Source organism: Chryseobacterium pennipullorum, from assembly GCF_003384725.1.
Classification (GTDB): domain Bacteria; phylum Bacteroidota; class Bacteroidia; order Flavobacteriales; family Weeksellaceae; genus Chryseobacterium; species Chryseobacterium pennipullorum.
In genome coordinates, this window is the sequence record NZ_QNVV01000026.1 from 1 (window position 1) to 54,575 (window position 54,575).

A 54,575-nucleotide genomic window follows, 5' to 3' on the forward strand; every position below is an offset into this window, starting at 1 on the left:
ATTGTACTCAACCAATTTATGCTTATTTTTGAAAAAAGGCTCAGATTATAAAATCTAAGCCCTAACTTTTTAACTTACACACTTTACGGGATAGTGTCAGAAATAGTAAAAAGAGAATTAATACCTAATCAACAATGAAAAAAATACCACAGATAATTTTGATTATTTCTATCATATTTATAGTAAATTTTCTATTTTTTCCTTATTTTGACCTTTTAGAAGTAATTCCTTTAATACTACTTTTATTGGCAATCAATTTTTATCTCATTTATCGATATAATCATAAAACGGTAAACTATATTCTTAATGGTTTGTTATTCATAATTCTAATAATTTGTTTTTCTTTTGGAGCAATTCTAAGGCAAGATTGGCACTTTATGGAGTAAGCTATGGTAAACTTCCCATTTCTCACACAACTACACAATTTCTCGTCGGACAAAATGAATTTCGTAATAGCTCCTACAAAACTTATCACATCTTACAAATCAAAGGCAGAGCAGAAAAAATCCTGCCCTGCCTTATCGTAAAAACTGAAAATATTTATTTTTCGATGAGGATATTTCTGACGAGGGTCTCATCACCGGCTTTTAAAACGCCGATATAAACTCCGTTATCCAATGCAGAAACATTGATCCTTGTTTCATTGATTACTTTAAGAAGGGAACGGCCATTAAGATTGGTTATTTCAAAACTGAACTGAGTCACTTTAGAGTCAGGTAATTCGATATTTAAAACATCTTTTGCAGGATTTGGGAAGATTTTGACGTCCTGCAATGAACTTTTGGAAACGGTTTTATTAACCGTTGCTACGGTAGAAGCTGTTGCAAAATGCTGTAATGCTCCTACGGTGGCTTTACCGATGTTATAGACGTATACAGGATCTACATTGGCAAAAGTATCTTTAGACGTATGCGGATAGCTGCTTCTTATCCTTTCAAAAAAGCCTGTAATGATTTCACCTTTTTGCTCAAAAGGAATATAATCTGTGGCTTCTGCAGGATCTACGGCAGTTTGAAGAGGAGAGTAGAGGGCGGTACAGTTTCTGAGCTGCTGGGTTACAGCAGCTGATGCCGCATTATTACTGGAAACACCTCCCTGATCCTCATCACAATACACAGTGTTGTTATTATTTCCTTTTACCCCGCCTACCTGGTCGAGATTGAAAACCAGCTTTATATCCAGCTTGCGTACACCTCCCTGATATACAACGTTGTTTACGTAATGGCTACTTCCTTTCAGGCCTTGTTCTTCACCGGAAAAATGAATAAACTTAATAGAATATTCTGTAGGAACATCTTTCAGGATTCTGGCTGCTTCCAGAATTATGGAGGTTCCGCTGCCATTATCATTCACTCCAGGGCCTACGATGGTGTCAAAGTGTCCGCAGATAATAACATACTTATTCGGATATAAGGTTCCGGTTTTTGTAATGATTAAATTTTTGGAGCTGACTCCCGAGAAAGTAAAGGGACTTTCCACAATCTGGCTGGCAGTATATCCGTAACCCAGATACTTGTTTTTGATCCAGTTCAGGGTATTGGTGTTAGCTTGCGATCCGGTAGTTTTCACTCCCAGATTGCTGAATTCCTGAAGATTGGCCGTAATATTGGTCTGAGTCACCATATCTGCTCTGTTCTTGTAAGCCTGGATGAACGTCTGAGCGCCGATACTTTGCATAACCAATGTGGTAAACAAAAAGGTTGTTAATTTTTTCATATTATTTATTTAAGTTTGGTTACACGAATGTAGTGAATAAATCACATCAAAGTGGTTAATTGTTTAAAAATAAATTAAGATTTCAACAGTTTTGTTATGCTTGTCATATAATGGTTTGTTACTCGTACTCTTGATAATTCTACCCATAAAAAAACCTTTGAATTCAATCAAAGGTTTGTTTCAGCCAGTAAAAAATAAGTTCTTTTATACTGTCAGTTAAGCATTATTTTTCAATGAGAACTTTCCTTACAACAGTTTGGCCGTCTGCTTTTAGAATACCGATATACGCTCCGTTTTCAAGATTCGATACATTGATTTTGGTTTCGTTCACTTTTTTTAATATTGACCTTCCCTGGAAATCTGTCATCTCAAAACTGAAGTCTTTGGTGAGATTTTGTGGAAGTTCAAGATGTACAATGTCCTTCACAGGGTTGGGCGCAATTCTCAAATTCTCCAAAGGGTTTCGGGTAGCTGTTTCATGGGTTCCCAATGTTGCGGTTGCCACTGCAAAGTGCTGCAAAGCTCCTACAGAAGCTTTACCAATATTATAAATATACGCCGGATCAGTATTGGCAAAAGTATCATTCGTCGTATGGGGAAAGCTGCTTCGTATTCTCTCAAAAAAGCCGGTAATCACTTCGCCTTTCTCTTCAAAAGGGATATAATCTGTATCTTCGGCCGGATCTACTTCCGTGAGAAGGGTAGAGTACAAGGCAGTACAGTTTCTAAGCTCCTGTGTGACTGCAGCAGATGCTGCATTGTTTGAAGATACTCCCCCCAAATCCTGATCACAGTACACCGTATTATTGTTATTTCCCATAACACCGCCAACCTGGTCAAGATTAAACACCATTTTTACATCCTGAACACGGTTACTGCCCTGGTATACTACAGTATTCACATAATGCCTGCTTCCTACGAGCCCTTGCTCTTCACCGGAAAAATGGATAAATTTTATAGAATATTCCGTAGGGATATCTTTTAAAATCCTGGCGGCTTCAAGAATTATAGAAGTTCCACTGCCGTTGTCATTAACCCCCGTTCCGTAGATGCTGTCAAAGTGCCCGCAGATAATAACGTAGGTGTTAGGATATACAGTACCGGTTTTCGTAATGATTAAATTTTTTGAACTGAGACTTCCATAGGTAAAAGGGTCTTCTGTAATCTGGCTGGCAGTATAACCGTAGGAGGTATATTTGTTTTTAAGCCATACCAATGCATCATTATTAGCTTGTGAACCGGTAGTTTTCACGCCCAGATTTGCAAACTGCTGAAGATTGGTGATGATATTGGTTTGGGAAACGGCTTCTGCCCGGTCTTTATAGGCCTGGATAAAATTCTGGGCCCCGATATGCTGTGTCACAATGGATATCAGCAAAAATGCAGCGATTTTTTTCATTAATACTATCTGTCGCGATTGCTGCCTCGTGGGCTGTTTCGCTTTTACGGTTTATTTTTCAATGATTACTTTTCTGGAAATATTTCCTGTATCTGTTTTGATGGTAACGGTATACACTCCATTTTCCAATCCAGAAGTATCTATCTTAGCTTTATTTTCAGAACTCAGTACCAGATTTCCTGACATATCATGGATCTCGACACTGAAGTGTCTGACCTTTTTATCCAATTCTACAGTAAGGACATCTTTTGCCGGATTTGGATACACTTTTACTGTTTCTACAGGTTTCTGCACAGAAGATTCGTCGGTGCTTAGAGCATTAGTGCTTGTACTGGCTACTGCGAAATGTTGTAGTGCTCCAACGGCAGCTTTGCCTACATTGAAGACATACACCGGATCAATATTGGCAAAAGTATCAGCTGTTGTATGCTCATTTTCACTTCTAAGATATTCGTAAAATCCTGTAATGGTATATCCTTTGGCCTCAAACGGCATGTAGTCGGAACTATACGCATAAGAAATGGAGGTCTGAAGAGGAGAGTAGAGGCCTGTGCAGGCTGCCAGCTCCTGAGTGGCTGTATTGGAAGCTGCATTATTGGAGGGTGTTCCGCCTGTATCCCTTTCACAGATGATCGTGTTATTGTTATTACCGATCTGCCCTCCCACCTGGTCGATATTAAAGACTACCTTGATATCCAGATTACGGGTAGCTCCCGTGTACGCTACATTATTTGTATAGTACTTACTGCCGAGCAGTCCTTCTTCTTCGCCGGAAAAATGAATGAACTTTATAGAGTATTCGGTGGGTACATTTTTCAGTATTCGAGCTGCTTCCAGAATGATGGATGTTCCACTGCCGTTATCACTCACCCCGGGGCCTACAATGGTGTCATAATGGCCACAGATAATGACATAGGTATTCGGATATAAAGTTCCGGTTTTGGTAATGATGAGGTTTTTAGAGTTTCCGTTTCCGTAGGGGAAGGGATTTTCAACAATATCTCCTGCGGCATAGCCATAGGACAGATATTTATTTTTGATCCAGTTCATGGCATTGGTATTGGCAGGGGTTCCTGTCTTTTTTATTCCGAAAGCAGCAAACTCCTGAAGGTTTGCCGTGATATTGGCCTGTGTTACCCAATCAGCCCGGGTTTTATAAGCCTGAATAAAATTCTGGGCATCCATACCCTGGAGGGCTAGAGAAGTTAGTAGAAAAACAGCTATTTTTTTCATTTTGGTCTTTTTTCTTTTAGAATTGCTAATATAACAATAAACTGCCACTTATTGTTGTTGATTGGGCGTGTTTGTTGATGGTAAAGTGATTTTTCTACAATGAAAAAACTTATAATATGATTTATCAGCAGGTATTCATGTCATTAACGGATAATAAAAAACTTCAGGTGAAAGACGGAAATTACCATGACAGATATTTATTGATTGCAAAAAATATTCTCATTATTTTACTCAATAAGCAGCCTTGAAAGCTTCAGGTTGTTTCTAAAATAAATACATACATTTGGGTGCTAGCATAATTACTATGAAAAATATAAGTTATAAAATAAATAAGAGAATTGAAATTGATGTCATCGCTGAGTTATTATTTAATTCTGATTATCTGCCCTTTGAAAATATGGCTGACAGGAATCGCCTGCAAAAAATGTTTGAAGATGCGGATCTTATTGTATCTGCCTGGGAGGATGATACATTAGTGGGAATAGCACGTTCCTTATGTGATTTTAGCTACTGTTGCTATCTTTCCGATATTTGTGTACATAAAAATTATAGAAATCAGAATATTGGAAAAAAATTAATAGAAATAACAAAAGAAACAGCTGGAAAAGAGTGCAAGTTAATTTTGCATTCAAATGGAGACGCGATCACATTCTATCAAAAAATCGGGATGAAAAGAATTTCAGAAGCATTTATAATACAAAGAGAATATTAAGATAAAAAACACTCATCCTGATCGGACAAAATTAAATAACAAAAAATCCCGGGATTTCCCGGGATTTATATTGATAACAAAAATAGTGTTCTACATTATTTTACTTGATCTACAACAGCTTTGAAAGCTTCAGGGTGATTCATTGCTAAATCTGCTAAAACTTTTCTGTTAAGCTCAATGTTGTTCTTTTTAAGAGCTCCCATAAACTGAGAGTAAGACATTCCGTGCTCTCTGGTTCCCGCGTTGATACGAGTGATCCAAAGTGCTCTGAAGTTTCTCTTTTTCTCTTTTCTACCACGGTAAGCATATTGCATTGCTTTTTCTACCGCGTTTTTAGCTACAGTCCAAACGTTCTTTCTTCTACCGAAAAAACCTTTAGCTTGCTTAAAAATTTTCTTTCTGCGAGCTCTTGAAGCTACGGCATTTACTGATCTTGGCATAATTTAAATTGTTTTTTTGAAATGTGCGACAATCTGTTTCATTGTACTTGGCTGCTCCATTTCAGGGTTAAAATTTTGAATTTGTTTTGAATTCTTATAAACCGAATATAGATTTATAAAAACTACTTGATTGCTAATTGACGTTGAACACTTTTTTCGTCCACTTTAGCTACGTAAGAAGTAGTCGTAAGATTTCTCTTCTGCTTAGTTTCTTTCTTAGTTAAAATGTGGCTTTTGTAAGCGTTTTTTCTTTTGATCTTACCAGAACCGGTAAGAGCAAAACGTTTCTTAGCACCTGATTTCGTTTTTAATTTTGGCATTGTTTTGCTTTTTTATTGTTTTTGTTATCAATATCTGTTTTGGTTACCCCTAAGGACATTAGGAATAATAGTGTGCAAAGATACAAAAAAAATCGGTTCGATCTTTTATAATCTCTTAATTTATCGTATATATATCAAAAACCGCTTCTGTAAAGAAACGGCTTTGTCATAAGTTCAGTTTTTACTAATCAAAGTCTACCTCGAAGACATCATTAATGTTTTGATTATTTCCTCCCAACACGAATTTCATTCTGTATCCTGGGGTAATAAATGTTCCGGACCTGGAAAAAACCTGAAGCTTCATGTGTGGATCATTCACATGAAAATTAACTGTTTTATTGGTATTCCAGGTAGGAATTCCATCTCTGTAAATCACCATATTCCCGTCGTTTTGCGCAATAAGCTGTGAGTAACCACCCGTGCTGCTGTAAGAGTTAGAGCTCCATAACACCGAAGTGTGCCCTGACCTGGTCATGTAGAGTACAAGATTATTATCATACTGCATGATCAATTGATATTTTCTGTCGTTTTGCACCAGAGTGATGGCTTCACCTGCTTTGAGTACTGAAGGGTTATGTACTTCCTGAAGGAGCTTAACAGTGGTAAGATTTCCAATTCGTGAACTGCTGCCCTCATGTAGGCCGCTCTGCTGTTTATTCGGCAGTACATTATCGCGGGTATCGTCCTGAGCACAAGATGCCAACAGCATCGAAAGACTTAAAAAAGTCATTAATTTTGTTTTCATAGGTTATTTTTAAACGCGGCAAATATAATAAATTATTTAAATAATTCACTTATTTAGGATTTTTAATATTTTAAAAATCTCTTTATTAAAAGATGTTTTCATTATGTTTTTAAAACACTTTTTAGTGTTTTAAATATAAAAACCACAATCAATAAGATTGTGGTTTAATAATTACATAGTATAATTTAATTATGATTTAATAAAGGCCAAAAGATCCCTGTTGATCGTTTCAGCTTCTGTGGTAGGCATTCCATGTGGGAACCCGGGATAGGAAATCAGCTTTCCGTTTTTAAGAAGGGTAGCGGCTACTTTTCCCGTAGTTTCAAAAGGTACAATCTGATCATCTTCACCATGCATTACCAAAACAGGAATATCTACGCTCTTAAGGTCTTCTGTGAAATCAGTTTCAGAAAAAGCTTTCACACAGTCATAGTGCGCCTTGATGGAGCCATTCATTCCTTGTCTCCACCAGTTTCGCTGAATTCCTTCAGAAATATCAGCCCCTTCTCTGTTATATCCATAGAAAGGGAATGTGATGTCAATAAAGAACTGCTGTCTGTGGTTGGCCGTGTTATTTCTGATATCATCAAAAACTGAAATCGGGACTCCATTCGGATTATTTTCATTCTGAACCATAATGGGAGTTACCGCACTGATTAAAACAGCTTTGGCAACTCTTCCGTTTCCATGTCTCGCCACATAGCGGATCACTTCTCCACCTCCCGTTGAGTGACCTACGTGAATGACCTCCTTTAAATCCAATGCTGCAACAATTTCTGCAACATCAGAAGCATAAGTATCCATATCATGACCGTACGGAGTCTGCTCGGATCTTCCGTGCCCTCTTCTGTCGTGAGCAATTACACGGTATCCCTGTTCCAGAAAGAAAAACATCTGTGCGTCCCAGTCATCAGCTGATAAAGGCCAGCCGTGGTGAAAGAAAATAGTTGGTCCCTTTCCCCAGTCTTTATAATAAATTTCTGTTCCGTCTTTTAATGTAAGTGTGCTCATAAAGTTCTTTTTTTATTTGGATTAGTAAAATAGCTTATTTGTTTTTTAATATTCACAAATGTAGATGGAAAATCTTCCACTTATATTGATCTAAGATAATATATTCATGGGAATAGAAATGTTCCGTGATCTATGATTAACGTTAATTTAACAACCGATGTAAAGAGTAGAACATTTTATAATAATTGCTTCAAAAAAATTAGAATGTTAAAACAGGGTTTCCTTAAATATAGCTGATAATAGGGATTGTCATGCTCTTCAATTCTTTCTAATATTGATTGCAAAAGATGAATAGAATTGCGAAGAATGAAAATAATAGTTTTGAATGTCCTTTTTGTGCTGACGTCAGCGACCGCCTGTACACAGGAAAAAAAAGATCCTGCCCCAGGGGGTTCCTTACAAAACAGGTTCGTCAATAATGTTCCGTTTTTAACGAAGCAGAACGATTTTGTCTATGTGGATAAAGCAAGCCTGAAACCTGTTACGAATCAAAAATTCAAAAGCGCATCAGTCTATACTTCTACAGGTTTTGCTGTGGTTGAAAATGAAAAAAACGAATACGCCGTCATTGGTGGAGGCGGAAAAACAGTTTTGAAATTTTCTGCAAGTCCTATCAGTTTAAACGTGGTCAACGGATTGACCTTTTATAAAAAAGATATTGAATACGAAAAGAAAATGCCTGCCTGGAAATGGGAATGGAATATCTTAGGCGGCGACATTAAAAAAGAACAGACCTATCATAACATAGAGATTGGAGTATTAGAAACCAATCAGATCCTACTTCATAAGGATATTCCTTATCTGGAGGATAATTATTATCTGAACTTTGTTTCTGTAGATGATCACCATGTTTTCTGGAATGGAAGTCTGTATGAAATCAAAAAAGGACACTTAACTAAGACTGAATACAATATTGTTGAACTATTGGAAGATAGACGTTTTATCAAATCTTCCAATGCTACTTTTTCAATGTTTAGTCTGGATCAGAAAAAGGCAATTCACACCGGATTAAAAGGTACCGAAACACTTTCGATCCGGTTTGGGAATGAAAACATCTTGCTGAAAGAGGTCAATAAAGAACGGTATGATCCGGAAGTTCCCAAGCTTCTTATTGATCGCAAAACAGATGATGTGTACCCTTTTCCACAATATGAAAAAATATTTCCAAAGCACATTGCCCAGGCTACACCATCTCAGATCGATTTCATCAAAAAAACTTCGCTGGTGTATTCTATCACCCATTCACCGTATTTTTTACTGGGTGTCTTTAATTACGATCATGATGTATGGGCGTTTGACTGGCTCTATATCGATACCAAAGGAAATGTTACAGAATCCATTGGTCAATATGATTTTAAGGTTTTAGATCAGCTAGGAAATTTGGTTTGGCCTGACAGAAAAATGATTTTGCCTGATCAGTTCATTAACAAAAGCTGGAAATTCGGAAAAATAAATTCTTATATGGGCATGGATGACTTATACATTATTCCCATTGAAGATGAAAACCAACTGAGGACAAAAGGACTGTGGAACAGGAGTACAAATACATGGGAGATAAAGCCTGAATACCATGAGATCTCAGTTTTAGACCCTGAAAAACAGATCTATGCTCTTCAAAAAGAAAAAGACGGTCTGTATACCCTTTATGATCATAAGAATAAAAAGAATATCGGATCAAAAGCTTACCAATCCATTAATTCTGAAGGCGGAGTGAGTGTTAAACAAAATTCAGGAGAAAATCTGTATTACTACATTGATATCTATTCAGGAAAGGAATATAAAGAATGATTTTATAACTTCCGTTCCCGGCTTTCAAACCTTTCTGCTTCAACCGTTAGAGGACTCATTTAAACCCATACATTTATTTAAATATGCTTTCATCCGCAGATTTACATCTCGAAAGATCATTATTGCTCGCTACGCTAACATTATTTTTAGGAGTAGGCTTTTTATGCACCTTCATTATTTTTATGATTCATTCGGTACAAAATAAAAAGAAAAGCACGATGTATTATCTCCTTCTGTTTGTGATTTCCGGATTGATTGCAGTAACTTTAATAGTATTTTATTTTTATATAATTTTAATTGAATAGACCACAGCCTATAGGTCTGGAATCAGCTGCATAAAAATACATTAGAATGCATTAAACGTGATGAATCAAATCCTATTGAAAACATTTAAAACGATGACTTTTACAAAACGATGGACTCTTGCCGCTTGTATGGTAAGTGCATTCTCTTTTGCACAAATAAGAACAGCAGTATATTTTTCTTCAGATAAAAATTACAGGGAGATTATTGAAGAGGTTGGAAATCCATTACTTGGAAATCCGGTGATGATTGTACAGTCATTTGTACCCGATCATGGAAGTTACATTTGGTTTCTGAACGAAGGCAAAGCTAAGAATCCAGCTTATTTAGACACGATCCCAAAGGACTTATACTCAGGTATTTTTCTTGAGGATCATGGAGGGTTACTTTCAAAAGTAACCTTTAAAGATTTTGCAAAAGGTCTGTCACAGCCTAGGTATATGATTAACTACTGTGAAGTTGGAGACGCCGATAATGATGGTTTCCCGGAGTTTTATCTTACTTATTTTGAAGAATCAGACGGATTGGATGCCAAACCACTGAAAGTGATTGTCTACACAAGTTTAAGCAAAGCAACATTTTCAAAATCAAAAATTACCGGTTGGATTCCATTTCAGGAAGAAGATGAGTACCATGAGGTAAAGGATGAGAATTTCAAAGTATTGCCTAAAGAAATAAAATTGAAAGCAGAAAAGATATTGAAAGAAGCCAAAAAGGCAATAAACTAAAATTACTTAAAAAACCACTGTTATCAGGGATATTTTTATGAAGCAACTTTGAGTACTTTTACCTCGCAAATTTAAAGATAAACGGGTGGGAAAGTTTGTGGCTTTAACATTATTTTTAGCCTTGTCAGGCTGTAAAAGTGATGCTCGAAAAGTGAACATTTCAACCATTTATACCGGGCCAAAAACAGTGGTCAGAGAGATTCCGGAAACACATAAGATTCATAGATATACGACCCATGAGGAAGTTACAAAACGTTTGGATCCAATGGTTGTAATGGTTTCCAAAAATGATAATACTTTAGCATTTCGGATCCAGGGAAATATCAGTTCGGGCGGACTTAGGATGAATCAGATCAGAAAAATCCGTTTTGAAAAAGGAAAACGAACTGGCAATACCCTCACCCTGAAGTATTATGTTGAGATCAAAAAACGTCCAGGCAAAGAAAGTGCTGATGTCGCGGGATATAACTATACAAAAGATGAGATCTGTAAAATACCGGATGATGTTAAAATAATAAAAATTGAACTGTATGAAGACCAGATCGGTGAGCCTTCAGGTTTGCATCCAAAGCTCATCGCCCGGCAAACCTTTAATTTCTTTGCAAAAATTTAGATGGTAGAATAGTAAACACCCTGATTTACAATATTTAAAAACATTAATTACATAACTTTTATAGCTTTCTTTTTTACTCCTGATACATGAGAACTTCTTATTTCGAACAGACACTGCAATATACGTATGGGTAAAAACAATAACAAAATAAAATTGAGTGAAGAAGAAGCTGTAAAAGTCATCGCTGATCCTGACCGGACTGTCGTTTTACTATAAAATAAAATGCTGCAAAAGACGGTTAATCATACTGTAAACAATACTTATCCTGAAGTATTGAGTGATAACCCCCAAGCAGGGGAGAACCAGCAAAAGGCATGACTTTCGAAGTGGTGAAAATAAAGATCAGCTGCAGCTCATGAGAAAGTATCATTTTCATTATTATTAATGTACAAACTAAGGCAAAGTGTAAGCGGAAAGCACCACGAAATAAAGATAAACCGTTTTGTGGTCTTTGAAATTGGGGAGTTTTGCTAAAGAACCTTTACTAAATGATAGGCGAGAAACAGGAGTAACCTCCAACCTCTTTCAAGCTTCCAGCCTTATTCTCCAAAGAACAGGCTTCAGGATAGATTTACTTATATTTGCCTTCTTTTACCATAATAAAACTTAATAAAGATAAGGATTTGATGCACAGGTTATTAATTGTATTTACTTTGCTTTTTTGTCCGTTTTTTGCTCAGGCACAAGATGTTTTGAGCACATTAGAAAGAGAATATAACCATGCTTCAGGCAAAACTGCTGAACAGCTGAATCTGGCTCCTAAATATGCTACTGCATTGTTTTTTCACCATCTAAAATCCAGATCTTATCAGATTTTAGAAACCAATATTTCCCTGGCAGCTAAAGAGCCAGATGGAAAATATTCTACTATTCTGTATGCTGTACAAGCGATGAACTACAGGCTCGATAATAAAGAATCTGAATCTTTAAGGAGCCTGGACCTGGCAAAAGCGTATAGTTTAAAGACCAATAATAATGAAGCTAAGGGGTATTTTCACTATGCAAAAGGCTGGATCCTGACCCGCAATAATAAAACCATCGACGCGGTTGCTGCTTACCTTAAAGCGATTGAGTACTATGAGAATTCACCCACGACTTCTACATTGTACGGGAGATTTGGTAATGTAGCCAAAGAGCTTTCCACTATTTACTCCAATCTTAATGACTATCAGCTCGAAGAAAAATACAGCAAACAATTTTTGCTGCTGGCTTCCAGGCAAAATGATCCTAATCTTATCTTTGATTCCTATATGCGGATGGGGTATGTATATGAACAAAAATACGCTCAGAATCCATCGAATATAGATTACAGAACCAAAGCAGAGCAATATTATTCCAAGGCCATTACCCTATTCAACAAAAATAAAGAGACTATGGTCAATAAGACCAGCCTTTCTTATGCCGCTATCAATTTAGCGAACTTATATATTGGTTTTGATAGAGATAAGGCGATGCAGTATGCCCAATTAGCCAGCGCCGTGAGCATTGAAACCGGCGATCCTATCCATATTGCTTCTTCATTCGGAATTTTGGCTGAATTGGCCATAGAGGATAAAAATTATGACTTAGCCAAGTCTTACTTTCTGAAAGCTTCTATGGAAATTGGAAAAAGCCCTGTTCGGGATCATAATATAGAATTATCCCTTCTTGAATCTTTATCTGAGATTAGCGAAAAGCAAGGCAATTATAAAGAAGCGCTGACCTATTATAAAAGTTATGTAGACCAATACAAAAGCATCTATGATCAGGAAAAACTGGATATTACCAAAAGATTAGAATCACAGTTTGATAAAGAACGGCAGGAGCAGAAGTATATCAAGCTGCAGCTGGAAAGTGACAAGAAGGCACAGCAGATTAAATTGATCAACATTTTGCGGGCACAGCGTGAGCAGGTATACAACAATTTAAAGCTTGTAGAAGAAAACCAGAGGGAACGCCTGAAATTTTCAGAACTGGAATCGGAGAAAAAAGAGCAGCAGCTTCGTTTGGCAAAATTGGAAACCCAACAGAAAAACAACGATATTGTCAACTTTAAAAAGCTGTTGGCCTTTAAAGAAAAGATCAATACCTATTACATTGTCTTTATTGCCATCTTCATCGTTTTAATTTTCCTGCTGCTGTATGCGTATAAACAACGGGCAAAGTCGATGAAGCAGAGGGATGAATTGCATGCTCTGGCCATGGAAAAGGAGAAGCAAAATTCAAAAATATCTACACTTACTGCTTTGCTTGAAGGACAGGAGCAGGAGCGGGGCCGACTAGCACGGGATCTGCACGATGGATTGGGGGGATTGCTTTCTGGGACCAAACTGCAATTGTCTTCTTTGGACCCCCATCAATCCGGAGCTCTTGAAGAAGGAATTTCAAAATCGATTAACCAGATTGATGGAGCTGTAGAAGAACTGAGAAGGGTAGCCCACAACCTCATGCCCGATTTATTAATGAAGTATGGGTTGGAGGTGGCCATTCGCGAGTTTGCTTCCCGCATGTCCAGTGCAGTGCTGGAGGTCCATACCGAATTCATCAGTTATACGAATTCCATATCAGAGGAAAAGCAATTGATCCTGTACAGGATCATTCAGGAGCTGGTAAACAATGCCATAAAACATGCGCAAACTTCCGAAATTATCATCCAGATAAGTGAAGAAGAAAATGTATTGCATCTTACCGTAGAGGACAATGGGAAAGGTTTTGACCATGCAGGCTTATCGCTTAGAAAAACAGCAGGTTTTCACAATATAGAATCAAGAGTCCAGTTTTTAAAAGGAACAATGAATATCACCTCCGAATTAAATATTGGTACCAGTATAGAACTTCAAATTCCTATTTTTTAACTATGATAAAAGTAGCCATAACAGATGATCATCCGCTTCTATTGGAAGGGCTGAAAAATATTTTAGGAAACAGCAGCTCGATAGACGTCGTGGATTGTTTTAAAAATGTTTCGGAAATGAATGCGGGCCTGGCAAAACAGGCGATTGATATTTTGTTGCTGGACATTAATCTGGCAGATACCAACAGTATAGAACTCATCAGACCATTAAAGAAAAAGTACGATAACCTCCAGATTATTATGCTGAGCGTTCACAATGAGCTGCCTGTCATTAACAGTACTTTGACGGAAGGTGCTTTAGGATATATTCAGAAAAATGCTTCAGTATCCGAAATCCTTCAGGGCATCAGTACGGTATACTCCGGTACGCGTTTTTTATGTTCACAAACCCAATCTGTTTTGGAGAAAAAATCTCCTGACGGGCTCAACCATGTACCGAAATTAACGCGTAGGGAAAAGGAAATTTTAGCAGAAGCCGCAAAGGGGCTGACTACCAATCAAATGGCAGAAAAGCTTTTTATCAGCCCGCACACCGTAGAAAGTCATCGCAAAAATCTTATTGAAAAATTTCAAACCTCCAACCTGAGCTCAGCCATTAAACTGGCCATAGAATACGGCTTGATTATCGAATAAGACTGAGCATAAAGCTTGTCATGGCTATATGACAAGCAGGTATAACTATGCTTTCATAAGGTAGGGTTTAACCGGATTGAAGCTGTTCCGGCCTTTTAACTTTTCTTCCTTACAAGAACTCGGCTCAATACCATAGTTTTCCGCTCATGATAGAATCCTATACGTATTCATGCAAAAAGGTCTGCTTACATCGTAACAGCAGACCTTTTCTATATAAAATTAAAAATTAGGTGTTTGATTATTTAATCTTTGAATCTCAGTGTTCCTTGAAACAGGTTTTTCTTTCCTATTAAATCATATTCATCGTTATACACGGGTTCGTACATTAACAGATAAACCCTGCCTTCAAAATCTTTTAAATCGACAGGTTGATCTACCATAACATCATAAAATCTTGTGATCGTACGCGTAGCAGTCCATTGTTTTAAGTTGCCTTTAGGATTTTTATCGAATCTGTGATCTTTAGCATCAGTATAATACCAATAGGAGGGTGCCTGATCCGTCAATAACAATTCTTTATCCTTGTTGTATAATTCTTCCGCCATGCCCGTACTTTGAAACCATGGTACCTCGCCATTGTAAAGACCCAGGGCCGCTCCGTAAATATCTTTATTTGTAGTGGCTCCGATTAAAAAGCCTTCCAGATTGTTAGAGGTAATTTCAAATACAAAAGATGATTTTTTAAGGTCATAGACATCATTCACAGGTTCAATTACTTTTCCGTCTTGTTTGATAACCACTTTTAGCGATTGTGCGAAAGTCAGAAAGCTGAGCAAACAAAAAAGGAGTGTTAAACTTATTTTTTTCATTGTATATCATTAAATAACTGCAGCAAAGATATTGTTCTTTACTCCTTCAAACACTGGCTGATTTCAGGGGTTTTTATGTATCAAAGCTTCCATGCATTCGCTTTTCAATGTTCTTAGATAGGTAGGGTATAAAGTATGGATGGAAGTTTGAAACTGGAAGTGGGAAGAACTGTAGCCCGAAGGGAAAGTTTTTCTGGCTCCCGCTCAAAGGACGACCACATTAGCTTCCAGCATGCTGCCTACATCTTCCCACTCTCCGCCCTCTCAACGCTATTCAAGCAGGTTGTCCTTCAACTGAATTTTTATAAATGCCGCTTTCTGTTGTTTCCCTTTTGCCAAAGCTGAATTGACGGGATATACTTCTGCATAAAAGGTTTTGGTATCTGCCCAGAATGCTTTGGTTTCACCGGCAATTTTGAAATTGGTAAAGTTGACGTACAGAAGGTTTTCCTGATTATGATCTTGCTCCAGATATCTGCTGATTGCAAAATCACTTCCGGTATCATTATTTGAAGTTACATAAGAAATCCATCCTTTGCTTGGGAGAATTTGAGGGTAGCCCCCTGTAAACAGTGCAAAATTTGCTGTAGATTTGACGTTATAAAAAGAATAATATCTATCGGTGGTTTCTACCGAGGTTTCTTTGAAAACCTCTAATTTCATATAAGGTGAATGACCTGTATATTCATTGGATAGCAACCCATCTTCCGTAGAAACATTCTCATGTTGTGTGATCACGCTTTCTTTTCCATTTTCGATATGTACCCAATTGTTGCCTTGCAGTCGGATCTGGGGATTTTTTACCAGAACTTCATCGATGCGATTTTTAGAGGCCGCTTTAAAATCCTGTTCGGAAACTTCTGTTATGGTACCATACTTATCGAATGACTTGTTTTTTAAATCCTGGGTCTCTTTCAATATACTGCTTCTGATCTCATAGAGATTCACTCCCTGTAAAGTAAGTTCAGATGCCGGAGTAAATTCTGATTTCAACACAAAAGCTTCGATGCTGTTCGAAATAGTATTGTTAATGCTGTAATGAATAGAGTAGAAGTCATCAAACTCTTCAAATCCGTAATAATTGTGCAGTTTATTATACGCTACTTTCAGATGTGCTGCCGCCTTATCCGGAGATACATAAAACAGGATAGAATCTTTCTTGGTAAATAATTGAAACGGGACCTCCTGCACATTCTCGACCCCTTTTATTTTTTTGAAATCAGCCCATGTTATTGCCTTTTCTATAATAGCAGCTTCAGTTCTTGTTTCTGATGTTTTATTTTGAGGATTGCATCCCACAAAAATTACGGTGGATGATACCAGGAATGGATATAATCGTTTCATTTTTATATTTTGGACAAAGGTATCAGTATTCGGACCAGCTGCCAACAAAACACCCTTAAATAGGAGAGAAATGGCTGAAAACAGGGATACATAGAATGGTATATTTTGGACAATTTTACAAAAGAAAAATTAATTGCTGTAAATTTCTTTAAATAAATGAAAAATGTAATAACCACAATGATGATCGCTTTGCTGGCTTCGTGTTCACCTCCAGCTGAAAAAAAAATAAATAATGCATCTGATACGGCCGTAAAAAAGGATTCGGTGTCTGCGCCGGCTTAGGAAAAGAAGAATAGTGTAGAAGCAGATATGCTGTCTGACTTTTCAACGTTGGTACCCATTGATGTATTAAACAGCAAAAGCACAAATACGCTTGAAAAATATGGGATTGAATTCTCCGGAAATTGTTATTCATGCGATCTGGCGAGCCTATCTGTAACCAGAGATGCCATGATATGGGCCAATGTCTGCGATCAGAAAGACTATTTTAAAGTAGTAGATTTCTCATTCTCAGTCGAAGGGAACAAAACCATTATAAAGACACCAGAAAGAACATATACCTTAACTCAGATAGATAAAACACCTGTCTATGAGCTGGTAATAGAAGGGCAAAAACTGGAACTCAGCCATAAAAGAATCTCCAGATACTTTACAACCAAAAAAGCGTTACCTCTATTCAAAGAACACGACTGTGGTGATTTCGAAGGATAACAGCATCTCAGAACCGGAGAAGCTGCAAAAGTTGTGGCAGAAAAAAAATCCCACTGTTTGAGTATGGCTGGAAATTGAAGCGAAGAAAAAATGCCAATCCATGCAAGTTAATAAAAAAACCTCAAAGTAATTTGAGGTTTTATATTTAATAATGACTGAATTATTTTGCTGGTTTTTTAGGACTCATCATCATAATCATTCTTTTTCCTTCAAGCTTAGGAAGCTGGTCTACTTTCCCAACATGCTCCAGTTCCTGAGCAAGCTTTAAAAGCAAGATCTCTCCCTGGTCCTTAAAGATAATTGAACGTCCTTTAAAAAATACGTAGGTTTTTAATTTAGAACCTTCTTCAAGGAATTTTTCAGCATGCTTTTTCTTAAATTCATAATCGTGATCATCTGTCTGTGGTCCAAAACGGATTTCTTTCACAACTACTTTTACTTGCTTAGCTTTTAATTCCTTTTGTTTTTTCTTTTGCTCATATAGAAACTTTTTGTATTCTAATATTCTTGCAATAAAAGGTTCAGCCTTATCAGAAATTACTACTAGATCCAATTCTTGTTCTGCAGCAATTTGTCTTGCTTTGTCAATTGGATAAATTCCTGGCTCTACGTTATCGCCCACCAAACGAAGCTCTCTCACACGAATTTTATCGTTGATTAAGTGTAAGTCCTCTTGTACAGGACGTCTTTGTGGGCCCCTGTTGTTAAATCTTTGTGCTATTGTATTATAATTTTATTGGTTAACTTTCTATTTCTTAAAACATTGAACATTAAACGACTGAAGATTTTTTTACACGCGGTAATTTTAAAAATCCTTCAATCCCTTAATTTTTTTAAATTAGATGGCGGCTTCTTTTTTGAAGTACGCAACAAAATCTTCCATCTTCATGACTCCAAGATCTCCTTCACCACGTCTTCTTACAGAAATCGTACCATCTTTCTCTTCATTTTCTCCAATCACAAGCATGAAAGGAATCTTCTTCAATTCAGCATCACGGATCTTTTTACCAGTCTTCTCGTTTCTGTCATCAATCTGACCGCTAATATCGTTATTTTCCAAAAATTGTGAAACTTTTTTCGAATAATCTACATATTTTTCACTGATCGGTAGAATTATAAACTGATCCGGGCTTAACCATAAAGGAAAATCTCCTGCTGTATTTTCCAGTAAGATTGCGATAAAGCGCTCCATAGAACCGAAAGGTGCTCTGTGAATCATTACCGGTCTGTGCTTCTCATTGTCGCTTCCAATATAGTGAAGGTCAAATCTTTCAGGCAGGTTATAGTCCACCTGGATGGTTCCAAGCTGCCATTTTCTTCCCAAAGCATCTTTCACCATAAAGTCAAGCTTAGGGCCGTAGAACGCTGCTTCACCATATTCAATAACCGTTTTTAAGCCTTTCTTCTCTGCCGCATTGATGATTGCACTTTCTGCTTTTTCCCAATTTTCATCAGAACCGATGTATTTTTCTCTGTTTTCAGGATCTCTCAAAGAAACCTGAGTCACAAAATCTTCAAAACCTAAAGATTTGAATACATAAAGCGTTAAATCGATTACTTTTTCAAATTCTTCAGAAAGCTGATCCGGAGTACAGAATAAGTGAGCATCGTCCTGAGTAAATCCACGTACCCTTGTCAGCCCGTGAAGCTCTCCACTTTGCTCATATCTGTATACAGTACCGAATTCTGCATATCTCTTTGGCAGGTCTCTGTAGCTCCATTGTGATGTTTTATAAATTTCACAGTGGTGCGGACAGTTCATAGGCTTCAGCAAAAATTCTTCCCCTTCATTCGGAGTTTTAATTGGCTGGAAGCTGTCTGCTCCATATTTATCCCAGTGTCCGGATGTCACATACAATTCTTTTGCACCGATATGAGGTGACATTACGAATTCGTAACCTCCTTTTTTCTGAGCTTCAGAAAGGAAATTTTCCAGTTTTCTTCTTAAAGCAGTTCCCTTAGGTAACCAAAGCGGTAAACCTGCACCTACTTTTTCAGAAAATGCAAAAATTCCAAGTTCTTTACCCAGCTTTCTGTGGTCTCTTCTTTTAGCCTCTTCCAGTCTTTCAAGGTACTCAGTAAGGTCTTTCTGTTTAGGGAAAGAAATACCATATACTCTTGTCAGCTGGGGGTTATTCTCATTTCCTCTCCAGTACGCTCCTGCAGCATTTAAAATCTTTACAGCCTTTACGATACCGGTGTTGGGGATATGCCCTCCACGACACAGGTCTGTAAAGTCATCATGCGTAACAAAAGTGATTTCCCCATCATTAAGATTAGAGATCAGCTCCACTTTATAAGGATTATCTGCATAGGTTTTCAAAGCATCTTCCTTGGAAACCGGATATAAAGAGAAGGTAGAACCTTTCTTTGCATTTTCAAGGATCTTCTTTTCAATCTTTTCAAAATCTTTCTCGGATAAGCTCTCACCTCCGAAATCTACATCATAGTAAAATCCATTTTCAATCGCAGGACCAATGGTCAATTTAGCATCAGGATAAAATTCAAGGATTGCCTGCGCCAAAAGGTGGGCAGAAGAATGCCAGAATGCCTTCTTTCCAAGATCATCATTCCAGGTCAATAGCTGTACCGTTGAATCCGTGGTTATAGGCGTGGTCGTCTCTACTTGTGTACCGTTTACAATTGCGGAAATGGTATTTCTAGCCAATCCCTCGCTTATCGATTTTGCCACATCTAGAGGAGTAACTGCTCCTTCGAATTCTTTGACACTATTGTCTGGAAGTGTAATTTTTATCATTGTTTACTAAGAAATTTTAAGATGCAAAAATACGCATTTTTTAGATAATATACTATATTAGCATATATTTAGAATGAGAATTAATATTAAATATGAAAAAGATTATTTTCGTTTTTGTCTCACTGACATCAACTTTTGGTTTTTCACAGGAAAAAGCGTCCGGATTTTCGGTGACATACAACAAAAATGTTGAAACCTATTTTCTTGCAGAGATCCTCTCGGCAGATCACAGAAAGCAGAATAAGGATTTCGAACTCTATAAGATAAAAGAATGTTCGGTTTATCAGCCTGTTGTAAAAAATGCTTTACAAAAGTTTGAGCGATTGAAAAATTCAAAAATCGCAATCGAGACCGCAAAACTCAACGATGTTTTAATGGAAAAATATGGCTCAGGAAATGATGCCCTGATGAAACCGTTGTTATATCACAAAGAATTTCCATCTTCTGAATGGATTAATGAATACAGGTTCAACAATAATAACCTCACCAAAGAACAAAATCAGGAAGCAACCGATCTGGTGAAAAATTATCTTACTGAACTTTCCCAATTCTATACCCAGGAGAATATTGAACAGTTTTTTATAGATAATAAGGATCTGTATCTTGGCGGAATCAATGAATATAACCAACAGATTCCTGTTGGTTTTACCCATGCTATGGAACAATTTTACGGCAAGGGTTTCAATGCATACACCGTTTTGATCTCCCCTATGATGATGTGGCCCATAGAGGATAATGAGGGCAGGGGAATCGGAGCGGAAGTGATTTTACCATCAGGTAAAAAGAATATCTATGAGATTGCAAGCCCCTTTGTAAGGGTTGAAAAGCCTGGACAGTTCGGATATGACAACCAGTTTCAGGCAAGGTTTCTGAGCGTCCATGAATTTGGGCATTCATTCGTGAATGAAGAAGTTTATAAGCGGAAAGATCAGCTGTCAAAATTTAAAGATTTGTTTGAAAAATCAAATTTAAAGGAAACCATGATCAAAACAGGAGGCTACGGAGATTATCAAACCTGTGTGGCAGAGCATCTGGTAAGGCTGGGCGAAATAGAGACAGCAAAAATTCAAAAGGATTCTGACAGGGCAAAAAGGCTTGAAGAATATCATCTGAAAAATAACTTTATCTTTCTTCCGCAGCTTGAAGAGAAGCTGAAAGCCTATCATTCTAACCGGAAAAAATATAAAACATTCGGCGATTTTGTACCACAGTTGCTGGAAGTTTTTGAAAACAGCAATATTGAATTTATCAATAATACACTGGCTAAAAACAAGAAGTAAAAACCATACCTTGCATTCTACTATGAATACAATAAATATTGATCTGCATTGCGATCTGCTGTATTATCTGCTGCAGAAGGGCTCTGCGATAAACGACAAAGAAATAGGCTGTTCGGTACCATATTTAGAAGACGGTAATGTAAAGCTTCAGGTGATGGCTATTTATGCAGGGACAGGAGCCGGAAGTCCTGCTTATGGCCTGGAGCAAAGCCGTTTATTCGCAGATCTGGTAAAAAACGAAAATTTTTTTCTGTTTGACGGATCAAATTCCGAAAACCTGGAAAATAAAGAAGGTGTTGGCATCATAGCCTCTATAGAAAATGCGTCAGCGTTCTGTGACGAAGATCAGACGCTGGATTCCGGATTTAAAAATCTCGAAGCCATCATTGAGAATACTCAGAAAGTTTTTTATATCGGAATTACCCATCATCTGGAAAACCGTTTTGGAGGCGGGAATAATGCAACAGCAGGCCTGAAGGAAGACGGAAAAGTTCTGATCGATTATATTGCTGACCGGAAAATTGCGATCGATCTCGCCCATACCAGCGATCAGCTCGTTTATGATATTTTCAATTATACAGATCAGAGAAACTATTCAATTCCTATCCTGGCAAGTCATTCGAACTACAGAGCAGTGTATAAAAACAATAGAAATCTCCCTGATGAACTAGCAAAAGAAGTGATTCAAAGAAATGGATTGATCGGGCTCAATTTTATTAAAGATTATGTTGATCTTGATCATCCTGAAAGACTGTACGAGCATATTCAGTACGGACTTGATCTGGGTGGAGAAGACAGCATTGCTTACGGAGCCGACTACTTCTACTGGAAAGATCATCCGGACCTGTCCAGACATCCGTTTTTCTTTCCCGAACATGCTGACGCTTCGGTATATCCAGCCATCAATAAAGAAATTGAAAAGCGGTTTTCCTCAGAGCTCGTAGAAAAGATCAGTCACAGAAATGTATTGACTTTTATCAAAAATAGGTGTCATTAAGAGATGATGATATTACATTAAAGAAGTCTTTTTTTGAACATACTTTATACTTTTGCAGATCCGGACACCATCGAAGATTACGGCCGCATCTGCAAAGGTATAAGATAGAAAGTATACTTCTAAATACTAAATTGTGCTTTATAAAAGGGATGTAATTGCCTTATTTGTAATTTGTTATCTTGTCTTATCTAATGTTTTCTTTTGTATTTTACTTTTTGTTTGATAATCTCGATAACATCAACATTCTGAACCTTGGATTTTATCCATCCGTGAATATCAATATAGAATAGGGATCTTCTGTAATATTCATTTTGGGAAAACTCTTCTAGCTTTTTATCAAAACTTTCAAAAGCTTTTAATCTTTGATCAGGAACCTGATTATTCAGGTTTTTAAAAAACTGAATACTCTCAAAGTGAAAGTCTTCAGGTTTTTTCATTTTTCGCGCAAATTTTGAAGTGGAAGCAATGAATTCGTCATAGTCTTCATCATTTCCGGATTCATATTTAGCCATCAAAATCAGTATGCGGGTATGGAAAAGCAGGTCTTCCTGTACATTTCCTTTAGATTCGATCACCCGCATCGAATATTCGATTGATTTTTTATATTTTTTGCTGCCAAAAAACATTGCGGCCATTTTAAGATAGAGAATCATAAAGTGATGTTCATCAATTCTTTCCCTTAGCTTTTCCATCTTTAATTCCACCTCAGGAATAAGCTTTGTCCCTGCAAAAAAATCTCCTTTTACAAAATGGATGTTCATCAGGGTATTGTAATGGGTAAGAAAAATCAGCGACTGAAGATTTTCATTCTGCGCAAAATTTTCTGCATGAACCATCTTGTTAAAGTTTTCAAAATGCTCTTCAAGGATGTCTATATTTCCATACAGAAAAAGAATTTTCAGGAGATACGTATTGCCTTTAATATACCATACAGGGTGACTGAAGATCATTTCCGGCTTTTTATGAAAAAGATCTACCCATTGGTAAGCGTATTTTAACGTATATTTATAATCCTGAAGAAGCTGGTTTTTCCAGACGTGAGCTTTAAAATACCAAAGCTTCTCGGTAAAGTTCAGGTGGTCGAGTCTAATATTTTTAATCTGCTCATTGAAGAAGTTTAAAACTTCCTCTCTGTCAATATCGTTTTTCACGTAGCCATGCGTCAGCATTTCGCTATAGAGCTTCAGAGAAAGATTAGACAGCTTTGTCGTATACCGGTTCTGCCTGCTTATTTCACGGGATTGACGGATCAGCTCTTCCGCGCGGCCTTCAATACTTCGGGTGATGAATTGGGATTCAATAACTTTCTCCAAATCAATGATTTCTGAAGCGATGCTTTTCTCATCCAGTTCCAAAGCTGTTTGTTTTGTTTTGTCTAAAATTTTCAGCGCTTGCTTATAAAGTCCTTTCTGGTAAAGAATATTCGCAAAATCCAACTGTTCCCTAAGCTGAATTCTATAGTTCTGATGGCTTGGGTTCATGCGCAGACTGACAAGAATCTGCTTGTAGAGGTGGGCCTTAAGGTTGGAAAGCTGCTGTTTGGTAGATATTTTCTTTTCAATAATGATATTTTCATCATATTCTTTCATCTTATCCACTTCAGAAAATAAGAGTAGAAATTTTGCATCTACGTTAATTCCCAGACGGTTTACATACAGTTTAAACTGTCGCTTTTCTGAAGTTGTCAATGACTTCACCAATACAAACAAAAAATCTTTCTGCAATTCTGCCATTGTAAATTTTTATATTTTAAAAAATTGATTAACAAGTAGATACGAAGGTTTCTTCAACTGTTGAATATTGTAATTTTCAGAAATAATGAAAATGAAAAAATATTGCAAGCTGTAGTTTTGATCCAAAATTAAGTAAAAAACTTCATTTATGAATTCCGAAAAAATTGAAATTTTTGATACCACACTGAGGGATGGGGAACAGGTTCCGGGATGTAAGCTCAACACGGAACAGAAGCTGGCTATTGCTGAAAGGCTTGATGAATTGGGAATTGATATCATTGAAGCGGGATTTCCTATCTCCAGTCCCGGGGATTTCGAATCTGTTTCAGAAATTTCAAAACTGGTAAAAAATGCTAAAGTATGTGGATTGACCAGAGCCAATAAAAAAGATATTGATACCGCAGCTGAAGCTCTGAGATTTGCAAAAAGACCCAGGATACATACCGGGATCGGAACTTCCGACTCTCATATCAGATACAAATTCAATTCTACAAGAGAGGATATTATTGAACGGGCTGCAGAAGCTGTAAAATATGCCAAAAGCTATGTGGAAGATGTGGAATTTTATGCTGAAGATGCCGGAAGAACAGATAATGCCTACCTGGCAGAAGTCTGCGAGGCAGTGATCAAAGCCGGAGCGACGGTCCTCAATATTCCCGATACCACAGGGTATTGCCTGCCGGAAGAATATGGTCAGAAAATAAAATATCTGAGAGAAAATGTAAGAGGAATTGAAAAAGCCGTCTTGTCTTGCCATTGCCATAACGATCTGGGTTTGGCTACAGCCAATTCTATCGCCGGAGCAATGAACGGAGCACGCCAGATAGAATGTACGATCAACGGGCTGGGCGAAAGAGCAGGAAATACAGCTTTGGAAGAAGTGGTGATGATCTTAAGGCAGCATAGGGATTTAAATCTTCATACGGACGTAAACTCAAGAATGCTGAATGAAATGAGCCAGATGGTTTCTGACCTGATGGGAATGTCTGTACAGCCTAATAAGGCTATTGTGGGAGCTAATGCTTTTGCCCACAGTTCTGGAATTCACCAGGATGGAGTGATTAAAAACAGGGAGACCTACGAAATCATTGATCCTGCTGAAGTAGGTGTAAATGCTTCTTCTATTGTTCTTACGGCAAGAAGCGGCCGCTCTGCACTGGCATATCGTTTCAAGCATATCGGTTATGATGTTACCAAGACTGAACTTGATTTTCTGTATGGTGAATTTCTAAAGATTGCAGATGCTAAAAAAGAGATCTGTAACGATGACCTGAGTATGATGATGACTGCCTTTACCAGAAAAATAGGATAGGGTTTGATTTAAATCAAGATAAAAGTAAAATGAATAATAATAAAAAGACACTTTTTGATAAAGTCTGGGACGCTCATGTGGTAGAAACTATTCCTGACGGTCCGCAGATCATCTATATAGACAAGCACCTAATTCATGAGGTGACCAGTCCGCAGGCTTTTGCTGAACTGGAAGCGAGAAATCTGGAAGTATTCAGGCCGCAGCAGATTGTGGCAACGGCTGACCACAATGTACCGACCTTACAGCAGGAACAGCCGATCCGGGATGAACTTTCAAGAACCCAGGTTCAGCAGCTGACTGAAAACTGTGAGAAGAACAGGATTGAATTATATGGTCTTGGACATCAATATCAGGGCATTGTACACATTATAGCCCCAGAATTGGGGATTACCCAGCCTGGAATGAGCATTGTCTGTGGTGACAGCCACACTTCTACGCATGGTGCCTTCGGATCTATAGCTTTCGGAATCGGTACAAGCCAGGTGGCGCAGGTATTTGCCAGCCAATGTCTGCTGCTGAACAAACCGAAGTCTATGCGGATAACCGTAAATGGCAAACTGAATGCAAATGTTCAGCCTAAAGATGTGATTCTTTACATCATTTCAAAAATAGGAACTGATGGCGGAACAGGCTATTTCTGTGAGTATGCAGGAAATGTGTTTCGCGAAATGTCCATGGAAGGAAGAATGACCGTATGTAATATGAGCATCGAAATGGGCGCCAGAGGTGGAATGATTGCGCCGGACGAAACCACTTTTGAATATGTGAAAGGAAGAACATTCGCGCCCAAAGATGAGGAATGGGAAGAAAAAATCGAATACTGGAAGACCCTGAAAACCGATGAGGGTGCTGAGTTTGATGAAGAATTAGTGTTTGATGCTGCTGACATTTATCCGATGGTTACCTATGGTACGAATCCCGGAATGGGGATCTCCATCCGCGAAGTGATTCCTGCTCCTCAGAATGAATCTGAAGAAAAAGCTTTACGGTATATGGGATTGGAAGCAGGACAGGCAGTGTCTACTATCAAGGTCAATTATGTATTCATCGGAAGCTGTACTAATGCGAGAATTGAGGATTTCCGGTCTGCTGCACAGTATATCAAAGGGAAGAACAAATCTGAGGCAGTGAAAGCCCTGATTGTTCCAGGATCGCAGCAGGTAGTAAAGCAGATTTATGAGGAAGGCCTTGATAAAATTTTTAATGAGGCAGGATTTCAGATCCGTCAGCCCGGATGTTCCGCATGTCTGGCCATGAACGATGATAAAATTCCCGAAGGAGCGTACTGTGTATCCACCTCCAACAGAAACTTTGAAGGCAGGCAGGGGCAAGGGGCCAGAACAATTCTTGCAAGTCCGTTGACAGCTGCTAAGGCTGCGATAGAAGGAAGAATTGCAGCTTTTGAAAATGTCAATTAAAAAAAAGAATTTAGAATATACTTAACGACAAAGATGCTCAGGTGATGACATTAGCAAAGAAATGATCATTTTCATTGCAGCTTACGCAATAGCTTTGCCTCTCTTGTGAATACATAAGGAGGTTGAAAAAGTAAGCTCCGGTCTGTTGTAACTCTGAGTCCAAAAATATTATAATACATGCAAAAACTAATTATGATAAAATCCCGTGCAGTTCCGCTGCCGGCAGAAAATATAGATACCGATCAGATTATTCCTGCGAGATTTCTGAAAAGCATAGACAGAAAAGGATTTGGAGAAAATCTGTTCAGGGACTGGAGGTTCAGCATGCATACCGGAGAGCCTGATCCCGGGTTTGTGTTGAATGATCCCACTTTCCGGGGTGAAATTCTTGTGGCAGGTAACAACTTCGGGTGCGGGAGCAGCCGTGAACACGCAGCATGGGCTTTAACAGATTATGGGTTCAAAGTAATTGTCTCAAGTTATTTTGCAGATATTTTTAAAGGAAATGCTTTGAATAATGGCCTTCTTCCGGTAAAAGTTTCCGAAGGGTTTCTGAAAGAAATTTTAAATGGCATCAGCAAAAATCCCAAATATGAAATTGTAGTGGATGTTGAGCGGCAGATCATCAGCTTTAATGGGACGACCGAAACTTTTGAACTAGATTCTTATAAAAAAATATGCCTCTTAAATGGGTATGACGATATTGATTTTCTAATCAGCAGAAAACAGGCGATCAGAGAATTTGAACTAAAAACACAAAAAGAAAATGAAAGACAATTATTTTAAAATCGCAGTGCTTCCCGGAGATGGGATTGGCCCGGAAATTATCAGTGAAAGCATTAAAATTCTGGATGTGATTGCAGAAGCATTTCAATACAAATTTCATTTCGATTACGGACTGATTGGTGCAGAAGCAATCTTTAAAACTGGAAACCCGCTTCCTGAAGAGACTTTAAAAATCTGTAAAGAATCGGATGCTGTGCTTTTTGGAGCGATCGGAGATCCCGTTTTTGACAATAATCCGGAAGCCAAGGTAAGACCTGAACAGGGACTGCTAAGACTTCGTAAAGAATTGGGCCTTTTTGCAAATATCCGTCCCTTGCAAACCTATTCTTCACTGATTGAGAAGAGTCCGCTCAAAAAGGAAATTATTGAAGGGGCAGATATTCAGATCTTCCGGGAATTGGTAAGCGGAATTTATTTTGGAGAAAAATTTACAGATCCTGAAGAGGCATATGCCTATGATGTGTGCCGTTACAGCCGTGAAGACATTCTTCCCATTGCCCATATGGCATTTCAGGAAGCTCAGAAGAGAAATAAAAAGCTTACCCTGATCGATAAGGCCAACGTGCTGGATACCTCCAGGTTATGGAGAAAAACCTGTCAAGAAATTGCTGCCGAATATCCGGATGTTCAGTTGGACTACATGTTTGTAGATAATGCAGCTATGCAGCTGATCCTTAATCCTAAGCAGTTTGATGTTATCTTGACGGAAAATATGTTTGGAGATATTATTTCTGATGAAGCCAGTGTCATCGGGGGATCTATCGGGCTTTTGCCATCAGCATCGATAGGAGAGAACAATGCCCTATTTGAGCCTATTCACGGGTCTTATCCTCAGGCAAAAGGAAAAGGAATTGCCAATCCGGTAGCATCAATCCTTAGTGTAGCCATGATGTTGGATCATCTGGGATTGCAGTCTGCCGCCGGTAAATTGAAACAGTCTGTAGAACATGCCATTGAGAATAAGTACGTCACCATTGATCTGAATACCAAGCAATATTATTCTACGAGTGAGGTGGGAAGCTTTATTGCAGATTATATCCGTTATTCCGAAAAATCTTACTACAATTTTGAAAATGTGAAGATCGGGAAGTCAACCATTGTATAGAAACAAAAAAAGTTCACTTAGATAGTTAGAAGAAAGGTTCCGTCTCTTTATGAGTCGGAGCCTTTCGCTTTTGGATCCGGGATATTTTAAATCGTTATGAAGATGAAACGCATTGATGTTGCATGCTGTATATTTTCCGATCGTAATGGCGTTTCACTTAGCAAGGGGTGGAAGGTTAGCTTTTACTTTGAAATGATATTACTTCATTTTGTATGAAGCGAATCAACGACATTAAAATAAAAAATTCCGTCTCATCACGAGACGGAATTTTTTACTCTTTTGTATTATCCGTTTTTCCTGTTTTGTTTTTTGATGACTTCTGGACATCTTTCTTATCAATATCAGGCGGATTGGTATTTTTCGATGAGGCAGGAATATTCTGGAAATCCTGATTTTGCTTTTTAGTTTCTGCGGTATTGGCAGATTCCTTTTTTTTGTTACTTCCTTCTGAGTTCATAGCTTTTGAATTTTAGAGTCCAAGAATACCGATCTTTCCGGTTTTATCTTCTATCGTATAATTCAAAGCCTTTGCCAAAACGAAAATATGATCAAGGTTTTCCATCAATTGCTTGCGCCCTTCCGTTCTCAGTTGGTTCTGATCCACAGATTTGATGGCTGTTTCCTTAGCTTTCGCCGTTACATTTTTAATGTCTTTTTCTGAAATCCTGTTGAAAAAAGAATCGTCTAAAGACTGGATCTCCACACTTGGGGTGATTCTGATATCTGCATCAGGAAGTTCTGTAATGACCAGTTTTTTGTTGATGGAGTCTACCTCCATCTTCATTTTATTAAGATCGTAAGAAACCTGGGCATTGGTCTTTGTATAGGTGATGATGCTGTTGCTGGATACTTCTTTCCCAAATACTTCATAGCCCATTTTTGTTTTCTGCATGGTAGAAGTATTCTGTTCCATTACGACCATCTTATTCATCTTCGAAATCTGATTGGTCAGAACATAATAATCCGACTGTTCTGTTTTTCCACCCAGGTTCAGACATGACTTAAGGCCAAAAAACAACAGCACCATAACGCCGGCGCCAGCTATAAACGATAATATTGTTTTATAATTTCTCAAATCTATTTAAAAATTTCTTTAATTACAGATGAATCGTTCTTTTTCAGAATTTCAGCCAGATCCCTCTCGATATATCCGCTGGTAGGCATCTCTACAATTCGTCCTGCTTCTTTCCCATATCTTTTAAGGATAATGGTTGGAACTTTCTGGATATTATAAAGGCTTTCATCTCCTGTAGGTGACTCTTTTTTGCGGTTGACAGCAATAATGGTCAGTTTGCTTTCTGGAAAGCTTACTTCTTCCAAAATTTTCATCAATCTCGGAATATCTCTGTGGCTGTCTTCACACCAGGTTCCCATGAAAACAATGATTTCATATGACCCCAACCTTTCTTTCTTCAGCTCACTGATGGCTTTTTGGTCCATGGCATACTCGTCATGTTCCTTTACGTACCAGTCGGCATATGGAGCTTTTAAAAACTGCTCTTTCTGCTGGTGACCCAAAAGCATTTTACCGTCTTTCTGGGTTTCTACCTCGCGGTTAACCACAATCTTCTGAGCATCCAGCTGCTGGGAAGCCAAAAATAAAGCTGAAACGGCAACAAAGCTTGTAATAAATTTTTTCATATTTTATTTCTCAATGATTGATTTCAAATCAGCAGGAGAGTAGTATTTGTTTTTTAATACTTTATGATCTGCCTGTCTGTAGACATTGAATTTCTCTCCAGACTTTTCATAAAAAGATTCCACTTCCTTTTCCTTATAGAATTCCACTGTTTCATTGGCCTGTTCTTCATTATCGCATGCTTTTGACATATTGGAACGCTGAACTTCGTTGAATAGCTCTACAAATTTATTGCCAAGTCCGAATTCAAGTACAGCACCGCTCAAAACATATTGAAGATCACAAAGCGCATCGGCAATTTCTACAATATTCTGATCAGCTATTGCCTGTTTCAATTCATTGAGCTCTTCCTGAAGAAGCTCGACTCTCAGATTGCATCTTTCCGGAGAAGGTATTTGTGGGGTATCTAAAATAGGGGCTTTAAAAGTAGTATGGAATTCTGCTACTTGGTTCAGACTATCAATTTTATCCATGAATTTTTTTAATTTACCCACAAAGATAGAAAACGATTTGCTAACGGTGAAATGTAGCGTCTAAAATAAAACGTATAAAAACGATGAATGCTGATAATGTTTAGCTTGACATTTTCTGTAAAGATGCTACATGCATTGAACCTGCATACGAAAGTAATACCTGTGAATAAAATCTGAAGCTATGAATCGACATTGAAACCCAAAAAAAAAGCCACAATTAAATAAGTTGTGGCCTTTTACGTTAAATTCCTGATCGTGCGGTTATACCATTTCCCGGTAGCTCCAAACACCTGAAATAGACAGGACCGTTAATCCGGGCTGTTTTTCTCCATAGCCGAAGACCACAATATAGTTTGAATGACACGATGAACAATTGGTTCCGAAATACAAAGTGGGTAAATTGCTAACGGTTAATGCTCCAAAATGCAGCATATTGTTTGCCGTTTCACGGACGGCTCCCGCCTGTACCAGTTCCGATTTTGAAAGTACTTGATCTTCTTGATATATTTGAATGATCGGAAATCCCGTTTGATAGGGAACGATTTCAATTGGGTTTGCCTTTCCGCAGGTACAGCAGATAAAACTTGTTTTCGCAGATCCGCTGATCTCTTCGTTGGAGAAGCTGTCTTTTGCAACAACTGCTTTTTCAGTAATGCTTATTCTTTTTAATATAGGATACATCCGTATTTATTTAATGATCGATAACAGTGCCGACCAGATTGTTATATTTTCCGCTTGGACTTTTTTTAATAGTGATTTTTACATACCCTTCTTCTGCAAGTTTATTCCATGTTTTCTGATAGCCTGTTGTAATGTCAATAGGGATCTTCCACATAGTCTGTTTGCCATTTCCAGCCTGGTTAAACCATGGGATAATATCGGCGGTTTGAGACTTGAAAGGTAGTGCATTATTCACAACATCAATCTCATAATAGAAATCATATTTGTTTTCTTCCTGATTTAAAGCCCTTTGGGTAAAAGTGTAAACGTATCCATTAATGATCGGGCTGGTAAAGCTGCCACCCAAAGTAGGCACTCCTGTGCCGGTATAGTTTCCTACGGCGCCACTATAGCGGTCAAATTTTTGTCCCATCTGGAAAGGCACGTCATCCACAATATTGTAGCCGCCATTAGCTGGTGGCCATCCGCCATTAAGGCTATTGGCTTTAAAAAGTGTTTCCAGCTTGCTCCATTCTCCGTTTTTGTACAGGTCGTATGCCTGGTTTCTGATGGTTGTGTTTACCGTACCGTTGGGATCATACGTAGCAGCGAGCTCATCAGCATTTTTGTAGAATACGATTTTAACGGGGTTTGAATGATCATCAGTTTCATCATCACGGTCAGAACTACAGCTCACGGAAAAAGAAATACTGGCTAATAGAAAAATGTACTTAAATAAATGTTTCATATAAAAAATTTTAATGTAAAAAATCAAATGAATTAGTATCGGGAGTACAGATGGGTCGTGACTGACCTTCGAACATGGTTCATACTGCTTTTAATGATGCGGGAGCAAAAGTGCATAACCCTCATCTCAAAAAAAAACTGTTTTCACTGAAGGCAGAGCCAACTGCAAATATTTTCAGTGCTCCCCGGAATACGAATAGGGGCAAACGGTACAATAAAAGAATAATGAATGATAAAAATAAATTAAAAAAATGAAATATTTATTATTTTTATTAATTAAAATATTTATATGATTATTTTAAATGAATACATAAATCAATTATGTATAATATTTTACATTTTAAATAATTGAACAGCTTCTGTTTTAGATTAATGAACAGTAAAAAGGCTGCCCAAGCGGGCAGCCTTTCACATCGGTCAATTTAAAAAGGGATTAGTTTTTAATAAATCTCTTGCTTGTGTCTCCGATCTGGATCATATAAGCACCTTTGATAAGATTGCTTACATTCACGGAGCCTCTTTGAAGTTTTCCTGAGTCTATTCGTTTTCCACCCATATCATAGATTGTATAATCTTCTGCTGTTGTGTTGGAAATATATAATACATCTCTCACTGGATTCGGATAAAGCTTAATATCAGTGATAAGATCTTTGGTGTTGGAAAGATCACCTCTTCCGGAAGATACGATATTCAGAGTATAATCTTCTACCTGTCCGTACGTGTAAGCCTCACAAGATGAAGTAGGAATCGAGCTGTATTTCATCATTACTCTCATTCTTGTAGATCCTACAGTAGCTGTAGACGGAATGGTAATAGATCCTGTAACCGGACTTGTAGTAGATCCTGCTTTAGACCATGCCAGTTCTCCGCTGTCTGTAAAGTCACCGTCACCGTTATAATCTATATAAACAGCATATGCTTCACTGTATTTTGTAGAAGTCCAGACCGGGGTTATAGAAATCGTATAAGCATTTCCTCTGGTAACGTTGGTAGATACAGAAGTAAAGTTTTCATACCCTGCAGTTCCTGTAGAAGTATTATTAATGGTTCCGAATTTTACATTTCCTATTCTTTCATCCGCTGTATTGGAAGCCGAAGCCGAACAGTAAGTAACAGTTCCCCCTGCAAGAGTTGTAACACTTACGGAGTTGCTTGATGTGGAAGTGTTTCCAGCTGCATCTTTAGCTTTAACGGAGAATGTGTAGGTTGTAGACGGGCTAAGTCCTGCCGCAGTATACGTGGTAGAAGCGGTGGAACCTATCAATGAGGCTCCCTGGTACACATCGTATCCTGTCACACCTACATTATCTGTAGCGCCGGACCACGAAAGATTGGTGCTGGTTGCTGTTGTTCCGGATGCTGCGAGGGTAGGTGCAGTAGGCGCTACGGTATCAGGGGTTCCTGATCCTGCATTGACCGAAATATTGGCATTATTGACATCAAAGAAAATATGATTGGCTCCTTTTACCATAATTCTTCCCGTAGTGGTTGTCGCATTAGGAATTGTTACGGCTTGTGATCCGTCGTTAGGAGTTCCTGCCAATAAGGTAGTCCATGTGTTTCCACTGTCTGTTGACCAAAGGATATCTACATTTGCTGAATTTACTCCATTTGAAGTGGTTCCTGCAACATCCCATGTAACCGTTTGAGAACTTCCGCCGGTATAGGTAGTGGCTGCATTTTGTGAAGTGACTACAAATGGTCCTGCGGTTCCGTTTACGGTAACAACAGCATCATCGGAATTATTTCCTGAACCTCCCGCTTTATTATCACGGACCGTAAATCTGAAATTTAATGTTCTGGCTACCGAAGAAAGAGCCTCTACTGTAATTTCTGAACCCGCGGTGGTGGTCGCACCTGCCAGAACTGAAGCCATTCTAGGGAAATATCTTACCGGAACAGTAGTTGGTGTCCACGATCTGAAGTTAGGACCTGAGGCTTTGGAGGCACTGGCCGCAGAACTTGCTCCTGTTTGCGAAGAAGATGCATTGTCCATCTGCTCCCAGATGTACGTCAGGGAATCTCCATCAGCATCAGTACCGGTACCGGTGAGTACAAATGGAGTTCCTTTCGGAATGGTATAATCCGAACCTGCATTAGCTGTTGGAATTGCATTGCCTGTGTTGGTACTTACCGGACAGGTTTTAGCTTTGATATTATTAGTAATCTGCTGAATACTTACTGCATGGAAGAATGCATCAGAGTGTGGCTGTACATCTTGTCCGGTAATTCCTGCATATCCCATAATGGTGGATCCGGATCCAGGTTCCATATTCACCCCTGTTCCTTCGTTTCCGTGGGAGAAGGTGTGATTTCCACCAAACTGATGTCCCATTTCATGGGCTACATAATCGATGTCAAAATTATCTCCTGATGGAATCGCATCTGCCGGAGAAGTGTACCCGCTTCCTTTAGAGCCGTTGGTACAGATACATCCGATACATCCTGCATTTCCACCGCCTCCTGAAGCTCCGAACAGGTGTCCGATGTCATAGTTGGATTCACCGATAACTGAAGTTAATGTACTTTGAAGCTGAGAGTTCCAGCTGCTCATTCCGGAAGAAGAGGAATAAGGATCTGTGGAGGCATTGGTATAGATTACCGCATCATTATTGGCGATCAGAACCATTCTTGCTGCGAAGTCTTTTTCAAATACCCCATTTACACGGGTCATTGTATTGTTCATCGCCGCTAAAGCCTGGGCTTTTGTTCCTCCGAAATAGGATGTATATTCCCCTGTGCAGGATAAGGCCAGCCTGAATGTTCTTAATTTGGCATCGTCGGCATTAGGCCTTGCTGCAAGGGCGGAATTGGCTACTCCTTTTTGAGCTGCATCAACAACCGTACATTCAAATTTGTTCAGATCATCTTTCTTGTCAGACTTTCTGTACACCACATAGGTGGAGAGGTCTTTGGAATAGGGTTCAATAAATACGGCAGACTTATCACCGTAGATTTCCATTGAGGATAAACCTAGTGAAGAAACACTGAAGTACACTGTAGAATTCGGGTCGTTCAGCCCTTCTCCCACATACGATTTGATGTCAGGATACTTTGCGGCCAGTTCAGGAGCAAAATTGGAATTTTCCCTCACCTTAAAGCTTTCCATTCTGCCTTCAGAATTTGGAAAAGAAATAATGAGTTCAGATTTTTCGCCGGCTGCGAGTCTTTTGGGAGCTTTGGCTAAAACGTTTTTTAATCCGTTGATATCCAGGTTGTAAACCTTTGGATTGGCAATGCCCGATTTGTTTTCAAAGATCTCAGATGAAGTTTTTCTGGAACCTTCAGACCAAAGACGATCAGTCTGCGCGAAAGAAACACCCGACATAAGGAGCATTCCAATCAGAGTTAATTGTTTTTTCATATTAAATATTTGTTTTGGTTGTGGAATATCAAAGCTAACAAAAAATATGTTACGGAAAATAAAAACAATTAAGAATATTTTTGATTATTTGCATAATTTATTATGCGATGCATTGAATATAATTGAAACAAAGCTTTAATAAAAGAAAAATGAAAATTTATGGATAAAAATAAAAAAGACTGTCTCAAAATGAGACAGCTTCGTGCTATTTGATCAGTAAATATTTTACTTACATTTTATCATCAGCGGTAGGTCCATAAAGTCCTAAAACTTTATTTCCGAACATTTTTAAATGGACCATCAGGTCTTCTGTGTGGCTTTTCTACCTCATGCAGAAAATTCACAGATAAGTGCCTGCTTGATCACGGATGAATGATGGGTTTATTTTGTAATATCTCTTCCAATCACCAGTCTCTGGATCTCAGAAGTTCCCTCACCGATGGTACAAAGCTTGGAATCTCTGTAGTATTTTTCAGCAGGGAAGTCTTTGGTATATCCGTATCCTCCGAAGATCTGAACTGCATTGTTGGCAATTCTCACACAAGCTTCAGATGCATACAGTTTAGCCATAGCACCTTCTCTGGTCATCTTTTGTTTTGCATTTTTCAGCGTTGAAGCTCTCTGGATAAGAAGTTCCGCGGCATCAATTTCTGTAGCCATATCAGCAAGCATAAAATTGATCGCCTGGAATTCGGAGATGGATTTTCCGAACTGATGTCTTTCTTTAGCATATTTTAAGGCAGCTTTGTAAGCTCCTCTTGCAGTACCTAAGCTTAGAGCAGCAATAGAAATTCTACCGCCATCCAAAATCTTCATGGCCTGTTTGAAGCCTTCGCCTACTTCTCCTAAACGGTGAGAATCCGGCACGCGTACATTATCAAAAATTAATTCCGCAGTCTCAGAAGCACGCATTCCTAATTTATTTTCCTTTTTTCCTGAAGAAAAACCTGGCATTCCTTTTTCCAGAACAAAAGCAGTGGAATTATTTTTGGCTCCTTTTTCTCCGGTTCTGGTCATTACTACGGCAATATCTCCTGAAATAGCATGGGTAATGAAGTTTTTAGCTCCGTTGATGATCCATTCGTCACCATCTTTTACTGCAGTTGTAGACATGCCTCCGGAATCTGAACCTGTATTGTGCTCTGTAAGCCCCCAAGCTCCGATTACCTTTCCGGAAGCCAGCTGAGGAAGCCATTTGTTTCTCTGCTCTTCATTCCCGAATTCGTAAATGTGATTGGTGCAAAGTGAGTTGTGTGCTGCAACAGAGAGACCGATAGATGGGTCAACCTGAGAAATCTCGTCCAGAATAGCAACATACTCGTGATATCCAAGACCAGACCCTCCATATTGTTCAGGGACTACAATCCCCATAAAGCCCATTTCACCCAGCTGGTGGAATAAGTCTTTTGGAAATGTCTGGCTTTCATCCCATTCCATAATGTTCGGGCGGATATTCTTTTCTGCAAATTCTCTAGCTGTCTCCGCTATCATTTTGATGTTGTCAATAGTCTCTGTATTCATATAGATAATAGTTAGTTCCCAAAGATAATTAAATTGACGGAATGCCGAAGAAAATTATTTTATCCATCCTGTTTTGGGGTCAATACTTTAGTTTCCAATTTTTTAGATTTTTACATTTAACCTTTTCTTAATAAAATATTCAATATTCCACCATCATTAATTTACTATTTTAGTTACCAATTTTAAGGCATGAAAAAAATTCTACTTCCTCTTATTTTAGTTTCTTCTTACATTTCCACTTCGGCACAAGCTCCAGCGGGTTATTATGATGGTACCACAGGACTCACAGGGTATGCATTGAAGACAAAGATCTATGATATTATCTCGAAAAAGAATGTGAGCTGGCATTATGATGATCTTCCTGTATTTTATAACCAGACCGATTTAGACTGGTATTATGACGGACACACGCCGGCCAATAATACGAGCATTCTGCTGGATATCTATTCGGAAATACCATCAGGTCCGGACGCTTACGAGTATACATCGGCCAACCTGATCAGCAGTTCCGGTGGTGAAGGGGAAGGGTACAACAGGGAGCATGCGATGCCTCAAAGTACGTTTAACAGCAATTATCCAATGTTTTCAGATTTACATTTTGTAATTCCTACCGATGCGAAAATAAACCAGCTGCGGAATAATTATCCTTATGGTATTGGAAATTCTACCATACACCATACCTTCACAAATACTTCAAAAATTGCCAATAGTGCTATTCCTAACTATGCTTATACGAACAGGGTTTATGAGCCAATCGACGAATTTAAAGGGGATGTTGCCCGGATGCTGTTGTATTTTGTGGTGCGGTATGAAAGAAAATTGCCTGCTTTTAATCATTTTACCAACATTAATCCTGCATTAGACAGGTCTGCCCTGGATGGGACAGCAGAGAGGGCGTTTGACCCGGCATATATTGCCATGCTTCTTCAGTGGCATCAGCAAGATCCGGTTTCTCAAAGGGAAACAGACCGGAATAATGCTGTATTTGCTATTCAGAAAAACAGAAACCCTTTTATCGATCATCCGCAATGGGTAGAGATGATATGGAACCAGACCCCGGATGCTAGTATTCCCCAGGCTCCTTTAAATTTAATCACCACCCAGACAGGAGCTTATTTTACGACTTTAAGCTGGGAGCCAAGCTCAAGTGCTGACGTTATCGGATACAATATCTATCAGAATGGAGTACTGCACAGCACTACAAAGACAACAACAGTAACGGTTGATCACCTGACGCCTTCTTCTTCTTATACGTATACCGTAAAGGCTTATGATAACGGATATTTAAATTCTGCAGACAGTAACCCTGTTCATGTAAACACATTATCTTCGGACACCTTTGCAAAAGACCTTTATATTTCCAAGTATCTGGAAGGTACTGATAATAACAAAGCTGTGGAAATAACAAACAGAACCGGACACTCTGTAGATTTGAATCATTACAGGCTGTCCGTTCAGTCCTACGGTAATAACAATTACTTTTTTCCGGCACCTTTTGAGATGGAAGGGGTTATACAAAATAATGAAACTTTTGTGGTTATAAATCCCGGATCCAATTTCACCTGCTTACCATCTGATCAGGCAAAATTTGTAACTGCATCTCCCCAAATGTCTTTCGACGGAGATAAATATTATGAACTAAGATATAAATCGACCACCATTGATGCTTTAGGTGTTAAAAATCAGTCTAATTCTTCCACTTTAAAAGATGTATCCCTTTATAGGAAGAGCACCATCAATCAACCTGCTTCAACGTTCAGCATCAGCGAATGGGATGTGCATCCGGTAGACTACTGTCAGGATCTGGGAGGGACTTTATCTGTTTCAGACCTTTTAACATCTGCCGTAGAATGGAAAATCTATCCAAACCCTGTCTATGAGAATATTTATGTGAGCGGAGAAACCGAAAAAGTACAGACGGCACAAATTCTTGATTTTTCAGGAAAGGTGATTTACACGGAAAAACACCCGTTTAGAAATAAGAAAAACATTTCAGTACAGGGTATTCCTACAGGGATCTATCTTCTAAGACTTGATGGGAAAGTGAAGCAGTTTATTAAGAAGTAGTTAATCCCTCTCCTTCGAACTTTGACAGGTTTCTAAAACCTGTCAAGGTTGATAGGGGCGAGGAGTACGTGGATAGCAGGAAAGCGCTTCTCATTTTTTAAAAAGTAGAAAAGTGGAGCTAAAGTAAATGTATGGGAAGTATTTTAGTGATTTGCTTCTTTTTAGTTTTTCTTCTGGAATGTAATGTCTTAAAAGCCTTATGGTTGCTATAAAATTGATATAAGCATATTCACTAATAATCAATATCTATAAGTGTTTATGCTTATATTTTTTATTTATAAGTAATTATGCTTATATTTGCACTATGATAGCGGTCATTACCGGTGATATTATAAATTCACAGCATGCGGATACTGAAGTTTGGATTACCAGGCTTAAAAATCTTCTCGATCAATGGGGAAGCGTTCCTGATACATGGGAAATTTACAGGGGAGACGAATTTCAGTTCAAGTGTCATATTGATGACGTATTCTGGCGTTTTCTAGCCATAAAATCTCTTATTAAAAGTCAGGAAAATCTGGATGTAAGAATGGCCATAGGCATTGGTGAGGAAAGTTTTTCTTCGGAAAAAATCACAGAGTCTAATGGTACAGCTTACGTCAATTCCGGAAGATTATTGAATGATTTGAAAAGTGACGGTCATACAGTCGCTATCAAAACCTCTAATGATTCTGTAGACAGGGATCTGAACATCCTGCTGAAATGGTCGTCAAAGGATTTTGATAACTGGACGATGGCTACTTCGGAGATTATCCATGAAATGATTATGAATCAGGATATCACCCAGGAAGATCTCGCTAAGAAATTTACTATTTCACAGTCCTCAATTAGCCAGAGACTGAAACGGGCCAACTATGAGCTCATCGTAGAAACGAACCAGTATTTTAGAAAGAAAATCTCAGAACTATAGACATGATCTTTATTAAACTCATATTGGCACATCTACTCGGAGATTTTATTCTTCAGCCAAACTCTTGGGTTGCAGACAAGGAAAACTATAAACTGAAAAGTAAGTTTTTATACTATCATGTTCTGATTCATATCGCATTAAGCCTTATTTTTCTTTGGGATGTACAACTTTGGTGGGTAGCTGCTTTGGTAGGAATTTCTCATTTTATTATCGATGCGGCAAAGCTTAGTTTTCAAAATGTCAAAACAAAGAAAATATGGTTTTTTATAGATCAGCTATTGCACATTTTGGTGATTGCGGGAGTCTCTTTTTACTTTGGTGAATTTGATTTCAGCTTTTTGCAGAATCAGGAATTTTTGAAAATAATAATGGCTGCTTTGTTTTTGACAACGCCTGCATCTATTTTCATCAAACTTCTTTTATCATCCTGGACACCTGCTCCGGATGGTCCCAATACTATTCAAACCGAATCTTTAACAAGTGCCGGAAAATATATCGGAATCTTAGAACGTTTACTGGTTTTTACCTTTATTGTGGTGAACCACTGGGAAGGCGTAGGTTTCATGGTGGCTGCAAAATCTGTTTTCAGGTTCAGCGACCTTGTGCAGGCAAAACAGAGAAAGCTTACAGAATACGTATTGATTGGTACATTACTAAGCTTTGGACTGGCTGTCTTAACAGGAATAATAATAAAATAAATCAATAAATCTAACTACAATTTAGAAAGTAAAATTATGAGTCAAAAGAAAGAAATGTTGTACGAGGGTAAAGCGAAACAAGTATTTGCTACTGATAATCCTGATGAAGTAGTAGTGCGTTTTAAAGACGATGCTACAGCATTTAATGCTCAAAAGAAAGGCCAGGTTGACCTGAAAGGAGAAATGAACAATGCCATCACAACGCTTATTTTTGAATATTTGAATGAAAAAGGGATCAAAACTCACTTTATCAAACAATTGGACGAAAGAGAACAGTTGGTAAGAAAAGTATCCATTATTCCTCTGGAGATGGTCGTGAGAAACTATTCCGCTGGAAGTATGGCACAGAGATTAGGGGTTGAAGAAGGAATCAAATCTCCGGTAACCATCTTTGATATCTGCTATAAAAAAGACGAATTGGGAGATCCTCTTATCAACGACCACCACGCGGTATTCTTAGGAGCAGCTACCTATGAGGAACTTGATGAAATGTATGAATTAACATCAGACATCAACGAAATCCTTATTGACCTTTTTGATAAAATGAATATCATCCTGGTAGATTTTAAAATCGAATTGGGTAAAACTTCCGACGGAGAAATCATTTTAGCGGACGAAATATCTCCTGATACCTGCAGACTTTGGGATAAAGATACCATGAAGAAACTTGATAAGGACAGATTCAGAAGAGATTTAGGAGAAGTAACTGAGGCATACGTGGAGATCTACAATCGTCTTAAAAATTTACTTGTAAAATAATTTCAGAAATTAGAAGTTAGATATTAGAAATTAGTATGAAATCACATCGAATAGAAGATTTGAAAGTTTGGAATAAATCAATGGTTTTGGTTAAAGAGATTTATGTAATCTCAGCTGAATTACCAGTAGAAGAAAAATTCGGACTACAATCTCAAATCAGATGATGTGCTGTTTCAATACCGTCTAATATTGCAGAAGGAGCCGGAAGAAATAATAAAAATGAATTTTATCATTTTCTCGGAATTGAGTTTGGTTCTACTTATGAATTACAAACCCAACTTCAGTTACTGATTGATTTGAATTTTATTTCTGAAAGTAAAATAGCCCCCCTTAGAGAACTTTTAGCTGAAATTCAGAAAATGATTTATTCATTAAAAACAAGTTTAAAATTATAATTGAAGTTAACTTAGACTAATTTCTAACATCTAATATCTAACTTCTAATCATTAGAAAAAATAGAAATGAAAAGTTTAGACATTCATAAAAGTGAATATTTAAAACAGTTTGAAAGCCAGGTTTACGGAAGAAATCTTTTCAGAACTCAGGAAGAGGAAAGATTGGATGCTCCGAATGAAGAATGTGGTATTTTTGGATTGTATTCGGATAATGATCTGGATACATTTTCCCTTTCACAGTTTGGGCTTTTTGCACTTCAGCACAGAGGGCAGGAGGCTTGTGGTATTTCCGTATTAAAAGACGGAAGAATTACCAATATGAAAGACGAAGGACTTGTTTTGGATGTTTATAAAGATATTCAGGAACCTGAAACTTTTATGGGAAATTCTGCAATCGGTCATACCCGATATACCACTGCAGGAGATAAGAAGAAATATAATTTTCAGCCATTTTTCGCGAAAAACGAATATGACCAGATTATACTTTCTATAGCGCATAATGGTAACCTTACCAATGCGAAAGAACTAAAAGCAGAATTAGAAGCTGAAGGCGTTGTTTTCAGAGCCACTTCCGATTCTGAAGTGATCTTAAGGTTGATTCAGAAAAATCTTGATTTAGGTCTTCGCGGTGCGATTAAGGCTACAATGGAGAAAATTGAAGGAGCTTATTCCGTGGTAGGAATGACCAGAAATAAATTCTTTGCTTTCAGAGATTTCAACGGAATCCGTCCTTTGGTTTTGGGAGCTATTGATGAGAGATCATATGTAGTGGCTTCGGAATCTGTAGCACTGGATGCGGTAGGAGCACAGTATGTACGTGATATTCTTCCGGGGGAAATTATTTATACGAATGAAAACGAGCCCGGAAAACTGAATTCTTACATGATGGATCAAGCAAAAGGGAAACAAAGGATTTGTTCTTTTGAATACATTTATTTTGCAAGACCTGATTCTACTTTAGAAAATATCAATGTATATGAGATCAGAGAAAAATCCGGTGAGAAAATCTGGGAACAGGCTCCGGTAGATGCTGATCTGGTTATTGGAGTTCCGGATTCAGGAGTTCCTGCTGCTATTGGTTTCTCTAAAGCCTCAGGAATACCATTCCGCCCTGTATTGATCAAAAACAGATATATTGGAAGAAGTTTCATTGTTCCTACTCAGGAAATGAGAGAAAGAGTGGTTAACCTGAAACTGAACCCGATTATTTCTGAAATGAAAGATAAAAGAGTAGTCATTATTGATGACTCTATTGTTCGTGGAACAACATCCAAGAGATTGGTTAAAATCTTAAAAGATGCAGGCGTCAAAGAGATCCACTTCAGAAGTGTTTCTCCACCTATTATTGCACCTTGTTACTTAGGAATAGATACGCCATCAAAAGATGATTTGATTTCTGCAAATATGACTACAGAGGAGCTTAAAAATTATTTGGGCGTAGATTCTTTAGAGTTTTTAAGTATCGACAACCTAAAAGAAATTTTAGGATCTGCTAATCACTGCTTCGGATGTTTTACAGAAGAATATCCGGTAGGAAAAGGAGAGGAGGTAGAATTATTTAATTAAAATATTTCTTATATATCATAGAGAGCCAGATTGAGTATCTGGCTCTTTTCGTTCGTAGTCTCAAAACTTTGTTACCATTTTTCCCATCCCTCAAGGATGGGCTCACTTCATTCAAAACAGCATGAAATGTAGCACAATCTTAATATTCAGATGATCTATAGGACACCAATAAGTTTTAATTTTAACAGATTAAAATTTCAGGCGTATGAAGAACGAATTTTTAGCAAGCATTTTCCTTGTTTGCGCTCAATTATTTTCCGCTCAGTCTTTCGATACACAAGCCCATCGCGGCGGGAAATCACTATATCCGGAGAATACCATTCCTGCGATGAAGAATGCTTTAAAAATGAACATTACGACTTTGGAGATGGATCTGGCTGTAACGAAAGATAAACAGGTAATTCTTTCCCATGATGCTTTTCTATCCCCTGAACTGATCACAAAGCCGAACGGAACCTATATCCCGAAGGATTCGGGGTTTTATTACAAAATTTACGAAATGCCCTACGAAAAGATCAAAACATTTGATGTAGGTTTAAAGAAACTCGACAACTATCCGGACCAAAAGAAAATGAAGGTTCAGAAACCTCTTTTTTCTGATGTCATAGATGCCGTGGAAAGCTTTGCTCGTGAATTGAAAAGACCATTACCTTATTATAATATAGAAACAAAAACACGTCCATTCTCTGATCATATTTTTCATCCCGAGCCTAAAGAATTTGTAGACCTAATGATGAAGATCATTCTGGAAAAAGGAATTCAGGATAGGGTAATCATTCAGTCTTTTGATCCGAGAACCCTTGAGATTATTCATAAGCAGTATCCCCAGATAATGACTGCCTTACTTGTAGAGAAGGTAGACGATAAAAAGCTTGCGCAACAGCGGGTTCATTTTAAAAATATTCCGGAAGATCAGTTTAGAAAATATCCGGACCATCTGAATGGAGTGGAGGGCGATATGAAATTTCTAAGCTTTACACCCACGATCTACAGTCCTGATCATACCCTTGTTGACTCTAAGCTCGTGCAAGAGTGCCATTCACTGGGCATGAAGGTAATACCATGGACTGTGAATACTAAAGAAAGATTAAATGCCCTAAAAGAAATGGGAGTAGATGGCATCATCAGTGATGATCCACGGATATTTGAGTAAACTTGATTATTGGATGACAGGAAAGCGTACAGGCGAGGTAGCCAGCAGAAAACTTTTAATCCCTGAATTGCAAAATATAAATAGCCGGAAGAAAAAAATCTTGCGGCTATTTTATGCAATGCACCGAAATGCATTGGAGTTAAAAATTGGTTTATTCTGATTAGAACTTATAGTTCAGACCTAACTGAAACACTCTGTTGTTGTTTGCAGCAGCTGGTAAGCTCTTGTCAATTTTTGTCAAACTGTTTACATATCTTGCATTGATACCGATATTAGAAGTAATATCATATCCTAAACCAAGACCTAAACCAAAGTTGAACTTATTGATCTGATCCTTATCTACATCTTCAGAGTGAGACGTGTTTGTCGTCGTCGTTACACCTCCGGTAGTAGATGCCACTGTTGATTCACCTTTGTTTTTACCGTTGATGAAATAACTGAATTCAGGTCCTGCTTCAATGTAAAACTTATCAGTAGGTCTCATTTGAACCATTAATGGAACTGAAATGTAATTCATTGTTAATTTATCCTGTAATTTGGTTTTCACATTAGTGGTTCCGTTATCTGTCTCCTTAGAAGAGATCACGTCTCTAGCTCCCATCTGGTTGTATAATACCTCCGGCTGTAAGCTGAATTGTTTAGAGATTGGGATATTAACGAATACTCCGGCATGGAATCCTATTTTCTGGCTATTCAAACCAAATTCCTGTGCACTGTAATAAGCAGAGTTACCTCCGGCCTTAATACCGAATCTTACCGGTTGAACATCGTTTTTAAGAGGTGACGTGTTTACTGTTTTTGTTTCCTGTGCGAAAGCTAATGTACCAGCAGTTAATGCCAATCCCAAAAATAACTTCTTCATAATTTTTATTTTTTAATTTTTTTACTATTTGCTTGTGTGTGATTTGTCAATCAGACTTGAATTATTTTGCAAATTGCTTGCCAAAGTCGAAAAATGCTTCATTAAAGGGCTTTGAGAAGGGTTTTTGCGCTGATATACATTTATGCTTTCATCACTTTTTTGTGATAAAATATAATATTAGTGTTAATTTTTTGTGAACAATTTAATCTTAAAAAAGAATTGATAATTATAATTTAAAGTTGAGTTTTTTGTAAAAAAATATATAAGAGATCAAAAATTGAATGTTTTTCAAAACGACAACAACAATATAATTAAGAATAAAACACAATAGAAGGAATAAAAACGCAACAAATCTGGTCCACATGCTAGGGCAAGGAATAAATATTCTGAATTTGGAGATAGTACATTCATTGGTTTGGAAAATGATATTGGAATAACCATATATATGATAGGATAGGTGCAGAAGTTCGGTAATGTAAATCGTAAAAATTACATTGATCCACTGAAGGGAGAACATCTTCGACTAACATATAAGTATAAATAAGTATAAAAAAATTAACCACAGATGTTGAGGAAATTTTCGGAGGTGTTTTTTTTCTAAGCGACTTACTTATGTCGATAAAAGTAAAAACCGACATGGCCCATGGAAAGCGAAAAAGTCAGACATAAACAAATAGGCCTGACTTTTTCTATTGAAATCAAAATGTATTTTATATTAAATTAAAAACGTTTCTGTTTCAAGTAATGATCCGGAAACAGTGTAGTATTCAGCAGTGTTTGTCATGATTAACTTTTGGGATTTGTGATTCTATAATGGTAAGAATGTTTTTAGAACGGATCAATCATTTAAGAAAAACAGAAAAAAGTAAGCTGAAAACTTACAGGATGGTTACAATCATTACTTCAGAGACAAATTTCTTGCCAAATTAATGTTGTAAAATAAAAAGACCGGATCAAATAAATAATCCGGTCTTTTTTATAATATCAAATTTGTTAAAAAGTAATAAGCTTATTAGAATTTATAAGCTAAACCTACCTGGAATACTCCATTTTTAGACGAATCTGATCCGCTAGGTCTGTTTTTTGCGAGATCAGTTAACCCAGCAACATATCTCAGATTCACTCCGATATTGTTTGTGAAATAGTAACCTGCTCCAAGACCGATTCCAAAATCGAAAGTTTTAAGCTCATCCTTAACATCTACAGATGCTGAATTATATTTTGACTTAGCACTCATAAGAAATCCAAACTGAGGACCTGCTTCAAGATATAAGTTCGGTAGAGCGTTGTACTGGAACATTACCGGTACAGCGATATAATCTAAATTAAGCTTTGCATTTCCGTCAAAATCATCTTTTGCTCCCATACCACTGTATAATACCTCCGGCTGCACACTGAAGTCCTGCGCAACAGGAATGTTTGCAAATGCTCCTCCGTAGAATCCTGCTTTAGATTTCAAGCCATCTCCTGAAATGCTTGAGATATTAAGACCGGCTTTTAAACCAAATCTAACGGGTGATGATGTATGGGTAGAAGTTGTTTTCTGAGCGAAAGTAAAAGTACCTGCTACAAGGGCAAAGCCTAAAAGAATCTTTTTCATAAGTTTTTATTTAATAGTTATTAAGTTTTATTTAACATTTCGTTTAGAATCAAATATTATGCCAAAGAAAATTAATCGTAGAGCTGTTTATATCAAACTGCTGTACTAAAGCAATACTTATGTTTTTCCTTCTATCTGCTGAATTATTAAAAAAAGTAAAATAACTTTTTTTAACATATGGACAGAAAAAAAGATCAGATTAAAACCTGATCTTTCTTATTGAATATAAAAATTTGTTAGTGAATGTGTTGCTTATTATCTGAATTTATAAGCTAAACCTACCTGGAATACATTGTTTCTTACTGCATCAGCTCCGCTAGGTCTGTTTTTGGCGATATCTGTTAAACCTGCAACATATCTTGCTGTGATTCCTAAGTTAGGAGTGAAGTAATATCCTGCACCAAGACCAATACCAAAGTTGAATGTGTTGAAATTATCTTTGTAATTGTCTGATGTAGAAGAATCTCCGTTAGATTCGTTTTTAAGTTTGTTTTTAGCACTTACCATAAAACCGAATTCCGGACCTGCTTCTAGATAAAGATTAGGAAGGGCATTGTACTGGAACATTACCGGTACTGCGATATAATCTAGCTTAGTAGAAGCTGAATATTTTGTTCCCAGTGCTGTAAAGTTGGATTTGTTACCATACTGAGAATATATTACCTCCGGCTGAACGCTGAATGAAGTAGCCACTGGAATGTTAGCAAATACCCCTGCATTAAATCCGATTTTAGATTTCTGATCGTCTAATCCACTGTCTTTTGAAAGTGAAGATACGTTCATTCCTCCTTTTACCCCAAATGTTACAGGATTAGATGAAGGTGTCTGTTGAGCGAACGCAAATGTGCTTGCAGTTACTGCTAATCCTAAAATTAACTTTTTCATAACTTTAATTTTTTAATTTTACTCTTTCTTAATTTTAAATTTTACTACGGTCAACATTTTCAGTTGAACGCAGAGTATCTTTCAAATTGCTTGCCAAAAGTATTTTTTATGATTTAAATCACTAAAAAAACCGTTCAAATATCGAACGGTTTTTAATGTATGGTATTGATTAACAAAATGTTGAAAATGTAAAACAAACATTTGTTTAGAATTGGTCTAAATTGACAATTTTGTCAAAAAGGACATTGTATATAGTGTATAAAGCTTCAGGTAAACCTTATGCATCATTCAGTTTTCTGTAAAAATGAAGGGATTCCAAAATGTTTTTTTGGCTGCACTGATGATCATATGTACAGGACCCAACCCCTGAGAGTAATGAAAAATTGATTTTACTGTCTACATTCTTTTTATCATTAAGCAGGAGTGCCGTAATATCATCGTCTTTGAAATCACTGATATCAAGGTAAGGGTAATATCTCTGAATATTTTCAATAATCATTCTTGAATCTTCCTTCGATATCAGTTTTTCCAGGTAGGCAAGATGACTTTCCGCAATCATTCCCATCGCCACTGCCTCCCCATGAAGAATAGGATTCCCTTGCTGCAAGCAAAGACTTTCAACCGCATGTCCTATGGTGTGCCCGAAATTCAGCGTTTTCCTGATATTGCTTTCATGAAAATCCTTTTCAACCACTTCCTGTTTAATATCCATGGAAGTCTGGATGTGTGGGGCAACTGCTTCCACGTCCAGCTTAGGAATCTGAATCAGCTGATTCCAATGTGCTTTATCCGCAATAAGACCATGCTTCAGCATTTCTGCAAATCCGCTTCTCAATTCTTTAAAAGGTAATGTTTCAAGAAATTTGGGATATATAAAGATTTGTTCCGGGAAGGCAAAGGTTCCCACCATATTTTTATAATGCATAAGGTCGATCCCGGTTTTTCCACCAATAGACGCATCGCACATGGACAAAAGGGTAGTAGGGATATTGATAAACTGTATTCCTCTTTTATAGGTGGAAGAGACAAAGCCCCCCATATCAGTAATGACACCGCCGCCAAGGTTGATAACAAGCGCCTTTCTGTCCGCTTTCATTTCTGTGAGAATCTCCCAAAGTTGATTGGCAGTCTGAATATTCTTCATCTCCTCACCGGCTTCAATTTCCAGAATTTCAAAACCAAGATCTGTTTCCATATTCCCCAAAAGAACCGGAAGACAGTATTCATGGGTATTCTCATCTACCAGAATAAAAATTTTGCTGAAAGATTTTTCATGAAGAAAGTCGTTTAACTGAGAGAAATTATCGTTTAATATTGTTATCATCTTCAAATTTTTGTAAAGTTAAAAAGTAAACTATATTGCAAAGTTATGATTCTTAATTTTTAACTCGTAACTAAATTACTATCTTTGCAGAAATTTTTAGAATGAGCAGAGATAATAATAATTCAGACAGACCAAAGAGACCAAGAATTTCCACCAAGAAAAGTTCTGATGATTCTCGTGCTTCCAGATCTGGAAATTCTTCAGGATCAAAACCTTTCAAAAAACCATTTTCTAAGGATGGTGACAGAAGAGGTCCGGAACATAAAGGTTCCAATTCCAAATTTGATAAAAAACCTTTCAAAAAAAATACGGAAAGCTTTGAAGGCTCCAATGAAGAAGGAGGTTCAAAATATGAGAGAAAACCTTATATTACGAATAAAAGTGAGAGCTATGAAAAGAAATCTTTCGGGAAATCCGGCCCTAAAAGAGGAGGAAAAAGCTTTGATACCAGAGATAAATATGAAAGAGGCAGCCTGAAATACGGAAGAAGACCGTCCAATGGTGATGATAGAAATGATGACAGGGCAAAATCTTTTGTACAGAAAAGAAGGCTGAACAAAATTGAAAAAGATGTATATAAAGACAGCATCCGTCTTAATAAATATATTGCCAATTCCGGAATCTGCAGCAGGAGAGAAGCAGATGAGCTGATTACCCAAGGGCTTGTGGAAGTGAACGGAAAAGTAGTTACAGAGATGGGATATCAGGTACAGAAAACAGACAGAGTTGTTTTTGACGGTCAGAATATCACGCCTGAAAAGCCGGTGTATGTCCTTTTAAATAAGCCAAAAGGGTATATTTCAACAACAAAAGATGACAAAGCGAGAAAAACAGTGATGGATCTTGTAGCCAATGCTTCTCCTTACAGACTTTTCCCGGTTGGAAGATTAGACCGTTCTACCACAGGTGTTATTTTGCTGACGAATGACGGGCACATGACAAAAAAACTGACACATCCTTCTTTTGATGCCAAGAAAATTTACCATGTTACCTTAGATAAGAAACTGACAGGTGAAGATCTGCGTCTTATTGCTGAAGGAATCCGTCTTGACGAAGGAGTAGCTGTAGTAGATCAGATTTCATATATTGAAGGAAAACCTAAAAATGAGATCGGAATTGAAATCCATATCGGATGGAACAGAGTGATCAGAAGAATTTTCCAAAGATTAGGGTATGAAGTAGAGTCTCTGGACAGGGTGATGTTTGCAGGACTCACAAAGAAGAATATCAAAAGAGGACACTGGAGAATCCTTACAGATCTGGAAGTGAACAACCTTAAAATGCTTTAATTAAATCATCAGCAACGAATCATAAATCTTAGATTCGGACTAATGGAAGATATTTTAAGTGTAAAAATATAAAGCGCAGAATTAAATTCTGTGCTTTTTTAATATCGATAAGTTATCATCACAAAAAACTCTTGATGATCAGAATGCTTTCATTATATAGTAACAATATCCTAAGTTTGAATGTCTCAATAATGAGACATTTGTCGTATATTTGGGACAATAAAAATGTATGAATACTCAGCAAAAAATTATTGAGGCTGCTATATCGGTTTTAAATGAGAATTTTTCAGCATCACTAGAGGATATTGCAGTGCGTTGTGGCATTAACCGGAGAACGCTTCACCGGTATTTTAAAAGCCGCAGTGAATTGTTGGAGGCATGCAATAAGAATATGATGGAGGCGTGGGAGCTTGCTGCGATCAAAGCCTGGAACAGTTCCAACGATCCTTTGGTACAACTTGAACATTTGTTATACGCAGGAATTGACAGCGGAACGAAGTATGCCTTCCTTATCAAACTCAATGAAAGTGTAAATTCCTCCTCAACAATTAACGAGACTGAACAAAATACTTCCTATTTTAAAGCCAGAAACCAATTATTTGATGCCATAAGGGAATTGCAGAATGAAAAGGTAATCGATGACCGGTTTCCGTTACCCTGGATCAGAATTCTTTTTACCAGTGTGATCACTGCAACGATTACCGCATTAAGGTCCGGAGATATTGCTCAGAATGAGATCAGGAAACTGGCATGGCAATCATTCAGCAGAAGTATTGGCATACAGATAAACCCACAAAAATGATACATTCCTTTTTAATGATAGGTCAGTCAAATATGGCTGGTCGCGGTTATGCGAAAGACGTCCCACCTATCTATGATGAGCATATTAAAATGCAAAGAAACGGATTATGGCAAATAATGTCCGAGCCTATTAATTTTGACCGTCCCAGCGCCGGAGTAGGGCTTGCTGCGTCATTTGCCGGCTCCTGGAGACTGGATAATGAAGAGGAAATAGGATTAATTCCATGTGCTGATGGAGGAACCGGTCTTGATGACTGGGCGGTCGGCGGTGCTCTGTTCGAAAATGCTATAGCACAGGCCAGACTTGCACAACGGACAAGCCTTATTTCAGGCATTCTGTGGCATCAGGGCGAAAATGATTGTACTCCGGAAAAAGCTGAAAAATACGGTGAAAAATTTTCTGTCATCATAGAGGCATTGCGACATGAACTGAGTATTCCGGAAGTTCCTCTTGTGATTGGCGGTTTAGGAGATTTCCTACCCAATGGAATTTTTGGGCAGTACTTTGCTTCCAGCCCTCTTATTAATCATGCACTGGAAGATTATGCCAGAACTCATGCAAACTCTTATTTTGCTACCGCAAAAGGGCTTACTGCTAATGCTGACGGTATTCATTTCGATGCCTTGTCGCAAAGAGTGTTGGGGGTCCGGTATTATCGGGCCTTTCGTGATTTAAAAAATCTTTCAGAGCCTCTTGGGGATGAAGAAAAAATATTAGAAACAATCTATAAACGTCCTTATACCAAAACCGAAAAAATAAAGCTTTTAGAACATGAATTTGCTATTGGAAATATCAAAACCAATGAGTTTCTGGCTGAATTGGCAATCATAAGCCGGGAATAAATAAGGGTGATATCTAATGCATTGAAATAAGAAAACAGTACCATTCCGGTACTGTTTTCTTTATTTTGATCAGTTTTTGTATGGTTTAAAACCTTTTATCCAAGAACGGTTACTCCTTTTTCTATCATTTCATAGATGGCATCCCTGCCATTGTCAGGCTTTACGTTGACTGCGCGGGTTCCGTTAAAGTGAAGGCATGTAATATAGCCGTTGGCTACCGCATCTAAAGAGGTGAACTTCACACAGTAGTCCATAGCAAGGCCTACGATCTCCACCAGCTGAATGTCGTGGTACTTCAGGAAATCATCCAATCCGGTTTTCATAAAGTGATTATTATCCTGGAAACCGCTGTAGCTGTCGATCTCAAGGTTTTTACCCTTTTGAATGATATGAGTTACCTTATCCTGGTTCAGATCTTTGTGGAATTCTGCTCCAAAAGTTCCCTGTACACAATGGTCCGGCCACATAAACTGAGGAACGCCATTTAAAATAATACTTTCGCCGACTTTTCTGCCATTGCTGCTGGCAAAGCTTTTGTGTCCTACAGGATGCCAGTCCTGCGTTAAAATTACCTGATCATATTCGTTTTCCTCCATCAGAAGATTGATATAAGGGATAATTTCGTTAGCTCCCGGTACAGCAAGTGCTCCGCCTTCACAAAAGTCATTCTGTACATCGACGATGATTAACGCTTTTTTCATATTTAGATTTCTCGAATTTTTGATAAATTTACAAAACTAATCCACAAAAAATTGTCCAAAGCAGAATTATCGGACAAATCGACAATATATTTTTTTGAGTGTTGGCGTCAGGTATAGAAAATGAAATAGGCAAACTTTATCTTCCGTATTCCGTTTTACGATGCAAACCAAATATCAATAGCCTATCTTTGCACCAAATATATATTTTTATGTCATTTGAGTCTCTGGGATTATCACACAATATCATTCGTTCCGTTAACAAGTTGGGCTACTTAAAACCGTTTCCAATTCAGGAGAAAGCTGTTCCTGTTATTTTGCAGGGAAAAGACCTGATGGGCATTGCCCAGACAGGTTCCGGTAAGACGGCTTGTTTTGTGATGCCAATTTTGGAAAAACTACAACATTCGGAAGTTACGAAAGATCGTAATGTTCAGGTTTTAATATTGGTTCCTACCCGTGAACTGGCCATTCAGATTGATGAGGTCTTCAGGGCTTTCACAGAAAACCTGAAACGGGAGATTCGTACCATGGCAGTTTATGGAGGGGTTTCCATCAATCCGCAGATGAAAGGAATGTTTGGGGTGGAAGTTCTTATTGCAACCCCCGGGCGTCTACTGGATCTCATTGATCATAACGCATTGAGTATTTCTAATATCCGCCATTTGGTAATTGATGAAGCGGACAAGATGTTTCAGCTTGGTTTTGGGGAGGAGATGAATAAGCTTTTTGCTTTAATGCCGGTTGTAAAGCAAACGACACTGTTTTCTGCGACTTTGAATGATAAAGTTTCTGAAATGAAGGAACGTTTATCCATTGATCCTGTCATTATTGAAATCAAGAAAGACGAAGTTGAAATTGATCATATTGAGCAGTTGGCTTATCATGTTTCACCGGAGAATAAAGGGCCGTTCCTGCGCTATTTGATCAAGGAAAAGAAGGTGGAAAAAGCTTTGGTCTTCGTTTCATCTACAAGATCCGCCGATAATTTGGTGGAAAAACTGAAAAAGAATAAAATTAAAGCGGTGGCCATTCACAGTCAGAAGTCACAGGGAGCCCGCAGGAATAATCTTGAAGAATTCAAATCAAGTGGAGCGCAGATTTTGGTGGCCACAGACCTTATTGGCCGTGGTATCCATATTGAGTCTTTACCTTGTGTCATCAATTACGAATTACCGCGTTCACCACTTGATTATATTCACCGAATCGGAAGGACAGGACGAGCCCATGAAAAAGGAACGGCTATCAGTATTTTAACGGATGACGAACTTCAGCACTTCAGAGTGATTCAAAAGAAAATGGGTAAGAAGGTCACTTTACAAAGAACGGAAGGTATTGATCTGCATGGGTATTAAATTGTTATAGGATGTACAAAAAGTATTAACGGAATTCAGGGAAAATTTTTTTATACCCTTATTCCGGGATCAGTCCAAAAATTATTCAACAGGAATGGACTTTTGTCCGTGTACATCGAATGGAAAAATGATGCATTGGCTAGACTGCACCCAAAAGTTTAGACGAAATTAAACAATATTATTATATGAAAGAGTTCGGTACTGTACCGGACTCTTTCCTTTTAGATTAAGTCTTATCC

50 protein-coding genes and 1 pseudogene are annotated in these 54,575 nt (G+C 37.9%); 25 read left to right on the forward strand and 26 right to left on the reverse strand.

Annotated elements, in window-relative coordinates; all coding sequences use genetic code 11:
• Window positions 1-540: 540 nt before the first annotated feature.
• The 3 genes from DRF67_RS19920 to DRF67_RS19930 all read right to left on the reverse strand — a co-directional run bounded on the left by DRF67_RS19920 (window position 541) and on the right by DRF67_RS19930 (window position 4,348).
• Window positions 541-1,716, reverse strand: coding sequence for a M28 family peptidase (locus DRF67_RS19920; protein ID WP_115930057.1), 1,176 nt, complete (start codon window positions 1,714-1,716; stop codon window positions 541-543).
• Between the two features lie 223 nt (window positions 1,717-1,939).
• Window positions 1,940-3,115 (reverse strand): M28 family peptidase, encoded by a 1,176-nt coding sequence (locus DRF67_RS19925; protein WP_115930058.1) that lies wholly within the window; start codon window positions 3,113-3,115, stop codon window positions 1,940-1,942.
• Window positions 3,116-3,166: 51 nt separating this feature from the next.
• Window positions 3,167-4,348, reverse strand: coding sequence for a M28 family peptidase (locus tag DRF67_RS19930; protein WP_115930059.1), 1,182 nt, complete (start codon window positions 4,346-4,348; stop codon window positions 3,167-3,169).
• A 116-nt stretch (window positions 4,349-4,464) separates the two neighbouring features.
• On the opposite strand from DRF67_RS19930, the gene DRF67_RS21960 reads away from it, so the two are divergent.
• On the forward strand, window positions 4,465-4,596 hold the full coding sequence (locus DRF67_RS21960; RefSeq protein ID WP_262511410.1) for a hypothetical protein: 132 nt from the start codon (window positions 4,465-4,467) through the stop codon (window positions 4,594-4,596).
• A gap of 56 nt (window positions 4,597-4,652) precedes the next feature.
• Window positions 4,653-5,060 carry a GNAT family N-acetyltransferase gene (locus DRF67_RS19935; RefSeq protein WP_115930060.1) on the forward strand — a complete coding sequence of 136 codons (408 nt, stop codon included), beginning with the start codon at window positions 4,653-4,655 and terminating at the stop codon, window positions 5,058-5,060.
• A 95-nt stretch (window positions 5,061-5,155) separates the two neighbouring features.
• Here DRF67_RS19935 and rplT read toward each other — a convergent pair whose 3' ends face one another.
• The 4 genes from rplT to DRF67_RS19955 form a co-directional block, all read right to left on the reverse strand.
• The gene (gene rplT, locus DRF67_RS19940; RefSeq protein WP_034694451.1) at window positions 5,156-5,500 is read right to left on the reverse strand and encodes a 50S ribosomal protein L20; all 345 of its coding nucleotides are present in this window, start codon (window positions 5,498-5,500) and stop codon (window positions 5,156-5,158) included.
• Window positions 5,501-5,622: 122 nt separating this feature from the next.
• Complete coding sequence (rpmI, locus tag DRF67_RS19945; protein ID WP_002979658.1) at window positions 5,623-5,820, reverse strand: 50S ribosomal protein L35; 198 nt, start codon at window positions 5,818-5,820, stop codon at window positions 5,623-5,625.
• A 184-nt stretch (window positions 5,821-6,004) separates the two neighbouring features.
• Window positions 6,005-6,565 carry a hypothetical protein gene (locus DRF67_RS19950; RefSeq protein ID WP_115930061.1) on the reverse strand — a complete coding sequence of 187 codons (561 nt, stop codon included), beginning with the start codon at window positions 6,563-6,565 and terminating at the stop codon, window positions 6,005-6,007.
• A gap of 189 nt (window positions 6,566-6,754) precedes the next feature.
• Entirely contained in the window at window positions 6,755-7,576 is an 822-nt protein-coding gene (locus DRF67_RS19955) for an alpha/beta fold hydrolase (RefSeq protein ID WP_115930062.1), read from the reverse strand.
• A gap of 306 nt (window positions 7,577-7,882) precedes the next feature.
• Here DRF67_RS19955 and DRF67_RS19960 point away from each other — a divergent pair, with 306 nt between their 5' ends.
• The 3 genes from DRF67_RS19960 (at window position 7,883) to DRF67_RS19975 (ending at window position 11,008) form a co-directional block, all read left to right on the forward strand.
• Window positions 7,883-9,364 (forward strand): hypothetical protein, encoded by a 1,482-nt coding sequence (locus tag DRF67_RS19960; RefSeq protein ID WP_115930063.1) that lies wholly within the window; start codon window positions 7,883-7,885, stop codon window positions 9,362-9,364.
• A 365-nt stretch (window positions 9,365-9,729) separates the two neighbouring features.
• On the forward strand, window positions 9,730-10,395 hold the full coding sequence (locus DRF67_RS19970) for a hypothetical protein (RefSeq protein WP_185142132.1): 666 nt from the start codon (window positions 9,730-9,732) through the stop codon (window positions 10,393-10,395).
• Between the two features lie 85 nt (window positions 10,396-10,480).
• Entirely contained in the window at window positions 10,481-11,008 is a 528-nt protein-coding gene (locus DRF67_RS19975) for a hypothetical protein (RefSeq protein WP_228435866.1), read from the forward strand.
• A 238-nt stretch (window positions 11,009-11,246) separates the two neighbouring features.
• Here DRF67_RS19975 and DRF67_RS21670 read toward each other — a convergent pair whose 3' ends face one another.
• The gene (locus tag DRF67_RS21670) at window positions 11,247-11,384 is read right to left on the reverse strand and encodes a hypothetical protein (RefSeq protein WP_165851850.1); all 138 of its coding nucleotides are present in this window, start codon (window positions 11,382-11,384) and stop codon (window positions 11,247-11,249) included.
• A gap of 250 nt (window positions 11,385-11,634) precedes the next feature.
• Between DRF67_RS21670 and DRF67_RS19980 the strand changes: the two genes are divergently transcribed.
• Window positions 11,635-13,842 (forward strand): ATP-binding protein, encoded by a 2,208-nt coding sequence (locus tag DRF67_RS19980; protein WP_115930066.1) that lies wholly within the window; start codon window positions 11,635-11,637, stop codon window positions 13,840-13,842.
• A gap of 2 nt (window positions 13,843-13,844) precedes the next feature.
• The gene (locus tag DRF67_RS19985) at window positions 13,845-14,474 is read left to right on the forward strand and encodes a response regulator transcription factor (protein WP_115930067.1); all 630 of its coding nucleotides are present in this window, start codon (window positions 13,845-13,847) and stop codon (window positions 14,472-14,474) included.
• Between the two features lie 242 nt (window positions 14,475-14,716).
• On the opposite strand, the gene DRF67_RS19990 is transcribed toward DRF67_RS19985, so the two are convergent.
• Both DRF67_RS19990 and DRF67_RS19995 read right to left on the reverse strand, forming a co-directional pair.
• Window positions 14,717-15,214, reverse strand: coding sequence for a hypothetical protein (locus tag DRF67_RS19990; protein WP_228435867.1), 498 nt, complete (start codon window positions 15,212-15,214; stop codon window positions 14,717-14,719).
• A gap of 339 nt (window positions 15,215-15,553) precedes the next feature.
• Window positions 15,554-16,627, reverse strand: a complete 1,074-nt coding sequence (locus DRF67_RS19995) for a resolvase (protein ID WP_115930101.1) — start codon at window positions 16,625-16,627, stop codon at window positions 15,554-15,556.
• A gap of 309 nt (window positions 16,628-16,936) precedes the next feature.
• Between DRF67_RS19995 and DRF67_RS20000 the strand changes: the two genes are divergently transcribed.
• A complete protein-coding gene (locus DRF67_RS20000; RefSeq protein ID WP_123912794.1) occupies window positions 16,937-17,338 on the forward strand; it encodes a hypothetical protein in 402 nt (133 codons plus the stop codon).
• A gap of 160 nt (window positions 17,339-17,498) precedes the next feature.
• On the opposite strand, the gene infC is transcribed toward DRF67_RS20000, so the two are convergent.
• Both infC and thrS read right to left on the reverse strand, forming a co-directional pair.
• On the reverse strand, window positions 17,499-18,059 hold the full coding sequence (gene infC / locus DRF67_RS20005; RefSeq protein WP_076352026.1) for a translation initiation factor IF-3: 561 nt from the start codon (window positions 18,057-18,059) through the stop codon (window positions 17,499-17,501).
• Between the two features lie 117 nt (window positions 18,060-18,176).
• Complete coding sequence (gene thrS / locus DRF67_RS20010; RefSeq protein WP_115930070.1) at window positions 18,177-20,096, reverse strand: threonine--tRNA ligase; 1,920 nt, start codon at window positions 20,094-20,096, stop codon at window positions 18,177-18,179.
• A 92-nt stretch (window positions 20,097-20,188) separates the two neighbouring features.
• Between thrS and DRF67_RS20015 the strand changes: the two genes are divergently transcribed.
• Both DRF67_RS20015 and DRF67_RS20020 read left to right on the forward strand, forming a co-directional pair.
• A complete protein-coding gene (locus DRF67_RS20015) occupies window positions 20,189-21,376 on the forward strand; it encodes a DUF4932 domain-containing protein (RefSeq protein WP_115930071.1) in 1,188 nt (395 codons plus the stop codon).
• A gap of 22 nt (window positions 21,377-21,398) precedes the next feature.
• Window positions 21,399-22,373 (forward strand): dipeptidase, encoded by a 975-nt coding sequence (locus DRF67_RS20020; RefSeq protein ID WP_115930072.1) that lies wholly within the window; start codon window positions 21,399-21,401, stop codon window positions 22,371-22,373.
• A gap of 188 nt (window positions 22,374-22,561) precedes the next feature.
• On the opposite strand, the gene DRF67_RS20025 is transcribed toward DRF67_RS20020, so the two are convergent.
• Entirely contained in the window at window positions 22,562-24,106 is a 1,545-nt protein-coding gene (locus DRF67_RS20025; protein WP_115930073.1) for a hypothetical protein, read from the reverse strand.
• Window positions 24,107-24,254: 148 nt separating this feature from the next.
• On the opposite strand from DRF67_RS20025, the gene DRF67_RS20030 reads away from it, so the two are divergent.
• From DRF67_RS20030 to leuB, 4 genes are all read left to right on the forward strand, one after another.
• Window positions 24,255-25,418, forward strand: coding sequence for a 2-isopropylmalate synthase (locus tag DRF67_RS20030; protein WP_115930074.1), 1,164 nt, complete (start codon window positions 24,255-24,257; stop codon window positions 25,416-25,418).
• Between the two features lie 29 nt (window positions 25,419-25,447).
• Window positions 25,448-26,836 carry a 3-isopropylmalate dehydratase large subunit gene (gene leuC / locus DRF67_RS20035; RefSeq protein WP_115930075.1) on the forward strand — a complete coding sequence of 463 codons (1,389 nt, stop codon included), beginning with the start codon at window positions 25,448-25,450 and terminating at the stop codon, window positions 26,834-26,836.
• Window positions 26,837-27,013: 177 nt separating this feature from the next.
• A complete protein-coding gene (gene leuD / locus DRF67_RS20040) occupies window positions 27,014-27,622 on the forward strand; it encodes a 3-isopropylmalate dehydratase small subunit (RefSeq protein ID WP_115930076.1) in 609 nt (202 codons plus the stop codon).
• Window positions 27,603-28,727: a 3-isopropylmalate dehydrogenase gene (gene leuB / locus DRF67_RS20045; protein ID WP_115930077.1), complete on the forward strand. Its 1,125-nt coding sequence runs from the start codon at window positions 27,603-27,605 to the stop codon at window positions 28,725-28,727. Before leuD ends, leuB begins: the two co-directional genes overlap by 20 nt.
• Window positions 28,728-28,998: 271 nt before the next feature.
• On the opposite strand, the gene DRF67_RS20050 is transcribed toward leuB, so the two are convergent.
• From DRF67_RS20050 to DRF67_RS20090, 8 genes are all read right to left on the reverse strand, one after another.
• Window positions 28,999-29,184: a hypothetical protein gene (locus DRF67_RS20050; RefSeq protein WP_115930078.1), complete on the reverse strand. Its 186-nt coding sequence runs from the start codon at window positions 29,182-29,184 to the stop codon at window positions 28,999-29,001.
• A 12-nt stretch (window positions 29,185-29,196) separates the two neighbouring features.
• On the reverse strand, window positions 29,197-29,802 hold the full coding sequence (locus DRF67_RS20055) for a DUF4230 domain-containing protein (protein WP_115930079.1): 606 nt from the start codon (window positions 29,800-29,802) through the stop codon (window positions 29,197-29,199).
• A gap of 2 nt (window positions 29,803-29,804) precedes the next feature.
• A complete protein-coding gene (locus DRF67_RS20060; RefSeq protein ID WP_115930080.1) occupies window positions 29,805-30,368 on the reverse strand; it encodes a TlpA family protein disulfide reductase in 564 nt (187 codons plus the stop codon).
• A gap of 3 nt (window positions 30,369-30,371) precedes the next feature.
• Entirely contained in the window at window positions 30,372-30,839 is a 468-nt protein-coding gene (locus DRF67_RS20065; RefSeq protein ID WP_115930081.1) for a pyrophosphohydrolase domain-containing protein, read from the reverse strand.
• Window positions 30,840-31,100: 261 nt separating this feature from the next.
• The gene (locus tag DRF67_RS20070) at window positions 31,101-31,520 is read right to left on the reverse strand and encodes a hypothetical protein (RefSeq protein ID WP_115930082.1); all 420 of its coding nucleotides are present in this window, start codon (window positions 31,518-31,520) and stop codon (window positions 31,101-31,103) included.
• A gap of 10 nt (window positions 31,521-31,530) precedes the next feature.
• On the reverse strand, window positions 31,531-32,247 hold the full coding sequence (locus DRF67_RS20075) for a glycohydrolase toxin TNT-related protein (protein WP_115930083.1): 717 nt from the start codon (window positions 32,245-32,247) through the stop codon (window positions 31,531-31,533).
• A 432-nt stretch (window positions 32,248-32,679) separates the two neighbouring features.
• Complete coding sequence (locus DRF67_RS20085; protein ID WP_115930085.1) at window positions 32,680-35,610, reverse strand: reprolysin-like metallopeptidase; 2,931 nt, start codon at window positions 35,608-35,610, stop codon at window positions 32,680-32,682.
• A 381-nt stretch (window positions 35,611-35,991) separates the two neighbouring features.
• Window positions 35,992-37,131 (reverse strand): acyl-CoA dehydrogenase family protein, encoded by a 1,140-nt coding sequence (locus DRF67_RS20090; protein WP_115930086.1) that lies wholly within the window; start codon window positions 37,129-37,131, stop codon window positions 35,992-35,994.
• Window positions 37,132-37,320: 189 nt separating this feature from the next.
• Here DRF67_RS20090 and DRF67_RS20095 point away from each other — a divergent pair, with 189 nt between their 5' ends.
• The 7 genes and pseudogenes from DRF67_RS20095 to DRF67_RS20125 all read left to right on the forward strand — a co-directional run bounded on the left by DRF67_RS20095 (window position 37,321) and on the right by DRF67_RS20125 (window position 44,679).
• A complete protein-coding gene (locus DRF67_RS20095) occupies window positions 37,321-39,198 on the forward strand; it encodes an endonuclease (protein WP_115930087.1) in 1,878 nt (625 codons plus the stop codon).
• Window positions 39,199-39,502: 304 nt separating this feature from the next.
• Window positions 39,503-40,108 (forward strand): SatD family protein, encoded by a 606-nt coding sequence (locus tag DRF67_RS20100; protein ID WP_115930088.1) that lies wholly within the window; start codon window positions 39,503-39,505, stop codon window positions 40,106-40,108.
• Between the two features lie 2 nt (window positions 40,109-40,110).
• Complete coding sequence (locus DRF67_RS20105; RefSeq protein ID WP_115930089.1) at window positions 40,111-40,806, forward strand: DUF3307 domain-containing protein; 696 nt, start codon at window positions 40,111-40,113, stop codon at window positions 40,804-40,806.
• A 36-nt stretch (window positions 40,807-40,842) separates the two neighbouring features.
• Window positions 40,843-41,565: a phosphoribosylaminoimidazolesuccinocarboxamide synthase gene (gene purC / locus DRF67_RS20110; protein ID WP_115930090.1), complete on the forward strand. Its 723-nt coding sequence runs from the start codon at window positions 40,843-40,845 to the stop codon at window positions 41,563-41,565.
• Between the two features lie 35 nt (window positions 41,566-41,600).
• Window positions 41,601-41,960, forward strand: a pseudogene (locus DRF67_RS20115) (four helix bundle protein).
• A gap of 66 nt (window positions 41,961-42,026) precedes the next feature.
• Window positions 42,027-43,526, forward strand: coding sequence for an amidophosphoribosyltransferase (purF, locus tag DRF67_RS20120; RefSeq protein ID WP_115930091.1), 1,500 nt, complete (start codon window positions 42,027-42,029; stop codon window positions 43,524-43,526).
• Window positions 43,527-43,731: 205 nt separating this feature from the next.
• A complete protein-coding gene (locus DRF67_RS20125) occupies window positions 43,732-44,679 on the forward strand; it encodes a glycerophosphodiester phosphodiesterase family protein (RefSeq protein ID WP_115930092.1) in 948 nt (315 codons plus the stop codon).
• A gap of 160 nt (window positions 44,680-44,839) precedes the next feature.
• Here DRF67_RS20125 and DRF67_RS20130 read toward each other — a convergent pair whose 3' ends face one another.
• The 4 genes from DRF67_RS20130 to aroB form a co-directional block, all read right to left on the reverse strand.
• Window positions 44,840-45,541, reverse strand: coding sequence for a porin family protein (locus DRF67_RS20130; protein WP_115930093.1), 702 nt, complete (start codon window positions 45,539-45,541; stop codon window positions 44,840-44,842).
• Window positions 45,542-46,553: 1,012 nt separating this feature from the next.
• On the reverse strand, window positions 46,554-47,141 hold the full coding sequence (locus DRF67_RS20135; RefSeq protein WP_115930094.1) for a porin family protein: 588 nt from the start codon (window positions 47,139-47,141) through the stop codon (window positions 46,554-46,556).
• Between the two features lie 255 nt (window positions 47,142-47,396).
• Complete coding sequence (locus tag DRF67_RS20140) at window positions 47,397-48,026, reverse strand: porin family protein (protein WP_115930095.1); 630 nt, start codon at window positions 48,024-48,026, stop codon at window positions 47,397-47,399.
• A 277-nt stretch (window positions 48,027-48,303) separates the two neighbouring features.
• On the reverse strand, window positions 48,304-49,350 hold the full coding sequence (aroB, locus tag DRF67_RS20145; RefSeq protein WP_115930096.1) for a 3-dehydroquinate synthase: 1,047 nt from the start codon (window positions 49,348-49,350) through the stop codon (window positions 48,304-48,306).
• Window positions 49,351-49,451: 101 nt separating this feature from the next.
• On the opposite strand from aroB, the gene DRF67_RS20150 reads away from it, so the two are divergent.
• From DRF67_RS20150 to DRF67_RS20160, 3 genes are all read left to right on the forward strand, one after another.
• Window positions 49,452-50,639 carry a pseudouridine synthase gene (locus DRF67_RS20150; RefSeq protein ID WP_228435868.1) on the forward strand — a complete coding sequence of 396 codons (1,188 nt, stop codon included), beginning with the start codon at window positions 49,452-49,454 and terminating at the stop codon, window positions 50,637-50,639.
• Window positions 50,640-50,868: 229 nt separating this feature from the next.
• Window positions 50,869-51,441 (forward strand): TetR/AcrR family transcriptional regulator, encoded by a 573-nt coding sequence (locus tag DRF67_RS20155; protein WP_115930097.1) that lies wholly within the window; start codon window positions 50,869-50,871, stop codon window positions 51,439-51,441.
• Window positions 51,438-52,283: a sialate O-acetylesterase gene (locus DRF67_RS20160; RefSeq protein WP_115930103.1), complete on the forward strand. Its 846-nt coding sequence runs from the start codon at window positions 51,438-51,440 to the stop codon at window positions 52,281-52,283. Before DRF67_RS20155 ends, DRF67_RS20160 begins: the two co-directional genes overlap by 4 nt.
• 95 nt (window positions 52,284-52,378) lie before the next feature.
• Here DRF67_RS20160 and pncA read toward each other — a convergent pair whose 3' ends face one another.
• A complete protein-coding gene (gene pncA / locus DRF67_RS20165; protein ID WP_115930098.1) occupies window positions 52,379-52,984 on the reverse strand; it encodes a bifunctional nicotinamidase/pyrazinamidase in 606 nt (201 codons plus the stop codon).
• A 209-nt stretch (window positions 52,985-53,193) separates the two neighbouring features.
• On the opposite strand from pncA, the gene DRF67_RS20170 reads away from it, so the two are divergent.
• Window positions 53,194-54,336, forward strand: coding sequence for a DEAD/DEAH box helicase (locus tag DRF67_RS20170; protein WP_115930099.1), 1,143 nt, complete (start codon window positions 53,194-53,196; stop codon window positions 54,334-54,336).
• Window positions 54,337-54,575: the final 239 nt, after the last annotated feature.

Bases quoted from the DNA above. Each gene is read 5' to 3' on its own strand.
- DRF67_RS20125 (WP_115930092.1), top strand. From the start codon at position 43,732: ATGAAGAACGAATTTTTAGCAAGCATTTTCCTTGTTTGCGCTCAATTA.
- DRF67_RS20060 (WP_115930080.1), bottom strand. From the start codon at position 30,368: ATGAAAAAATTTATTACAAGCTTTGTTGCCGTTTCAGCTTTATTTTTG.
- DRF67_RS19960 (WP_115930063.1), top strand. From the start codon at position 7,883: ATGAAAATAATAGTTTTGAATGTCCTTTTTGTGCTGACGTCAGCGACC.
- DRF67_RS20100 (WP_115930088.1), top strand. From the start codon at position 39,503: ATGATAGCGGTCATTACCGGTGATATTATAAATTCACAGCATGCGGAT.
- DRF67_RS19970 (WP_185142132.1), top strand. From the start codon at position 9,730: ATGAATCAAATCCTATTGAAAACATTTAAAACGATGACTTTTACAAAA.
- DRF67_RS20030 (WP_115930074.1), top strand. From the start codon at position 24,255: ATGAATTCCGAAAAAATTGAAATTTTTGATACCACACTGAGGGATGGG.
- DRF67_RS19980 (WP_115930066.1), top strand. From the start codon at position 11,635: ATGCACAGGTTATTAATTGTATTTACTTTGCTTTTTTGTCCGTTTTTT.
- DRF67_RS20015 (WP_115930071.1), top strand. From the start codon at position 20,189: ATGAAAAAGATTATTTTCGTTTTTGTCTCACTGACATCAACTTTTGGT.
- DRF67_RS20020 (WP_115930072.1), top strand. From the start codon at position 21,399: ATGAATACAATAAATATTGATCTGCATTGCGATCTGCTGTATTATCTG.
- DRF67_RS20150 (WP_228435868.1), top strand. From the start codon at position 49,452: ATGAGCAGAGATAATAATAATTCAGACAGACCAAAGAGACCAAGAATT.
- DRF67_RS20075 (WP_115930083.1), bottom strand. From the start codon at position 32,247: ATGAAACATTTATTTAAGTACATTTTTCTATTAGCCAGTATTTCTTTT.
- pncA (WP_115930098.1), bottom strand. From the start codon at position 52,984: ATGAAAAAAGCGTTAATCATCGTCGATGTACAGAATGACTTTTGTGAA.
- DRF67_RS19995 (WP_115930101.1), bottom strand. From the start codon at position 16,627: ATGAAACGATTATATCCATTCCTGGTATCATCCACCGTAATTTTTGTG.
- DRF67_RS20090 (WP_115930086.1), bottom strand. From the start codon at position 37,131: ATGAATACAGAGACTATTGACAACATCAAAATGATAGCGGAGACAGCT.
- DRF67_RS20095 (WP_115930087.1), top strand. From the start codon at position 37,321: ATGAAAAAAATTCTACTTCCTCTTATTTTAGTTTCTTCTTACATTTCC.
- DRF67_RS20160 (WP_115930103.1), top strand. From the start codon at position 51,438: ATGATACATTCCTTTTTAATGATAGGTCAGTCAAATATGGCTGGTCGC.
- DRF67_RS20105 (WP_115930089.1), top strand. From the start codon at position 40,111: ATGATCTTTATTAAACTCATATTGGCACATCTACTCGGAGATTTTATT.
- leuD (WP_115930076.1), top strand. From the start codon at position 27,014: ATGCAAAAACTAATTATGATAAAATCCCGTGCAGTTCCGCTGCCGGCA.
- DRF67_RS20085 (WP_115930085.1), bottom strand. From the start codon at position 35,610: ATGAAAAAACAATTAACTCTGATTGGAATGCTCCTTATGTCGGGTGTT.
- aroB (WP_115930096.1), bottom strand. From the start codon at position 49,350: ATGATAACAATATTAAACGATAATTTCTCTCAGTTAAACGACTTTCTT.
- DRF67_RS21960 (WP_262511410.1), top strand. From the start codon at position 4,465: ATGATTTATCAGCAGGTATTCATGTCATTAACGGATAATAAAAAACTT.
- DRF67_RS20155 (WP_115930097.1), top strand. From the start codon at position 50,869: ATGAATACTCAGCAAAAAATTATTGAGGCTGCTATATCGGTTTTAAAT.
- DRF67_RS20000 (WP_123912794.1), top strand. From the start codon at position 16,937: ATGCTGTCTGACTTTTCAACGTTGGTACCCATTGATGTATTAAACAGC.
- DRF67_RS19955 (WP_115930062.1), bottom strand. From the start codon at position 7,576: ATGAGCACACTTACATTAAAAGACGGAACAGAAATTTATTATAAAGAC.
- DRF67_RS20070 (WP_115930082.1), bottom strand. From the start codon at position 31,520: ATGTATCCTATATTAAAAAGAATAAGCATTACTGAAAAAGCAGTTGTT.
- DRF67_RS19930 (WP_115930059.1), bottom strand. From the start codon at position 4,348: ATGAAAAAAATAGCTGTTTTTCTACTAACTTCTCTAGCCCTCCAGGGT.
- purC (WP_115930090.1), top strand. From the start codon at position 40,843: ATGAGTCAAAAGAAAGAAATGTTGTACGAGGGTAAAGCGAAACAAGTA.
- DRF67_RS20170 (WP_115930099.1), top strand. From the start codon at position 53,194: ATGTCATTTGAGTCTCTGGGATTATCACACAATATCATTCGTTCCGTT.
- leuC (WP_115930075.1), top strand. From the start codon at position 25,448: ATGAATAATAATAAAAAGACACTTTTTGATAAAGTCTGGGACGCTCAT.
- purF (WP_115930091.1), top strand. From the start codon at position 42,027: ATGAAAAGTTTAGACATTCATAAAAGTGAATATTTAAAACAGTTTGAA.
- rplT (WP_034694451.1), bottom strand. From the start codon at position 5,500: ATGCCAAGATCAGTAAATGCCGTAGCTTCAAGAGCTCGCAGAAAGAAA.
- DRF67_RS19985 (WP_115930067.1), top strand. From the start codon at position 13,845: ATGATAAAAGTAGCCATAACAGATGATCATCCGCTTCTATTGGAAGGG.
- rpmI (WP_002979658.1), bottom strand. From the start codon at position 5,820: ATGCCAAAATTAAAAACGAAATCAGGTGCTAAGAAACGTTTTGCTCTT.
- DRF67_RS20065 (WP_115930081.1), bottom strand. From the start codon at position 30,839: ATGGATAAAATTGATAGTCTGAACCAAGTAGCAGAATTCCATACTACT.
- DRF67_RS20025 (WP_115930073.1), bottom strand. From the start codon at position 24,106: ATGGCAGAATTGCAGAAAGATTTTTTGTTTGTATTGGTGAAGTCATTG.
- DRF67_RS19920 (WP_115930057.1), bottom strand. From the start codon at position 1,716: ATGAAAAAATTAACAACCTTTTTGTTTACCACATTGGTTATGCAAAGT.
- DRF67_RS21670 (WP_165851850.1), bottom strand. From the start codon at position 11,384: ATGAAAATGATACTTTCTCATGAGCTGCAGCTGATCTTTATTTTCACC.
- DRF67_RS20130 (WP_115930093.1), bottom strand. From the start codon at position 45,541: ATGAAGAAGTTATTTTTGGGATTGGCATTAACTGCTGGTACATTAGCT.
- DRF67_RS19925 (WP_115930058.1), bottom strand. From the start codon at position 3,115: ATGAAAAAAATCGCTGCATTTTTGCTGATATCCATTGTGACACAGCAT.
- DRF67_RS20050 (WP_115930078.1), bottom strand. From the start codon at position 29,184: ATGAACTCAGAAGGAAGTAACAAAAAAAAGGAATCTGCCAATACCGCA.
- DRF67_RS20135 (WP_115930094.1), bottom strand. From the start codon at position 47,141: ATGAAAAAGATTCTTTTAGGCTTTGCCCTTGTAGCAGGTACTTTTACT.
- DRF67_RS19935 (WP_115930060.1), top strand. From the start codon at position 4,653: ATGAAAAATATAAGTTATAAAATAAATAAGAGAATTGAAATTGATGTC.
- leuB (WP_115930077.1), top strand. From the start codon at position 27,603: ATGAAAGACAATTATTTTAAAATCGCAGTGCTTCCCGGAGATGGGATT.
- thrS (WP_115930070.1), bottom strand. From the start codon at position 20,096: ATGATAAAAATTACACTTCCAGACAATAGTGTCAAAGAATTCGAAGGA.
- DRF67_RS20140 (WP_115930095.1), bottom strand. From the start codon at position 48,026: ATGAAAAAGTTAATTTTAGGATTAGCAGTAACTGCAAGCACATTTGCG.
- DRF67_RS19950 (WP_115930061.1), bottom strand. From the start codon at position 6,565: ATGAAAACAAAATTAATGACTTTTTTAAGTCTTTCGATGCTGTTGGCA.